This is a genomic window from Actinoplanes sp. NPDC026623, from assembly GCF_040638275.1.
Taxonomy (GTDB): domain Bacteria; phylum Actinomycetota; class Actinomycetes; order Mycobacteriales; family Micromonosporaceae; genus Actinoplanes.
The window spans coordinates 1-42,800 of the sequence record NZ_JBEZXZ010000061.1; the positions used below are offsets into that span (position 1 = coordinate 1).

Here is a 42,800-nt window from a genome sequence, read left to right on the forward strand (position 1 = left end):
GCCGGGCTGCCGCGCCCGCGGGGAGCGGCGTCACCGGGGCGCGGTGAGCGTCCCCGGCGCGATCCGGCGCAGGTACGCCTCGACGGCCGCGTGATCCGTGCCGTCCGCCGCGCATCCGAGGTAACCGTCCGGGCGCACCAGCAGGACACGGCGACGACTTCAGCGACCGCGACGCGGTGCGCTACCACGTGGCGCTCTACTGGCACTTCCATCGCCGGCACCACACACTGCTCTCGGCCCTGCAGCAGGCCGCCACCGTCGACGCGTCCTTCGCCGAGCGGTCCCGGGAGCTGGTCGAGCCCGACATCCGCCACATCGCCGATCACCTGGTCCGCGCGCGGGAGTCCGGCCTGCGGCTGCCCGGCGACCCGCTGGTCGTGGCGACCGTCTTCACCACGCTCGTGCCGGCGTTCACGACGATGTGGCAGTCGGGGCAGGGTCCGGCGCTGGGCCGCGAACTCTCCGATGCCGAGGCGATCGAGACGCTGACGTCCTTCGTCTATTCCGGGATCGGCGGCGTCAGCCCGTAGTCGAGGGTTCGCGGCGGGTTACCCTCCGCCTTGAAAACGTTGTAGCCGAAATAGGTCGTGCCGATGACGGCGGGGTATCGGGCGCAATAGAAATGCGTCGTGGCGCGCAGGGCGGCGTGTTTAGCCGTGATGTCGGCCACTAATCCCGCGGTTTGGTCCGGGCGTTCCGGCTGAGCCGCGAGGGTGTGGAATCCGAACTCGACGACCAGCGGCGCGCCGGGCATTCCGGCCGTGGCCCGGTCCGCGATGTCCGCGAGCCGGCGGGCGTCGATCAGCTCGTCGGTGCTGCTGTTTGCGTCCGCTATCCGAGTCCCCGGATAGCTGTAGCTGGTCAGCACGTAACCATCCGCGCCGCTGTCGCGGTAGGACGGAATCCGGTACGAGCCGTCCCAGCCGTAGAACAGGCCGAGGAAGACCGGCGTCGTCCCGGCGCGCTGCCGGACCAGCCGGACCAACTCCGCCGCGTACGCCGGCTGGCGCTCGGCCGACAGTGCCGAGTTGATCCCGCCGAGCCGCTCCTGCACGCGCGGGTCGTCGACCGGCATGTTCAGCGCGAGGTAGGCCACCGGGGCGCCGCGCGCGCGTTCGAGCAGCCTGCCGTGCCTGGCCAGCACGTCGGCGGCGTCCTCGCGGCGGAACGCGAAGCTGCTGGGGTCGTACGCCTCGAGCCGCACGACGGCGCGCATGCCCAGCTCGGTCAGGGTGGCGAAGAAGGCGTCCAGCCGGGCGCTGCTCCACCGCTCCAGCCCGTACACGTTGACGGTGTTGATGAAGTAGTCGTCCCGCATGCGGCGCAGGTCGCCGGGCAGGTCGGAGGTCGGCTCCCAGGTGGCGCCCTGGATCCGGTCCGATGGGCCCGAGTACGGCGACGTCGCCGGTGTCGCGGCCGGGCACGACCGCGCCGCCGGCGCCGGCTCGGGCCGGCAGGCCGCCAGCGGTAGCAGCGACAGTGTGAGGGTCAGCACATGGGCCAATTTGAATGTCATGCCGCCATTTCTCCGGTATGGACCCTGTGTTTCCGCGATGCATATGACGCTCTCACAATACCCGCTGACCTGCCCGGCTTAACGGTCGGTAGAAATGCCGATGGGGTTCATATCGGCGAAACATGATCGACTCATGGGCGCGTGAAACGCCGCCGAACGAACCGCTTTACCCGTCATTCATATGAGCCGTCCAAGGTGGATACCGAAACCACTTCAGGGGAGGATATCCATGTACGACAACTCGGCTTCATTGGCGCTGGCCGGCAGCGGAATCACCATTCTCGGCACGGCCGCCAGCCTGACGGCGGTCACGATCGGCGGCGCGCTCTTCGTCGGCGTCGGCGCCGTCCTGGCGGTAAGCGGCCGGCTCAAGCGACGGCGGGGCGGCTCCCGATGACCAAGTCTCCCCGGCTCTACCTCGTCATCCTGGCCCTCTGGTCGGTCCTGCTCGCGATGCTGCTGGACGCCGCGGTCACGCAGATCGGCGCCGCCGCGCACGCGGGCCGGCCGATCGTCGGCCTGGTCGTGGCGAGCACCGTCTTCATCGCCTACTTCTGGCTCAACGGCATGAAGGACGTCGTCTACACGCTCTACTACCACCTGATCTCGTCCCGGCGGGCGACGGTGGTGCCGCGCCGGGCGGCGACGGCGCAGCCGCGGGTCGTGCTGGTCTACTGCACCTGCAACGACTTCTCCGCGGACAGCCTGCTGCGCAGCATGCGCCAGGACTACGGCGACTTCGAGGTGGTCATCCTCGACGACTCGTCCGACCCCGGCTACCTGGCGCGGGTCGACGCCTTCGGCGCCGAGCACGGCGTGCGGGTGGTGCGGCGCGCGGACCGCGCCGGCTTCAAGGCCGGCAATCTCAACAACTACCTGGGTACGGCGGAGTTCGACTTCTTCGTCATCCTGGACAGCGACGAGATCATCCCGCCCGGCTACATCGACCGCTGCCTGGACTACTTCGCCCGGTACCCGAACGCCGGCATCGTGCAGGCGAACCACATCGCCACCCGCAACCGCAACGCGTTCATGCGGATGTTCTCCATCGGCGTCGACTCACACTGGATCGCGTACCAGACGGTGAAGGACCGGCACGGCTTCCTGTCCCTGCTCGGGCACGGCGCCATGGTGAGCCGCGCGTGTTACGACGGGGCCGGAGGCTTCCCGCACGTGGTCGCCGAGGACCTGTGCTTCTCGATCGCCGCCCGCGACGCCGGCTACTACACGGTCTTCGCGCCCGACGTGGTCTGCGAGGAGGAGTACCCGGTCGACTACCTGGCCTTCAAGAAGCGCCACTCCAAGTGGACGCAGGGCAACATGGAGTTCATCAAGCGCTACACCCGGGTGATCATGCGGTCGCGGATGACCTGGTTCGAGAAGCTCGACATCGTGCTGTTCACCTACAACCTGCCGCTGACCGCGGTGTTCTCGGTCTATGTGGCGATACACGTGGTCGTGCTGCCGATGCTGGGCTACCGGATCGTGTATCCGCTGTGGATGCTGGCACCGACCGTCGTGTTCCTGCTCGCGCCCATGCTCAACGACGTGATCTTCCACTTCCGGAGCATGCCGAAGCGGCGCCTGGCCTGGTACCTGCTGCACACGATCCTGCTGTACGGCTCGATGCTGCTGATCAGCTTCCGGGCGTCGGTGAGCTCGGCGTTCGGGAAGTCGGTCTTCGTCGTGACGCCGAAGGAGGACCGCCCGCTCACCCTGCGCGAGGCGCTGGCGGCGAACCGGGCGGAGATCATCTTCGGGGTGCTGCTGACGGCGGTGTCGATCTATCTGACCGGCAGCGCGCTGCCGGTGATGCTGATCGCGCTGCCCGCGATGCTCTGCTTCTACCTGGCGCTGAAGCACAACCGGACGGAGCCCGGCGTGGTCGTCAGCGAGGACGATCACGCCGGGCCCGGGGATGCCGCCTACTTGCCGACGCTCTTGCGGTAGTCGCTGTTGAGGCGGCCGATCAGCGTCAGCGGGATGCCCTTCGGGCAGACCGTGGTGCACTCGCCGGCGTTGGTGCAGCCGCCGAAGCCCGCCTCGTCGTGGGCCTCCAGCATGTCCACCACGCGGCTGGCCCGTTCCGGCTGACCCTGGGGCAGCAGGCCGAGGTGCGCGACCTTGGCCGCGGTGAACAGCATCGCGGAACCGTTGGGGCAGGCCGCCACGCAGGCGCCGCAGCCGATGCAGGTGGCCGCCTCGAACGCCGCGTCCGCGTCCAGCTTGGGCACGGGCGCGGCGTGCGCGTCCGGTGCCGTGCCGGTCGGTGCCGAGATGTAGCCGCCGGCCTGGATGATCCGGTCGAAGGCGCTGCGGTCGACGACCAGGTCCTTGATGACCGGGAACGCCGCCGCCCGCCACGGCTCGACGTCGATCGTGTCGCCGTCGGCGAAGTGGCGCATGTGCAGCTGGCAGGTGGTGGTGGCCTTCTGCGGCCCGTGCGCCACGCCGTCGATCACCATGCTGCACGCGCCGCAGATGCCCTCGCGGCAGTCGTGGTCGAAGGCCACCGGGTCGTCGCCGCCGAGGATCAGCTCCTCGTTGAGGACGTCGAGCATCTCCAGGAAGCTCGCGTCCGGGGAGATGTCCTTGACGTCGTAGGTGACCATGCGGCCCTTGTCGCCGGGGCCCTGCTGGCGCCACACCCTTACCTGGATGTCCATTACTTGTAGCTCCGCGTGCTCGGGTGGACGTGTTCGAAGTTGAGCTGTTCCTTGTGCAGGGTGGGCGTCTCGCCGCCGAACTCCCAGGCCGCGACGTAGCTGAACTCGTCGTCCTGGCGCATTGCCTCGCCCTCCGGGGTCTGGCTCTCGGCCCGGAAGTGGCCGCCGGCCGACTCGGCGCGGTGCAGGGCGTCGATGCACATCAGCTCGCCCAGCTCGAAGAAGTCGGCGACCCGGCCGGCCTTCTCCAGGTTCTGGTTGAGCTGCTCGCCGGTGCCGGGCACCTTCACCCGGGTCCAGAACTCCTCGCGCAGGCCGCGGATGAGGCTGATGGCCTTGGTCAGGCCCTCCTCGGTGCGCTCCATGCCGCAGTACTCCCACATGATGTGGCCCAGTTCGCGGTGGAAGGAATCGACGGTGCGGTCGCCGTCGACCGCGAGCAGCTTGGCCAGCCGGTCCTCGACCTGCGAGCGCGCCGCCACGACCTCCGGGTGATCCTCGGCGACCTTGTCGAACGGGCCCGCCGCCAGGTAGTTGTTGATCGTGTTCGGCAGCACGAAGTAACCGTCCGCCAGGCCCTGCATCAGCGCGGACGCGCCGAGCCGGTTGGCGCCGTGGTCGGAGAAGTTGGCCTCGCCGATCACGAACAGGCCGGGGATCGTCGACTGCAGGTCGTAGTCGACCCAGAGGCCGCCCATCGTGTAGTGCACGGCCGGGTAGATGCGCATCGGCACCTCGTACGGGTCCTCGCCGGTGATGCGCTGGTACATCTCGAAGAGGTTGCCGTACTTCTCCTCGACCGCGGGCTTGCCGAGGCGCTCGATCGCGTCCGCGAAGTCCAGGTAGACGCCGAGGCCGCCGGGGCCGACGCCGCGGCCCTCGTCGCAGACGTTCTTCGCCGCGCGCGAGGCGATGTCGCGCGGCACCAGGTTGCCGAACGACGGGTAGATCCGCTCCAGGTAGTAGTCGCGGTCCTCCTCGGCGATGTCGGCGGCCGGCTTGCCGCAGTCCTCGCGGCGCTTCGGCACCCAGACCCGGCCGTCGTTGCGCAGCGACTCGCTCATCAGGGTGAGCTTGCTCTGATGGCTGCCGGATTCGGGGATGCAGGTCGGGTGGATCTGCGTGTAGCAGGGGTTCGCGAACAACGCGCCCTTGCGGTGCGCCCGCCAGCTCGCCGTGACGTTGCAGCCCTTGGCGTTGGTGGACAGGAAGAAGACGTTGCCGTACCCGCCGGAGGCGAGCACGACGGCGTCCGCGAGGTCGGTGGTGATCTCGCCGGTGACCAGGTCGCGCACGACCACGCCGCGGGCCTTGCCGTCGACGATGACCAGTTCCAGCATCTCGTGCCGGGCGAACATCTCGATGTTGCCGAGGCCGATCTGCCGCTCCATCGCCTGGTACGCGCCCAGCAGCAACTGCTGACCCGTCTGCCCCCGGGCGTAGAAGGTGCGGGACACCTGGGTGCCGCCGAACGAGCGGTTGTCGAGCAGGCCGCCGTACTCGCGGGCGAACGGCACGCCCTGCGCCACGCACTGGTCGATGATGTTCACGCTGACCTGGGCGAGCCGGTAGACGTTGGACTCACGGGCGCGGAAGTCGCCCCCCTTGACCGTGTCGTAGAAGAGCCGGTAGATCGAGTCGCCGTCGTTGCGGTAGTTCTTCGCCGCGTTGATGCCGCCCTGCGCCGCGATCGAGTGCGCCCGGCGGGGGCTGTCCTGATAGCAGTAGGAGCGCACCCGGTAGCCGGCCTCGGCGAGTGTCGCCGCGGCCGAGCCGCCGGCCAGGCCGGTGCCGATCACGATGACCGTGAGCTTGCGCCGGTTGGCCGGGTTGACCAGCTTGGCGGCGAACTTGTGGCGCTCCCAGCGGGTCTCGATGGGCCCGTCCGGTGCGGCCTTGTCGGCGATGTCCTCGCCGTCGTTCCAGAACGACATGATCAGTCCACCAATCCGGTGAGCACGGCGAACGGCACCGACAGGTAGCCGACCACCAGGACGACGGAGAGCAGCAGGGCGACGCCGCGGGCGATGCGCTCGCCGCGGGCCGTGCGCTGGCCCAGGGTGCGGACCGCGCTGAACAGCCCGTGCCGCAGATGGAAGCCGACGGCCACGATCGCGAGCGTGTAGAAGAGCGTCACGTACCAGCGGCCGGGCGCGAAGTCGGCGACCACGTTGGCGTGCGGGTGCTGCCGGTCACCGACCGGGTTCAGCGTCCCGGTCGTCAGGTCGAGGATGTGGAAGATGACGAACAGCAGGATGATCACGCCACCCCAGCGCATCGTCCGGGCGGCGTAGCTGCCCTGGATCTTGGGGCGGTGCACGTAGCGGACCGGGCGCGCCTTGCGGGCCCGGCGGGCCAGGATCGTCGCGGCGACGATGTGCCCGGCCACGGCGAGGGTGAGCCCGCCGCGCTGCAGCCAGAGGTACCAGTCCCTGGGCAGCAGCGGGGTGCCGATGGTGCGCAGCCAGTGCGCGTAGTGATCGAAGGTCTCGGCGCCGAAGAAGATCTTCAGGTTGCCGATCATGTGGGCGTACAGGAAGCCCACGAGCAGCAGGCCGGTAACGGCCATGAGGATCTTCAGCGCGACCGAGGACCGTGCGCCGCGACGGCGGGGCTTGGGCGCCGACGTCTTCTTCGCCGGTTGCGCCGTCGCCTTACGAGTTGGAGTGCTGATATCTACCGCCACTCCTGGGACGGTAGGTAGCTTTGGACGATTCGTCTAATGCATGATTGGCCGTTTCATCATAGATATAGGCTATGAAAGTGCAGCTACAGCAGCTTCGATACTTCCTAGCAGTGGTAGAAACTCGGCATTTCACCCAAGCTGCTGATTCGGCGGGCGTCTCACAGCCGACTTTAAGTAAGCAGATTCACACCCTCGAGGAGACCCTCGGCGCGCCGCTGTTCGAGCGCGCCCGCGGCGCCGTCGGGCTCACCGCGGCCGGCGACACCCTGCTGCCCCTCGCCCGCCGGATGGTCGCCGACGCGGACGCCGCCCGCGACGCGATCCAGGAGATCGTCGGCCTGCGCCGCGGCCGGGTCCGGGTCGGCGCCACGCCCAGCCTCTGCTCGTCGCTGGTCCCGACGGTGCTGCGCCGGTTCCGCGGCGAGCACCCGGACATCGAGTTGCACGTCAACGAGGGCAGCTCGCCGGACCTGATCGCCGACTTGCTCGCCCGCGACCTGGACCTGGCCCTGATCGTCCAGCCGGAGCAGGGCGTCGACGCCTCCCTGCACACCGCGCCGCTGCTGCGCGAGAGCCTGGTCGTCGCGTCGGTCCGGTCCGGTCCGCCGCCGACGCCGCGCGTGCAACTCGACCTGAACGAACTGCGCGACCAGCCGCTGGTGATGTTCCGCCCCGGCTACGACCTGCGGGACGTGACCATGGAGGCCTGCCGGCGGGCCGGCTTCACGCCCCGGTTCGCGGTCGAGGGCGGCGAGATGGACGCGGTGCTCGCGTTCGTCGAGGCCGGGCTGGGCGTGGCGCTGGTGCCGAGCATGGTGCTGGTCAACCGGCCGCTGCTGCGGGCGACGCCGCTCGCGCCGCCCGGGATGCGCCGCACGATCGCGCTGGCGCATCGGCGGCGGGCGGTGCTGCCGCACGCGGCCGAGGCGCTGCGCGCGACGCTGCTGGACCACATCGCGACGGGCGAGCTGCCGATCGGCGCCCAGCCCGCCTAGGCCCTGTCACCGGGGGTCGAAGACCTCCTGCGACGTTGCGCGTGCGGGCACCGGCTACGGGCGCGCTCGGCCGATCGCGTCGGCGACGATCTTCGCGGACAGGGTGACCATCGGCAGGCCACCGCCCGGATGCGTCGAGCCGCCCACCAGGTACAGGCCGTCCACCGGGCCCCGGTTGCCCGGGCGCAGCAGGCCGCCGGCGGTCCCGTAGATCGTCCCGCCCGGCGCGCCCGCCGACTGCGCCAGGTCGGCCGGCGTGCGCGTCTCGGCGAACAGCAGCCGGTCGCGGACGTCCGGGCCGCGCTCGGCCAGCCGGTCCAGGATGTGCGCCGCGTACGCCTCGGCCAGCCCCGGCCGCCGCCAGTCGACCGCGCCGTACGAGGTGCCGTGCCGGGGCGCGTTCACCAGCACGAACCACGCCTCCGTGCCCGGCGGGCGCACCGCCGGGTCCTCGGCGCGGGTCACGAAGATCGTCGGATCCGAGGCGGGCCGGGCCCGGGCGCCGGTGGCCGGCGAGCCGAAGACCGCGTCGAACTCGGCGTCGTAGTTTCGCGGGAAGAACACCGTGTGGTGCGCCAGTTCCGGCGTCTCCCCGCGGACCCCGAGCAACAGCACGAAACCCGCCAGGCTGCGGTCGGCGAGGCCGCCGAGACGGGCCGGCGTCGGCAGCAGATCCCGGTACAACGTCAGGGCGTCCACGTCGGACACGACGATGTCGGCCGGCACGACCTCGCCGGAGCGGAGCTCGACCCCGGTCGCCCGCCCGGCGGACGTGCGGATCCCCGCGACCGGCGACGAGGTCGTGATCGAGACGCCGAGGTCACGACAGCGGGCGAGCAGCGCGGCCGACAGCCCGCCCAGGCCGCCCGGCAGATACCAGCCGCCGAAGGCCAGCTCCGCGTACGGGATCGCGGCCAGTGCCGCCGGGGCGCGGCGCGGATCGGCGCCCGTGTAGGTCGCGTACCGATCGAGCATCACCCGCAGCCGGGGGTCGCGCAGGTATCGGCGGCCCAGGCCGCGCAGCGAGCGCCACGGCGCGATCGCCGCCAGGTCGCCGACCCGCCAGGACAGCGCGGCGAGCGTCGCGGGGGTGACCTCGCGCTGCAGCACCGAGCGCCAGGACGCCTCCCAGATCCGCTCGGCCCGCGCCCAGAAGCGCGCCCAGTCCGCCCCCGCGCCCGCGCCGAACGCCGCCTCGATCCGGGACCGGAAGACCCCCGGATCGGCGCTCGAGTCCAGCACCGAGCCGTCCGCGAAGACGTGCCGGACCACCGGATCCAGCGCCGTCGGCGACAGGCCGAGCCCCAGGTCCGCGAAGACCCGCGGCATCGTGAGCAGGCTCGGGCCGGTGTCGAAGAGGAAGCCGTCGCGCTCGTAGCGGCCGAGCTTGCCGCCGACGGTCGCCGCGCGCTCGTGCACCGCCACCCGGTGCCCGGCGGCGGCCAGCCGGGCGGCGGCGGCCAGCCCGCCGACCCCCGCGCCGATCACCACGATCTCGCTCATACCGGCCTGCCGCGCCAGGTCAGCAGCCCGCGGCGGCGCAGCGCGAACGAGCGCACCACCAACCACCCGAAGATCAGGACCGAGACCGGATGGGCCAGGGCGTCGGGCCAGCCCCGCGCCCCGGTCGCCCGCGCGGAGACCAGCCTCCCCAGCACCCCGATCCCGTACGCGAAAAAGCCGCACAACGCGGGCACCACCGCGCCGGCTCCCAACAGGGCGAGGGCCGCGACCGGCGGCGCCACGTACAGGATGACCAGCAGAAGCACGACGGTGGCCGCGCCGGCGGGCGAGCCGAACGACGCCCACAGCGACTTGCTGTAGCCGTCCCGCAGGTCCCGCCACGTCGGGTACATCAGACAGTCGGCGAACGCCGAGGCGTCCGCGAGCGCGATGCGGCCGCCGGACCGCTTGACCGCGCGGGCCAGCCCGATGTCCTCGAGCACGTCGCCGCGGACGGCCGCGTGCCCGCCGGCCCGCTCGTAGCCGGCCCGGTCCGCGACCAGCCACTGCCCGCCGGCCGCCGCCAGCGACGGGCGCGGCGAGCGCTCCATGGCCCGCAACGGCAGGAAGGTCAGCCACGACCACTGCAGCAGCGGCTGCACCAGCCGGCCCGCCCCGATGATCCGCGGATACGGCGACAGCAGGCCGGCCCCGGAGATGCGCAGCAGCGCGACGCCCCCCGCGATCGCGTCCGGGGCCAGCACGACGTCCGCGTCGACGAAGACCAGCACGTCCGCGTCGCCGGCGGCCGCGGCGAGCTGCGCGCAGGCGTGCGGCTTGCCGAGCCAGCCGTCCGGCGGCGGCGCGCCCGTCAGCAGCCGGACCCGGTCGCCGGCCACGGCGCGGACCACGTCCGCGGTGCCGTCGGTCGAGCCGTCGTCCAGCACGACGATGTCCAGGTGCGGCACGCCGGCCTGGCCCAGCAGGGCGGCGAGGCACGGCGTCACCCGCCCGGCCTCGTCGCGAAGCGGCAGCAGCACGGCGACGCGTTCCGTGGTGGTCTCCCCGGCCGCGAGGCGCCGCAGCAGGGCGGCGTTCACGATCGTGTGCCCGGTCAGCGCCGCCAGCGGCAGCAGCGTCAACCAGATCATGGGCGGGACAGCCGCACGGCCAGCGGCAGCACGACCGCGCCCATCAGGACGCCGCCCCACAACGCCGAGGCCGGCAGGCCGAGGAAGACCGCGTGAGCGAGCACGCAGGAAGCGTACGTCCAGAACCAGAGCGCGAGCATCGGCGCGTCCCCGTCGGCGGCGACGGCCGCCCGGGGGCCCGCCGCGGCGGCCAGCACCGCCATGAGCAGCAGCGCGAAGCCGAGCCAGCCCAGATAGTTGCCGATCGGGATGCCCGGCACGCCGGGCAGCGCGGGCGTCGGCGAACGCCAGGTCCAGTAGCCCTCGGCGACCATCTGCGGGTCCAGGAACAGGTCCCAGGCCGCCAGCCCGACGGCGGCGATCGCGATCCGCGCGGGCTTGGACCGGGCCAGCCGCAGCGCCGCCAGCCAGGCCGGCCAGGCCATCCAGGTCCAGGCCAGCGGGATGATCAGCGGCACGCCGAGCAGCTTCGGCCCGAGCCGCCCGGAGTAGTCGTAGGTGCCGAACGGGAAACCCGTCGCGACGCCGACCGCCTCGACCGCGAAGCCGAACAGGGTCGTCGTGGCGATCAGCGCGGCCGCCGCCCGTACGCCCCGGGTGAGCAGCGCGTGCGAGACCGAGAGCAGGTAGCCGAGCACCACCGTCAGCACCGTCAGCGCGGCGCGCGGGCCGGCGCCGGCCAGCGGGTAGCTGATCTGGGTCAGGATCAGGGCGCCGAGCAGCGCCCACGGCAACGCCCGGGCCACCGTCAGATGCCGACGGTTCCGGTGGCGTCCCGGCTCACCGGATGGCCCGCGAGGGGCAGCTCCCGGCCGAGGATCGCGAAGGCGCGCTCGTCGCCGGGGAAGATGAAGTCGCGCAGCACGTCGGAGAAGCCGAACCGCCGGTACAGCCGCCAGGCCCGGGACTTCTGCTCGTCCGCCTCCGGGGTGGACAGCAGCACGGTCGCGCCGTCGGCCATCGACAGCAGCGCGCGCAGCTGCCGGGCGCCGATGCCGTGGCCCTGCGCGCTCGGCCGCACGTGCAGCTCGACGACCTCGAAGCAGCTGTCGAGCCAGTAACGCCGGGCCGGCTCGTCGAGGGCGGAGCGGACCTGGTCGTGCCACCACTGGCCGGGCCCGGAGACGTAGCCGTAGCCGAAGCCCGCGAGACGCCCGTCGGTGGTGAGGGTGGCCACGGCCCGGAAGCCGGCGCGCCGCACGTGCGCACCGATGTAGCCGCGGCGGGTCTGCAGCAACTCGGCGCGGTAGCCCATCGCCTCGCCATAGACGCTCACCACGTCGTCCAGCCGCCGGAGCATGTCGTCCGGCTGCCAGGGAACGAGCCTCATCGCTCTCCTTCCTGCCAGCCCAGCACGGCCCTGTCGCCGCTGATGCCGCGCACCGCGAACCGGGCGAACAGGTCCTCGGCATACCACCGGACGGACTGCGTGCGTGCGATCACCGCGCGGTGCTCCGGCTGACGGTACGCGAAGCGGGTCAGATCTGCCGCGCTGCGCCAAACGCTGACAGTGCCCTGCCAGACGATCGGCGCCTCACCGATGCCGAAACGGGCGAGCAGCCCCGGCGCGGCGGCCACCTCCCGGGCGACCGGCGGGACCGCCCGCCAGAAGGTCAGCGCCCTGGCCGGCCGCAACCGGGCCCGGGTCAGCGCGAGCACCGGACCCGCGCCCTCCTTGCCGCGAGCACCCGCCCCCGGCTCGCCGAACGGCGCCCGGCCCGACCAGGTGCCGCGGCTGACCAGCGGGGTCAGGTCGACCCGGGCGGCCTGCACCGCGGCCGCGTCCCACCCGGCGCCGACCGGTCCCAGGTCGCCGCCGGCCGGATCGTCCCAGGCCAGCACGGCCGCGTACCGGGTCAGGTCGGCGTCGCCCGGCCCGAAGCCGACCCCGGTGCCCGTGCCGAGCAGCTTGCCGAAGCTCACGCCGGGCAGCGCCCGCAGCCGCCTCGGGTCGCGTGCCATCCGCAGCAGGGCGCCGCCGAGCGCGCGCCGCGGCACCCGCCAGACGTGCAGCGTGACCAGCGGTGCGGCGCCCATCCCGCTACGCAACCTCCACAGCCACCCCGCCCGTGACGCGGAGCAGCTCGGCGTACGTGATCGGGAAGACCACCTGGGGCACCCCGCCCGCGGCCCAGATCTCCGGGTACTGGGCGAGGGCGGTGTCGACCAGGGTGCGTACCGGCTTCGGATGCCCGACCGGGGCGACGCCGCCGATCGGCTGGCCGGTGTGCAGCCGGACGAACTCCGGCTTGGCCCGGCCCAGCTTCGCCAGGCCCAGCGCGGCCGCGAGCTTCCCGGTGTCGACCCGGTGCGCGCCGGAGGTGAGCACCAGCAGCGGCTCGCCGTCCGCGTCGAAGATCAACGAGTTGGCGATTTGTCCTACCTCGACGCCGAGTGCAGCGGCCGCCGCGGCGGCGGTGTGCACGCCCTCGTCGAAAACGGTCATCCGTGGCGAGCCACCGTCGGCCGTGCGGGCGTCGGCGTTCTCGAGCGCGGACTGCACGGCCTGCACGTTGGGATGGTTTTCCATCCGCTCATTGTGCCCGGCGCCTCGCCTACACGCCGACGGCGGCGGCGCTGGCATCCCAGAGCCGGGCGGCAAGCTGCGGGTCGGCGGCCCGGGCGTGCGGCGCGGTGACCCGGTGCCCGACGTAGTAGGCGCCGTCGGTGACCTCCGCCGTCGTCAGCCAGGAGAGCAGGGCGCCGGCCTTCTCGCAGGAGGTGAGGAACGGGGCGAACCGGTAGAAGAGCTTGGTCGCCGAGCCGGTGCCGAAGTTGCTGCGTACGACGCCCGGGTGGAACGACACCGAGGTGATGTCCGGCCAGCGGCGGGCCGCCTCGGCGGCGAAGAGGACGTTCGCGGCCTTGCCGCGCCCGTACGCCCGCCAGGAGCTGTAGCCCTCCGCCGAGCCGGCGAAATCGTCCGGATTCACCTGGGCCCCGCGATGCGCCTGCGAGGCGGTGTTGACCACCCGGCCGCCGCGCAGCGCGTCCCGCAGCAGGTGGGTCAGGAGGAAGGGCGCCAGATGGTTGCCCTGGATGGTGGCCTCGAAGCCGTCCGCGGTGCGGACGTAGGACCCCACCATGCCGCCGGCATTGTTCGCCAGGACGTCGATCGACGGGTACGCCGCCAGCACCTTCGCGGCCAGGTCCCGCACCTCGTCGAGCGAATCGAAGTCGGCGCGGAACTCGTCCGGCTCGGGGCCGGTCGCGGCGGCTCGGACCTGCGCCATCGCGGCGCCCAGGCGGCGCGGGTTGCGGCCCACCACGATCACCTGATCGCCCTGTGCGGCCAGCTGCTCGGCTGCGGCCAGGCCCACGCCCGAGCTGGCTCCGGTGATCATTACGGTGCGCGGCATTCCGTACTCCCTTGATCGTCGGTGCGGCGGCCGCACCCATCGTGCATTCTGGCACCGGTCCCGCAAAGAAGATCGACGAGCACCAGGACGGCGGTTGCCGGGTGGGTGTCCGCGGTGGTCGCCGGGCTGCATGCCGTGGGGGCCCGGTGCGGTTGCCGGAGCCCCGGTTTGGGTGCGGGAGTCCGCCGGTGGGTGTCGAGCCTGATGGCGCGCCGCTCGGGCCTGCCCCGCGTCACTCGGCTGGCTGTGGGTTGCTCGGCTGGCTGTGGGTTGCTCGGCTGGCTGTGGGTTGCTCGGTCGGCTTCGCGTTGCTCGGTCGGCTTCGCGTCGGCGTCCCGGGTCGGCGTCTCCGGTTGGCAGATGCCGATCGGTGGAGCTGTCGCGCGTGATCCGCGGTGGCCCGCGTTCCCTGCCGGGCCGTTGCCTTCATTCGCCCGTGACCTGCGGATCTTCCGTCGTGGGCGCCACACGCCGTAGGTGATCTCCGAGTGCTCCGGCCGCCGCCGCGTGTGTTGCTTTTTTGTCGGACCCACGGTGTACTCTCATTCGTAGTTAGAACGAGTGTTCGATTGGTTCGAACTCCTGTGCCAGACGATCACTCGGGGCTGACTGACCGGGAGCCACGTTTCGCGGCGGGTTTCCGGGCGCGGCGCCCGCGAAGCGTCGCGCGCGAGGTCTGGGCATTCGCGGGTCCGGGCCAGCACGAGGCAGGACCGTCGTTCGCCGCCCTCGACCCCCGGGCGGCGGGCGGCGGACCCGCCGGCAAGCCCGGCCGGGTGTGGTGTGGGGAAGCTTCACACCCGGCCGGCTGCCACAACCGCTGTGCCTTCCTCCGCAGCGGGATCGGTTCGACCAGCACGTCGGATGCGACACACGCGAGGAGAGACCATGGTGAGCAACCCGGCTTACCCGGTGCCCAGACAACCGAGCCCCGGCCCACTGGCGCACGCGCCGACGGCCGCGGCGCAGGCGGCGCCCACGGTGCCGGCCAACCTGCTGCCGAGCCGCACGCCCGCCCAACTGCTCGCCATCGCCCGCCAGGGCCTGGCGGAGGCGGCACGCACCCGCCCGGACGGCCTGCGTTACGCGGCTGCACACCTGGCGGCACTGCGCGCGGCGGCTGCGGTGCTCGCGGCCCGGGCGAGGCCGGCGGCGCCGACCAAACGCGGCCGAGTGACCAGCGCGTGGTCGCTCCTGGTCCTGGTGGCACCCGAGTTCAGCGACTGGGCGAGCTATTTCGCCCTGGGCGCCGCCAAGCGCTCGGCCGCCGAAGCGGGCATCCCCCGGGTGGTCAGCGCGCGGGAGGCGGACGACCTGCTACGCGCGGCGGAGCATTTCGTCTCGCTGGTGGAATCGGTGTTGGGCCTTGCCTACCAGCCGACTCTCGAGGCCGCCTGAGCACCCGGGCCCGCGACCGCCGCCGCCCCACTCACCGAATCGAGCCGACCCATCCCGTCCGTGCTGCCAGGTCCGTCTGGGCCACCGGGACCGTTTTTTGGGCCACCGGTCCGTCTGGGCCACCGATCCGTCTGGGTCGCCGGGTCCGTCGGGCTGCTGGTCGTCCGGGTCACGGGGTCCGTCTGGGCCGTTGGTCGTCCGGGTCGCGGGGGCTGCCCGGGCTGTTGGGTCTGTCAGGGCTGTCGGGTCATGTCGGCGTCGAACTGTCTGGGTGAACCCGGTTGGCGAGCTTTGCGAAGTGCTGCGATGCCGGCATCTCGGACCCGCCACCGCGAGGCCCGTGCCGGACCACCGGCCGCGCCGTCCCGGTGTCGGCCGGGGTGGAGCGTGGCGGGCGCGCCCGTTGCACACGGGGGCCGCGCACACGGCTCCGTCCGCGAGCCGGCGGGCATGCCTCGCGGGCAGCGCTCCTGGCTTGTGCCTCGGCGGCTCCCGAGATCTGCGCCTGCGACCGCTTCGACCCGGCCTGACGACCGGTCCGTTCGAAGCCGGCTCGGATCTTGTCCGATGTGGGCCGGGGCCGTCTACATCCGGGCGCACTCAGAGTGGCCTTCGAGAACCGCCGAAATACGGCTCAGGTATCCGGCTCGCCGGAGGGCCGTGACTTTAAAGATCAACTTCGATAGGTGTAAGCGGGGCGGGGAAAATGGCCGGGCGCATGATCAACGGTGCTGCGGCCCTTGCTGACCTGATCCGTCCGGCCGGCGAGGCGGATAGTTTCGGAACCCACCGGGTGCTGCCGGTGCTGCCGGAACTGAGCGGCCTGCTCCCGAGCCGAAGCCTCCGGCGAGGCACCACCATCGCCATCGCCACCGGCCGTTCCTCCGGCCTTGATGGATTCGCGCATGGAACGCACCACAACCCATCAAGATCCTCGGTGGGGAGTACCTCGTTGTTGCTGGCGCTGATTTCGGCGGCTTCTCATGCCGGGTCGTGGTGCGCGGTCGTCGGCGTTCCCGCGCTGGGTGCGCTTGCCGCAGCGGAGAGCGGGATTGCTCTGGACCGGCTTGCGCTGGTGCCCGACCCCGGCCCGGAGTGGCCCACCGTGGTCGCCGCCCTGATCGACGGGGTGGACGTCGTCGTCATCGCCGCACCAGGGCAGATCTCCCCGTCGATCACCAGCCGGCTCGTGGCCCGGGCGCGGCAGCGTGGCTGTGTGCTGGTGCCCTACGGGCGGTGGGACGGCGCCGATGTGACGTTGCAGGTCACACAGGGCCAGTGGGAAGGACTCGGCGCGGGCCACGGCAGGCTGCGCCGCCGAAGGGTCACCGTCGTCGCCCGCGGCCGGGGCGCGGCGGCCCGCCCCAAGGAAATCACCATGTGGATGCCGGGAGTAACCGCCCCGCCCCCGACCGACCCCACCCCCGGCGCCTCACCTCACAACCGCCCCAACGCCGTCCCGCCGACGCCGCCTCCGGCGACCAAGAAAGGCCCACCTCCCGCACGAGCGGCCGGGGAGGGCCGGGTTTCTGCGGGGAGTGCCGGGGTGGGTGCGGTTTCTGCGGGGAGTGCCGGGGTGGGTGCGGTTTCTGCGGGGAGTGCCATGGAGGGCGGGGTTTCTTCTGGGCATGCCGGGAAGGGGCGGGTCTCGGCACGCTCCACTCCGTTTGCATCTGTCGCGTCCGGTTCGCTTGCTTCTGTCGCGCCTGGTCCGTTTGCTTCTGTCGCGCCCGGTTCGCTTTCCTCTATCACTCCCAGTCCGCTCGCTTCGGTCACGCCTATTACCTCGGCAACGTCTTTGGCCGGTGTTGCCGAGCCGGATTCGTCGGGGGTTGCGGATGGGCGAGGCGGGCAGGCGGGGCTGTGCTCGGTGGGGTTCGGGTGAGCGGGGGCGCCGCCGGGGTGCGGACCCTGCTCCTCTGGTGTCCTGACTGGCCGGTCATGGCCGCCGAGATCGTGGAGGGGATCGCCGCCTCCGGGGCTGTCGTCGTGCTGCGGGGGAACCGGGTTCTTGCCTGTTCCGAGGCCGCGCGCGCCGAGGGAGTGCGGCGCGGGCTTCGGCGGCGGGAGGCGCAGAGCCGGTGTCCTCAGCTCGTCGTGGTCGAGCACGATCCCGGGCGTGACGCGCGGGCCTTCGAGCCCGTAGTCGCGGCCGTCGAAGAGGTCGCCGTCGGGGTCGAGGTTATTCGGCCCGGGGCCTGTGCGCTCGCCGCGCGCGGGCCGGCCCGGTACTTCGGGGGCGAGGTGCTTGCCGCCGAACGGATCGTCGAGCAGGTGGCGCAGGCCTGCTCGGTGGAGAGCCAGGTCGGGATCGCGGACGGGGTCTTCGCCGCCGGGCTCGCGGCGCGGGCCGGGCAGGTCGTCGATGTCGGGCGTACCCGGGAATTTTTGGCGGGGGTGCCCGTCGAGGCGCTGGAGCGGCCCGACCTGGCCGACCTGCTGCGGCGGTTGGGGATCAAGAGTCTGGGGGACTTCGCGGCGCTGCCGGCTTCCGATGTGCTGACGCGCTTCGGGTTCGACGGGGCGCTCGCGCATCGGCTGGCCGCGGGGCTCGACTACCGGCCGCTGGCCGTGCGGCGGCCGCCACCGGATCTGGATGTCTGCGACACCTACGACGAGCCGCTGGAACGGGTCGACGTCGCGGCCTTCGCCGGTCGCGTGCTGGCGGATCGGCTGCACGACCAGCTTGCCGCGCACGGGCTCGCCTGCACGCGGCTCGGCATCGAGGCGGTCACCGCCGACGGGCAGGAACTGCACCGGGTCTGGCGGCACGACGGCACGCTCACGGCCGCGGCCATCGCCGAACGCGTACGGTGGCAGCTCGACGGCTGGCTCACCGGCGCCCGGCGCGGCGTGGTCAACCGGCCCACCGCGGGACTGGTCCGGCTGAGGCTCGTACCCGAAGGGGTTCTTGTCCACCTCGGGCTGCAGCCTGGCCTCTGGGGTGACGCGGGTTCCGAACGGGAACGAGCCCATCGCGCCCTGAGCCGGATTCAGGGCCTGCTCGGCCCGGAGGCTGTGGTCACGGCCGTGCTCGGCGGCGGGCGGTCCGCGGACGACCAGGTTCGTTTGGTGCCCTGGGGCGACGAGCGCGCGCCCGCCCGGCCCGGCGGTGACCCGGCTACGCCGTTGCCGGAACCCGATGCGGTCGCCGTTTCGCCGGCCGCGCCTCCCGCTCTCGTCGCGCTGACATCCGCCCCGCCGCCGGGCGAAGGCTCCGCCCCGCCGCCGGTTGAGGGCTCTGTCTCGCGGTCGATTGGGGGTTCTGTTTCGCTGCCGGTTGGAGGGTCCGTCTCGCCGCCGGTTGAGGGCTCCGTCTTACCGATGGGTGAGGACTCTGCTCGGTTGTCGGTGAGGGCTTCTGCCGTGCCGGCGGTTGGAGATTTCGCTCCATCGGCGGTTGGAGACGGCGAGCGAGGGACGGCAGAGAAGGCGCGGCGAGCGCTGAAGGTGGTGCCCGATGCCGTCCCGCTGAAGATCCCGCGTGATGTCGAAGAGGTGGGCGCGGACCCGGCAGATGCGGAACAGGACTCACAGGAACGGGACTCGCAGGAACAGGGCACGCGGGAACAGGGCATGCGGGAACAGGGCATGCGGGAACAGGGCACGCGGGAACAGGGCACGCGGGAACAGGGCTCGGTTTCGCTGAAGGACAGCGGGCCGCCCGACGCACCGCTGGCCCTGACGCGCAAGGCGGCGGAAAAGAGCGTGGCCCAAGCGGAGGCAAAAGCGGTCAAGGCAGGGGCGGTCCAGGTGGGGGCGGCTCGGACGGGGATGGCCCAGGCGAGGGCGGTCCGGGTAGGGGCGGTCCAGGCGGAGGCGGCTCGGGTGGAGGCGGCTCGGGTGGAGGCGGCTCGGGTGGGGGTGGATTGGGGAGATGCTGGTCGGGTGGGGGTGGGACGAGACAGAGGGGCGGGGAGGGGCCGGGGCGTCAAGCGGCCCGTGCCGCTGCCGCCATGGCCCGGCCGGCTGCCTCGTCCCGCGCCCGCTCTGGTCCTTCCGCAGGCGCTGCCCGCCGTGGTGCTGGATGCCGATGGGCAGCCGGTCGGGGTCAGCGCCCGGCTCGAGCTCTCCGGTGACCCCGCCTTCCTTCTGATCGAAAACGGGGGGCCGATCAAGAACGGTGGTCTGGTCGGAAACGGCGGGCGGGTGGAGATCACCGGGTGGGCCGGTCCGTGGCCGGTCGACGAGCGTTGGTGGGCGCCCGCCGAGGCCCGGCGCCGGGCCCGTTTCCAGATCGCCGTTGCCGATGGCCGGGCGTTTCTGCTCTCCCTGGTCTCCGGGCACTGGGCCGTGGAGGCCATCTATGACTAGCGCGGTGACCGGCAACCTTCACCGGGCCGGCGCCGGCGACACGTCGCGGCCTCTCCGCCCATATCTCGGGCACGGCTCCCGCACAGCGAACATCCATCCCTCACCGTGGTCAGGTTCTCAGCCTCTGAACACGGCCACCACCATCCGGACTTGTGGCGATGAGTTTTCATAATCCGCCGAGGCCGTGGTCCGCGCTCGAGGGCACGCTCTCCGGCAAGCGGCATCTGCACGTCGTCGACCCGCTCGCCGTCGATGCGGATGGTGGGGATTCGCCCGCCTGGAGCCGGAAGCGGCAGCCCTATCGGGCGCCCGCCCTGGTCCGGAACCCGAGCCCGGACAAATACGCGGAGCTGCACTGCCACACCAACTTCAGTTTCCTGGACGGGGCCAGCCATCCGGAGGAGCTTGCCGAGGAGGCCGCCCGGCTCGGGCTCACCGGGCTCGCGGTCACCGATCATGACGGCTTCTACGGGGTGGTGCGGTTTTCGCAGGCCGCGCGGGAGCTCGGTCTGCCCACCATTTTCGGATCCGAGCTCTCACTTGATCTTTCTAAGCCGCAGAACGGCGAGGCGGATCCCGAGGGCCGGCACCTGCTGGCCCTCGCGCACGGTCCCGAGGGGTACGCCCGCCTCGCGCGCACCATCTCCCGCGGTCAGCTCGACGGCGCGGAGAAGGGCAAGCCGGCGTACGGGGATCTGGAGGACGTCGCCGCGGTCCTGCGTGATCATGTGCTGGTGCTCACCGGGTGCCGCAAGGGCAGCGTTCCCCGGGCGCTTGCGCGGGGCGGTGCCCGGGAGGCGGCGTACGAGTTGGATCGGCTTGTCGATCTTTTCGGCCGCAGCAATGTCGCGGTGGAGCTGACCGATCATGGGGATCCCTACGACGACGACCGGAACGATGTCCTCCATGAGCTGGCGCTCGGCCGGCGGCTGGAGATCGTCGCCACCAACAATGTGCATTATGCGACCCCGGCCCGGCGCCGGCTGGCCACCGCGCTCGCGGCGGTCCGGGCGCGGCGCAGCCTGGACGAGATGGACGGGTGGCTGCCCGCGGCCGGCACCGCCCATCTGCGCAGCGGCGCCGAGATGAAGCGGCGGTTCGCGGCCTATCCCGGTGCGGTCGAGAATGCCGCGATGTTCGGCGAGGATCTCGCCTTCGACCTCAACCTGGTCGCGCCGAAGCTGCCCGATTTTCCGATCCCCGAGGCCGGGCACAGCGAGATGAGCTGGCTGCGGGAGCTGACCATGCGCGGCGCGCGGGAGCGGTACGGGCCGCCGCAGGCCCATCCGAAGGCGTACGCGCAGATCGAGCACGAGTTGCGGATGATCGAGGAGCTCGATTTTCCCGGCTACTTCCTGGTCGTCTTCGACATCGTGCGGTTCTGCCGCGAGCAGAACATCTACTGCCAGGGCCGGGGCTCGGCCGCCAACTCGGCGGTCTGCTACGCGCTGCGGATCACCAATGTGGACGCGGTCGAGTACGACCTGCTCTTCGAGCGGTTCCTCGCGCCCGAACGGGACGGGCCGCCCGACATCGACGTGGACATCGAGTCGGACCGCCGCGAGGAGGTCATCCAGTACGTCTACCGCCAGTACGGGCGGGAGCACACCGCGCAGGTGGCCAACGTCATCTCCTACCGGCCGCGTTCCGCCGTACGGGACATGGCCAAGGCCTTCGGGTTCTCGCCCGGCCAGCAGGATGCGTGGAGCAAGCAGATCGACCGGTGGGGCAGCGTCGCGTCGGTCGACGTGGACGAGGTTCCGGAGCAGGTTCTCGCGTTCGCCAACGAGGTGCAGAGCTTTCCGCGGCATCTCGGCATCCACTCCGGCGGCATGGTCATCTGCGATCGGCCGATCATCGAGGTGTGCCCGGTCGAGTGGGGGCGGATGCCGGGGCGCACGGTGTTGCAGTGGGACAAGGACGACTGCGCGGCGATCGAGCTGGTCAAGTTCGACCTGCTGGGGCTGGGGATGCTGTCGGCGTTGCACTACGCGTACGACATGATCGAGTCCGACCTGGACATCGGCGCCATGCGGTTGGACGACGACGAGGTCTACCGGATGTTGTGCCGGGCCGACTCCGTCGGGGTCTTCCAGGTGGAGAGCCGCGCGCAGATGGCCACGCTGCCCCGGCTCAAACCGGACAAATTCTATGACCTGGTGGTGGAGGTCGCCCTGATCCGCCCCGGGCCGATCCAGGGCGGGTCGGTGCACCCGTACATCAGGCGGAAGAACGGGCTCGAGGAGCCGACCGTGCCGCACCCGCTCATGGCCAACGCGCTGGCCAAGACCCTCGGGGTGCCGCTGTTCCAGGAACAGCTCATGCAGTTGGCGATCGACGTCGCCGGCTTCGACCCGTCCGAGGCCGACCAGTTGCGCCGGGCGATGGGCTCCAAGCGGTCCGTGGAGAAGATGGAGCGGATCAAGGCCCGGCTCTACGAGGGCATGGCCGGGCGCGGGATCACCGGGGAGCTCGCCGATGACCTGTTCGTGAAGCTGTCCGCGTTCGCCAGTTACGGCTTCCCGGAGAGCCACGCGATGAGCTTCGCGTACCTGGTCTACGCCAGTGCCTGGCTCAAGCGGTACCACCCGGCGGCCTTCTGCGCCGCGCTGCTCAACGCGCAGCCGATGGGCTTCTACTCGCCGCAGTCGCTGGTGGACGACGCGCGCCGGCACGGGGTCGAGGTGCGCCGGCCGGACATCAACCTGAGCGACGCCGCGGCGGTCCTGGAGTCGACGCCGCGGACCCGGTGGTGCAGCGAACGCGGCGAGCCGCCGCACGCCTGGGGGCTCGGCGGTCCGGCCGTACGGATGGGGCTGGCCGGTGTCCGCACCGTCGGGGACGACCTTGCCAAGGTCATCGAGGACGAGCGGCGCGCGCACGGCCCGTACCGGGACATGGCGGATCTCGCGCGCCGGGCCGGATGCTCGACCGCCCACCTGGAGGCCCTCGCGACCGCCGATGCCTTTGCGGGTTTCGGGCTCTCCCGGCGCGAGGCGCTGTGGGCGGCCGGGGCCGCCGCGCAGGACCGGCCGGACCGCCTTCCGGGCACGGTCACCGGCACCGAGGCGCCCACCCTGCCCGGCATGGCCGACGTGGACAAGCTTGTCGCGGACGTCTGGGCGACCGGGCTGTCCCCGGACGCGCACCCGGCGCAGTTCATCCGGGCCGAGCTCGAGCGCTGTGGCGCGCTGCCGATCGCACGGCTGGGCCGGGTCGAGGCCGGCACCCGGATCCGGGTCGGCGGGATCGTCACCCACCGGCAGCGGCCGGCGACCGCGGGCGGGGTCACCTTCATCAACCTCGAGGACGAGACGGGGATGCTCAACGTCACCTGCTCGCCCGGCCTGTGGCAGCGGTACCGGCGGGTGGCCCGGAACAGCGCGGCGCTGATCGTGCGGGGGCGGCTGGAGAAGTCCGAGGGGGTGCTCAATCTGGTGGCGGACCGGCTGGAGGGTGTCACCCCGCCGATCAGCCCGGCGTCCCGGGATTTCCGCTGAGGGGGACTATATTTCCTATTCTGCGTGTCTAGCGCCTTTTGTGGCTTAAACCGGGGGAGCTCATCATGATCCGCGCCGTCGTCGGCCTGGCAGCCGCCGCAGTCCTGCTCGTGGCCGATCCCGCCGCGGCTTCCGCGATCGGCGGCGGGGCCGCCGCCGGGGCCGGGAGCCCGAGCCCGGCAGCGATCAGCGCGGCGGCCGGCACGGCGGCGGCCGGGGAGAAGGCTGTGGCGGGGAGGACCGAGTTGACCGTGAGTTACCTGGCCGACCAGGGACCCTCGAGGGCTGTCGTGCTGCGCTGCCACCCGACCGGCGGCACCCACCCGAAGAGGGTCAAGGCCTGCCGGCTCCTCACGAAGATCAACGGCGATCCGGACCTGCTCGAGCCCGCCCCGCTGATGTGCACGCTCGAGTACGCGCCCGTCACCGCCCTGATCGCGGGCAGCTGGAAGGGCCGCAACGTCGACTGGTCGCGGCGGTTCGGCAACCGCTGCGAGATGCGGCGGACGACCGGCGTGCTCATGGAGTTCTGAGCGAAGGGGTGGCCGGCCGTGGCTCGCCGCCCCGCAGCCGCACGTGGCCGATACGCTGCCCAGGTGGACACCGCATCGACGCGTACCCCCCGATCGCCCGTCACCGTGCGCACCGCCGCCGTCTGGGCGGTGCTGCGCCGCGAACTCGAGCGCAGCGCCGGCCGCACGCTGACCGTGCTCGACGTCGGCGGCGGGACGGGCGGGTTCGCCGTACCGCTTGCCGAGGCGGGGCACCAGGTCACCGTCGTGGACGCCAGCCCCGACGCGCTGGCCGCGCTGACCCGCCGCGCCGCCGACGCGGGCGTGGCCGACCGGGTCCGCGCGGTGCAGGGCGACGGCGACGCGCTCGCCGGCCTGGTCGCGCCGGCCAGCGCCGACCTGATCCTGTGCCACGCGGTGCTCGAGGTCGTCGACGACCCGCCCAAGGTGGTCGCCGCCATCGCCGCCGCCCTGCGCCCGGGCGGCGCGCTCAGCCTGCTCGTCGCCGGGCGGGCCGCCGCGGTGCTGGGCCGCGCGGTCAACGGCCACCTCGGCGTGGCGTCGGCGCTGTTCAACGACGCGGACGGCCGCGCGGGCACCCGGGACACCCTGCGCCGGCGCTACGACGCGGAGACCGCGTCGGCGCTGCTCGCCGGGGCCGGCCTCACCGTCGAGGAGGTGCACGGGGTGCGCGTGCTGGCCGACCTCGTGCCGGCGGCGGTCGTGGAGGCCGACCCGCAGGCGATGCTCAACCTCGAACTGGCGCTCTCGGCACAGCCACCGTTCCGCGACATCGCCTCCCAGCTGCACCTCTTCGCGCGGCGCCCGTGACCGATCTGCTGCCGCCGGAGGCGTTCGAGCCGGTGCGCCCGGCGTACGGGGTCGGCAGCCTCGCCGAGCTGATGCCCAGCGTGAGCGCGCTGCTCGGGGTGCCGGGCACGACGGACGTGCTGGGACTGGGCGCCGAGCTCGAGGGCGTCGACCGGATCGCGGTGCTGATGGTCGACGGGCTGGGCCGCTTTCAGCTGCCGGTCGCGGCGGCGTACGCCCCGATCCTGGCGGAGCTGCCGGGCCGGAACCTGACCGCGGGCTTTCCCTCCACGACCCCGGCCAGCCTGGTCACGATCGGCACCGGAGCGCCGCCGGGGGCACACGGGATCCTGGGCTTCACCCTGCGGATGCCGGACGGCGGCATCCTCAACCACATCAAATGGGGCACGGACCCGGACCCGGCGCAGTGGCAGCCGGTGCCGACCCGCTTCGAGCGGGCGGCCGCGGCCGGCGTGAGCGTCACGCAGGTGACCCGCCCGGAATTCGAGGGTACGGGCCTGACGGTGGCGGCGAATCGGGGCGCCGCGTTCGTCGGCGGGGCGAATCCGGGGGCGCTGGCGGCGGGCATGCTGGCGGCGCTGTCCCGGCCCGGGCTCGTCTACGGCTACCACCCGGACCTGGATCATCAGGGACACGCGGCGGGGGTGGATTCGCCGCCGTGGCGCACGGCGGCGGAGGAGGTCGGCCGGCTGGTCTCCCGCCTGGTCGACGGGCTGCCGGCCCGGGCCGCGCTGCTGGTCACGGCCGACCACGGGCAGCTCAACGTGCCCCTCGAGGGCCGCCTCGACCTGGACCGGGACCCGGCGCTCGCGGCCGGGATCGTCGCGGTCTCGGGCGAGCCCCGGGTCCGCTACCTGTACGTGGCGGACGGCGCGCGCGACGACGTCATCGCGGCGTGGCGGGGGGTGCTGGGATCGTCGGCCTGGGTGCTGCCGCGCGAGGAGGCGGTCGCCGAGGGCTGGTTCGGGCCGGTGTCCCCGGCACACCTGGACCGGATCGGCGACGTCGTGGTGATCTGCCAGGGGCGGACCGTGGTGCTGGCGAGCGGGCGGGAGCCGCCCGCGGTGGGCAGGCTGATCGCCTACCACGGGTCGGCGACCGCGGCCGAGATGACGGTTCCGCTGCTGATCGCCCGCTGAGCTCCGGATCTTGTCGTACCCGCCGGATAGCGTGCGGGTCGTGGGACGAAGTCAGGCCATCGGCCGGGGGCACGATCCGCGGTTCGGCCCGGAGGCCGACGACGCGGGATGCACCATCCTGCACGTCGACATGGACGCGTTCTTCGCCGCCGTCTCGGTCCGCAGCCGCCCCGAGCTGCGCGGCAAGCCGGTGGTGGTCGGCGGCGTCGGCCCGCGCGGCGTGGTCAGCTCGGCCAGCTACGAGGCGCGGCGCTACGGGGTCCGCAGCGCGATGCCGACCGCGCGCGCCCGCGCGCTCTGCCCGCACGCGGTGTTCCTGCCGCCCGACTTCGCCGAATATTCGGCCGCCTCCGCCGCGGTCATGCGGATCTTCCGGGACGTGACCCCGCTGGTCGAGCCGCTCTCCCTCGACGAGGCGTTCCTCGACGTGGCCGGCGCGCAGCGGCTGCTCGGCCGCCCCGCGGTGATCGCCCGCGACATCCGCGCGCGGGTCGCCGCCGAGCAGGAGCTGACCTGCTCGGTCGGGGTCGCGCAGAGCAAATTCGTGGCCAAGCTCGGCTCCACCCGCGCCAAGCCCGACGGCGTGATCATCGTCCCGGCCGGCCAGGTGCTCGACTTTCTGCACCCGCTGCCCGTCGACGCGCTGTGGGGCGTGGGGGAGCGGGCCGCCGAGACGCTGCACCGGCTCGGCCTGATGACGGTCGGCGACCTGGCCGCCGCGCCGCGCCCGATGCTGCGCGCCGCGCTCGGCGAGTCGTCCGCCGCCCACCTGCACGAGCTCGCCTGGGGCCGAGACCCCCGGCGGGTCGTGACCGAGCAGGCGGAGAAGTCGATCGGCGCCGAGATGACCTACGACACCGACGTCACCGAGCCGGCCACGATCCGCCGCAGCCTGCTCGCCCTCGCCGACAAGGTCGGAGCCCGGCTCCGGGCCGGCGGCCACGTCGGTCGCACGGTCACGATCAAGATCAGGATGGCGGACTTCCGGACGGTCAACCGGTCGCGCACGATGCAGACGAGCACCGATGTGGCACGGGAGATTTTCGGGACCGCCTGGGCGTTGTTCGAGGCGCTCCGCCCGGCCGAATCCATCCGTCTCGTCGGCGTCCGGGTCGACGGGCTGTCCCCGGCGGCGGGCGCATCCCGCCAGCTCAGCCTGGGTGAGCCCGATCGCGGCTGGCGCGAGGCCGAGGCCGCGACGGACGCCGCGGCGGCCCGCTTCGGACGCTCCATCGTCGGACCGGCCAGTCTTTTGGGACAAACCGATCGACGCCGAACCGAAAATCACCCGCACTCAACGGTCGTCCCGCTTTCCGACCCGCCACTGCCCTCGTAGACTGCGGTAAGACAGCCGGACGGCTGTCTCGCACCATCGGCCCGTCTGCACCACCGCCGGAGGGCCGGACATGCGCCCGGGGAGGAATGCCGTGCCGCTCTCGGAGCACGAGCAGCGGCTGTTCGATCAGATCGAGCAGTCGCTTGCCGAGGACCCCAAATTCGCTTCCGCTGTGCGGGCCAGCGACCCGCGTTTCCACGCCCGGCGCCGACTCGTCATCGCCGCGTTCGTGATCGTCGCGGGCCTCGCGCTGGTTGTCTACGGCACGGTGAGCAGCAATACGCCGCTCGGCGTGGCCGGATTCGTGGTCATGCTGGCCTCGGCAGCGTTCGCGATGCAGAGCCGCCGGAAGGGGCAGGCCCCTGACCTGCACTCCGTCGGTGGCACCGCGAGCCGCCGCACCCGGCAGACCCGGAAAGCAGGCTTCATCGATCGGCTGGAGGATCGCTGGCGTCAGCGTCCCGAGGGCCACCGCTAGCCCGGCAACCAGCGGCGACGAAATGGCGGCCACCCGGCCGCCATCGCCGTGTCCGCAAGGCTCACCACGACGATGAGCCGCCGACGATCCTGAGCGGCGTCCCGACCAGGGATGCCGCTTATTGCTATGCGCGCCGCAGGATGAAATTTGCCCCGCCCTGCATCGGGCGCCGCTGGATGTGCGACGCCGCCCGGCCGAGTGGTCGGCCGGGCGGCGTTCGGTAGGTGGTGGCGGTCAGCGGGTGCGGCCGGCCAGCAGCCGGCGGGGACTGAAGCGGACCAGCAGGTCCCGCCCCCGGCTGAACAGGCTCACCCCGCGGGCCGACAGGTCGCCGAGCCCCAGCCGCCAGCGCAGCATCACCGACGGCGGAAGCAGCAACGCGGTCAGCCGCGTTCGCCTGGTCGCCGTCTTGGCCAGGCCCTTGCGGACCTGATTCAGCGCCACCGTCAGTTCCCCGCCCTGCAGCGGCTGCCGCGCATAGCGGGCGCGTTCCTCCGCCCGCCCGAGCAGCGTCGCCGATTCGGCCGGGGAGTCGCTCAGTTCGGCCTCGCGGATCAGGCGCTGGGCGGTGTGCCGGGGGGTCTCCGTCGGATCCACCGGCACCCGGTAGTCGATCATCGTGTCGACCAGTTCGTCCCAGGCGGCGTGGGCGTCCTCGCGGGCCCGCACCGCTTCGGTGGTGACCACGATTTCGGGGGTGCCCGGTGGGGCCAGGCCCGTCGTGACCGTCGCCGACTTCGGGATCGTCGCGGAGTGCCGGCGCTTGCGGACCATGATCCGGCGCAGGGCCGGGACCGCGAGCAGGACCAGGATCAGCGCGATGAGCGTCATCGTCAGCAGGTTCGCCGAGGAAATGCCCGGCCGGGAGCCGGCGCCGGGTGAATCCTGGGCGCCGTTCTCGAAGTCCCGGTCCGGGCGGTTCGCCGCGCCCGGCGCCGCGGACGGATCCGTGCCCGGCGCCGCCGACGCCGTCGAGGATGCCGACGGGGTGACCGCGCCGTCCGTGTCGTCGGCCCAGGGCGAGCGGGCCGAGCCGACCACGGCCGAGGCCGGGGTGGCGTCGAACGGGACCCAGCCGAAGCCGTCCAGATAGACCTCGGTCCAGGCGTGGGCGTTGCGGTTCGTCAGCACCCACGCGTCGCCGTCGCGGGTGTTGCCCTTCGTGAAGCCGAAGGCCACCCGGGCGGGGACGCCCGCCTGGCGGACCATCCAGGCCATCGCCGCCGCGTACTGCTGGCAGTAGCCCGCCTTGCCGTCCAGGAACGACGCGATCGCGGACTTGCCGGGCTCCGGTTCGGTGGTCTGCAGGCTGTACGTGAAGCCGTTGTCCCGGGAGAAGTAGCGGTAGATCGCCGCGACCTTGTCGTACTCGGTGCGCTGGTTCTTGATCAGGCCGGCCACCCGCGCCGCGACCTCGGGGTCGTCCGGCACTGCGGTGAACTGGGTGCGCAGCGGGTTGTCGCGGGGCAGCGCCTCGGCCGTCTGAAGCTGGGCCGGGGTGTACTTCGCCCGGACATAGTCGAACGAGTACTTCTTGCCCCTGGTGGTGGTGCGGTTGGAGAAGACCACCTGGGTGCTCGGGTCGTACAGCCAGGCGCCGTCGAGGCCGTCGCTGCCGATGACGGTCGAGTAGACCGGCGCCAGGCTCTGGCCGAAGTCCTTCGTGATCTCCACCTCGGCGTGGTACTGGGTGTATTCGACGCCCGGGGTGGCGTTGCTCTGCCGCGGGTCTTCGAGCCCGCGCGACAGCGGCCGGCCGGTCGGCGTCCGGTTGGTGACCGCCTCGGACGTGATCACGTCGGCCACGCCGAAGCGCAGGTAGAACGGGTCGGGCTCGTTCGTGGTGACCCGGACGTAGTTGGTGACCTGTGCCTGGTTGAGCTGGCCGCTCAGCGACGCGAAGAGGTTGATCCGCCCGTTGCCGCCGGTGCCGCTGCCGCCCACGCCGCCGCTGCCCACCTGGGTGAGGCTGTTCAGCAGGCCGGTGTTGATGCCGGGCACGACCAGCGGCAGCAGCACGGCCACCGCCATCCCGATCACGGCGAGCCGGCGGCCCGCCGCCGCCAGCGGCGACGGCTCCCACACGTCGACGTCGCGGCCGTCACCGGTGAACCGCCGGCCGAAGCGGCGGACCCGGTCGACGTTGTCGGCGACGAGCAGCCAGAGGAAGCCGGTCGCGGCGACGATGAAGGTGAGCATCGGGACGCTGTCCAGGTAGACGGCGACCGGGACCGAGTAGATCGCCAGCATCGGCAGGCCGGCCAGGGCCGGCTTGCGGGCCACCGCGGCGAGCATGTCGACCGCGATGGCGACGGTGCCGATGCCGAGCACGGCGATGAAGAGCAGGCCGCTGCGGTCCGGCACCGGCACGCCGTAGGAGCGGGTGTCGTTTCCGGCCTCGCCGAAGAGCTCACCGAAGTGGATGAACGTGGCCGGCGACGGGATCAGCGACAGCAACTCGTCGCCGCTGGGGAACATCCAGGTCAGCGTCAGCAGCAGCACCCCGACCATGGACAGGGCCTGCGCCCAGGTCGGGAACCGCAGCGTACGGGTGAGCACCGCCGCGCCGGCGACGAGGCCGACCGCGAGGATGCACTGCAGCAGCCACGTCCAGGTGTCGAAGATGACCGACAGGGGTGCGGCCGCCAGCAGGGTCGCGGCCGCCGCCACCAGCCCAAGTCGTCGTCGCCCGGTCACCGCACAACCCCCGTCATCGTCCCACCGTCTCGGCCATCGCCGCCCGGTACGCGAAACCCTGCGAGCCCCGGCCGGCGGCCGGCCAGAGCGCGGCGAGGGAGTCGCCGTGCGCGACCGGCACCGAGCGCCAGCCGCTGCGGATCAGCGCCAGGGCCGAGGCGCCGTGCGCCCGGTCGGCCTCGGTGCGGTCGGTGGGCAGCATGTTCACCCAGGTGGCGCTGTCGATCGCGAACCCGATGCAGGTGGCGCCGTTGCCGCGCAGCCCGGTCAGCACCTCGGCCTCGGCGACGCTGAGCGTGCCGAACAGGCCGATGACGAGGCCGCCGTCCGAGCGCCGCCGGACCTGCTCGACCAGCACCGAGATGTCGCCGGCGGAGCTGAGCTTCACGTCGGCGAGGGTGTCCAGGATCGCGCCCTCGCCGCCGATCTCGGTGGCGTCGACGTCCACGCCGGTGCCGGTGACCAGCCGCAGCTTGTAGCCGGCCTGGCGCAGGTGCACCGCGATGCTCGCGGCCGCCGACACCGCCCACTCGAAGCTCGCGGTCGGGCCCTCGCCGCGGTGCGCGGCGAGCCGGGTGTCGAGCACGACGGTGGCGCGGCTCTCCCACGGCTGCTCCTCGCGCCGGACCATCAGCTCGCCGGTGCGCGCGGTGGAGCGCCAGTGCACCCGGCGCAGGTCGTCGCCGCGCCGGTATTCGCGGGTGGCCGCGTCGTCCTCGCCGTGCACGGCGACCGACCGGGCGCGGCTGTCGCCGGTGCCCGCGTACTCGCCGGCGAGGCGTACCGCCGGCAGCGCGACGACCTGGGGTATGACCGTGAGCCGGTCGACGCTGGGGAACGAGCGGGTCAGCTCGCACAAGCCGAACGGGTCGGTCAGCCGGATCACCAGCGGGCCGACCGGGTAGCGGCCGCGCACGTCGGCACGGACCGTGTACGCCACCGAACTGGCCTGGTGCGCGCCGAGCCGCTCGAGCACCACCCGGGGGCGGCTGCCCAGGGCGTACGGGAGCCGGTCCTCGAGCAGCAGCGTCCCGGTGGGCAGCCGGGACATGTTCTGCAGGCGCAGGATCACCCGCGCGCTGGAGCCGACCGGCGCGCGGCCCGGCTCCAGAGAGCGGGTGCATGCCAGCTTGTAGCGGCTGCGGCCGACGTACGCCGCGGCCAGCAGCGGCAGCGCCGCCAGCAGGACCGCGACGCGCAGCAGGTCCTTCTCGCCGAGGATGACGGCGGAGACCCCGGCGGCCGCGGCCGCGGCCAGGAACGAGCGGCCGCGGGTGGTCATGCCCCGCATAGCCTCCCGCATGTCACCGCCCCCGTGACTCGTACTGCCCGGTCACGCCGCCGCCCGTGCGGGTGTCGTAGGGCGAGCGGGCGCGGTCGTGCGGCAGCGGGAGCCGGTGCACGATCTCGGCCACGATGGCGTCGGTCGTGCGCCTGTTCAGCTGGGCGTCGGCGGTGGGGATGATGCGGTGCGCGAGCACCGGCACCGCGAGGGTCTGCAGGTCGTCGGGCAGGACGTAGTCGCGGCCCTCGAGGGCCGCGACGGCCTTGGCCGTGCGGATCAGCTGAAGCGTGGAGCGGGGCGAGGCGCCGAGGCGGATCTCCGGTGCCTCCCGGGTGGCCGTGACGAGCGCGATCGCGTACTGCTGGACCGCCTCGGCCGCGTGCACGTCGCGCGCGGTCGCGATGAGCCGGCGCACGAGCGCGGCGTCGGCGACGGAACGCAGGTCGTTGAGCGGGTCGTGCGCACCGTGGCCGTTGAGCATCGCCATCTCGGCCCGGGGGTCCGGGTAGCCCATCGCGATGCGGGCGGTGAAACGGTCCCGCTGCGCCTCGGGGAGGGGGTAGGTGCCCTCCATCTCGATCGGGTTCTGGGTCGCGATCACCATGAACGGCGCCTGCAGCTCGTAGGTGGTGCCGTCGACCGTGACCTGTCGCTCCTCCATGCACTCCAGGAGGGCGGACTGGGTCTTGGGCGACGCGCGGTTGATCTCGTCGCCGACGACCAGGTTGGCGAACACCGCGCCGGGCTTGAACTCGAAGTCGCGCGTCTCCTGGTTGTAGACGCTGACCCCGGTCACGTCGCTGGGCAGCAGGTCGGGGGTGAACTGGATGCGCCGCACCGAGCAGTCGATCGAGCGGGCGAGCGCCTTGGCGAGCTTGGTCTTGCCGACGCCCGGCACATCCTCGATCAGCAGGTGACCCTCGGCGAGCAGCACCGCCAGGGCCAGCCGGATCGTGGCGCTCTTGCCCTCGATGACCTGCTCGATGTTCGACGTGATGGCGCCGGTGGCGGCGAGGAACTCATCGGTCGGCAGGGGACCGCCGGGCTGGTCCCAGGTTGGCGTTGTCACGGGCCTCCTCCATGTCGTTCAAACCCCCTCCCACATGCCTTTTGTGGAAGGGAGCCGAAGGTTCGCGGGCGGCCGGCGGTCCGTGGGCCTCCGGCGCTCGCCGCCCGTTCACCACAGATTAGCCCGGTCGATGCAACCTGCCGAGTGGGGCACTAGCGCTCATCACGACACGTGGTCAACTAGACACGCATATCGGATGGATTACGAATCGTCATGGGTGATACCGGTCGTCGGCGTCGTATCGGGCCCGGTATTATGCACGGATGGCTCGGTCTTTCCTGCTTCTTAGCCGGCCGTGCTGATCTCCTAGCAGAGAACAGCGCGGCGCCCCCTCCTGCGAGAGGGGCTTTTTTGTGTCCTGAAGCAGGTGACCCTGTCGACTGACCTCGAAAGAACGAGATGGTGACGATGAGCGAGCCCGAGACCAACGCGGATGTCCCGCCGTTCCGCTACACGGCGGCGATGGCCGCGGAGATCGAGCCACGCTGGCAGAGCTACTGGGCCGACAACGGCACGTTCTTCGCGCCGAACCCGGCCGGTGAGCTGGCCGACGCCGCGCACCCGCGCGCCGGCGCGCCGAAGCTGCACGTGCAGGACATGTTCCCGTACCCGTCGGGTTCCGGACTGCACGTCGGGCACCCGCTGGGCTACATCGGCACGGACTCCTACACCCGCTACAAGCGGATGGCGGGCTACAACGTCCTGCACCCGATGGGCTTCGACGCGTTCGGCCTGCCCGCCGAGCAGTACGCGGTGCAGACCGGCACCCACCCGCGGACCACGACCGAGGCGAACGTCGAGCGCTACCGCGGCCAGCTGCGCCGGCTGGGCCTGGCCTACGACGACCGCCGCTCCTTCTCCACCACGGACCCGGAGTACTACCGGTGGACCCAGTGGATCTTCCTGCAGGTGTTCAACTCGTGGTTCGACCCGTCGCTGCGCAAGGCGCGCCCGATCGCCACGCTGGTCGACCAGTTCGTCGCGGGCGAGCGGAAGGCCGGCGACCGGCCGTGGGCCGAGCTGTCGGCCGCCGAACGGCGCGCGGTGATCAACGACTACCGGCTGGCCTACATCAGCGAGGCGCCGGTCAACTGGTGCCCGGGCCTGGGCACGGTGCTGGCGAACGAGGAGGTCACCCCCGACGGGCGCAGCGAGCGGGGCAACTTCCCGGTGTTCCAGCGCAGCCTGAAGCAGTGGAAGATGCGCATCACCGCGTACGGCGACCGCCTGGTCGAGGACCTGGACGTCCTGGAATGGCCCGAGCCGGTCAAGATGATGCAGCGCAACTGGATCGGGCGCTCGCGCGGCGCGCACGTCGACTTCAAGGTCGGCGGCGCCGTGATCTCGGTCTTCACCACCCGGCCCGACACCCTGTTCGGCGCGACCTACATGGTGCTGGCGCCCGAGCACGACCTGGTCGACTCGCTGATCCCGGCCGCCTGGCCCGAGGGCACGAAGGACGTCTGGACCGGCGGGCACGCCACGCCCGAGGCGGCCGTCGCCGCGTACCGGGCCGACGCCGCCGCCAAGACGGAGCAGGAGCGCACCGCCGACGCCAAGGTCAAGACGGGCGTCTTCACCGGCGCCTACGCGACCAACCCGGTCAACGGCGCGCGCGTGCCGGTGTTCATCGCCGACTACGTGCTGGCCGGCTACGGCACCGGCGCGATCATGGCGGTGCCCGGCCAGGACGAGCGGGACTGGACCTTCGCCGAGGTCTTCGACCTGCCGATCATCCGTACGGTCGAGGCGCCCGCCGATTTCGAGGGCGCCTTCACCGGCGAGGGACCGGCGATCAACAGCGACTGGCTGAACGGCATGGACGTCGTCGACGCCAAGGCCTCGATGATCTCCTGGCTGGAGCAGAAGGGCCACGGCCGCGGCGCGACGACCTACCGGCTGCGCGACTGGCTGTTCAGCCGGCAGCGCTACTGGGGCGAGCCGTTCCCGATCGTCTACGACGAGTCCGGCCTGCCGATCGCGCTGCCCGACTCGATGCTGCCGGTCGTGCTGCCCGACACGGACGACTTCTCGCCGCGCACCTTCGACCCGGACGACGCGGACACCGAGCCGGAGACCCCGCTGTCCCGCAAGAAGGACTGGGTGCAGGTCGAGCTGGACCTGGGCGACGGCCTGAAGACCTACACCCGCGAGACCAACACCATGCCGCAGTGGGCCGGCTCCTGCTGGTACGAGCTGCGCTACCTGGACCCGCACAACGACGACAAGCTGGTCGACCCGGAGAACGAGGCCTACTGGATGGGCCCGCAGGGCCCCGGCGACCCGGGCGGCGTCGACCTGTACGTCGGCGGCGTCGAGCACGCCGTCCTGCACCTGCTGTACGCGCGCTTCTGGCACAAGGTGCTGTTCGACCTGGGCCACATCTCGTCGTTCGAGCCGTTCCGCAAGCTGTTCAACCAGGGCTACATCCAGGCGTACGCGTTCCGCGACGCCCGCGGCATGATCGTGCCCGCCGACGAGGTCGTCGAGCGCGACGGCAAGTGGTTCGTGGGCGACCAGAAGGCCTTCCGCGAGTACGGCAAGATGGGCAAGGGCCTGAAGAACGTCGTCACCCCCGACGAGATGTGCGCGCAGTACGGCGCCGACACGTTCCGGGTCTACGAGATGGCGATGGGCCCGCTGGACGTCTCGCGCCCGTGGGAGACCCGCGCGGTGGTCGGCGCGCAGCGCTTCCTGCAGCGGGTCTGGCGCCTGGTCGTGGACGAGACGACCGGCGCGGTCCGGGTCACCGACGACCCGCTGGACGTCAAGACCCGGCGGATCCTGCACCGGATCATCGACGGCGTCCGCGGCGACAACGACGAGCTGCGCTTCAACACGGCGATCGCGAAGCTGATCGAGCTGACCAACGCGCTGACGCCGCTGCCGACGGCGTCGCGGGAGGCGATCGAGCCGCTGGTGCTGATGATGTCGCCGTTCGCGCCGCACCTGGCCGAGGAGCTGTGGCGCAAGCTGGGGCACGACGGCACCCTGGCCTACACGGAGTTCCCGGTGGCGGATCCCGCCATGCTGATCGCGGAGTCGATCACCTATCCGGTCCAGGTGAACGGCAAGGTCCGCGGTCGGGTCGAGGTCGCGCCCGACACGACCGAGGATTCCGTACGCGCGGCGGCGCTGGCCGAGGTCGCCGAGGTACTGGCCGGCCGGGAGCCGCGCAAGGTGATCGTGGTCAAGGGCCGGCTGGTCAGCATCGTCGTCTGACCGAGGCGTTCCGGGCGGCCCGTCGCGAACTGTTCGCGGCGGGCCGTTCCGCGTTGCCCCGGCGGCCGTGCCGCCGGGGACCGCTCGGGCGGGTCAGGCGGCGGACGCGGCCAGGGCCGCGGCGGCCGCGTCGCGACGGGCGGCCAGGCGCCAGCGCAGCACGATCGCGGTGGTCAGGCCCATGCCGATGGCGGCCGGGGCCAGCGTCAGCGGGTTCATCGAGCCCGGCGACGTGACGGCCGCGCCGATCACCGCGTACGAGACCGCGGACGGCACCGCCGCGACCGTGGTGCCGAGCAGGTAGCGGAACCGGCAGACCGACGTCGTGCCGTAGGCGTAGCCGATCAGGCCGAAGGGCGCGAGCGGCAGGAAGCGGACCAGCAGCACCGCGGCGAGGCCGCGGCGGTTCAGCCAGCCGTCGAGGCGTTCGAGCTTGCCGCCGGCCCGGGCGCCGAGCGCGCCCCGGCCGGCCCAGCGGCCCGCGTAGTAGGTGGCGATGCCGGCGATGACGGCCGCGGCCAGCGCGGTCACCGCGCCGGTCGCCGGGCCGAGCAGCGCGCCGCAGGCGAGGGTGATCGCCGTGCGGGGCACGAGCACCGAGAGCAGCAGGCCGCCGACCACGGCGATCGCCACGGCGGCCGCGGGGCCGAGGGCGACGACCGAGTCGGCGATGGCGTGCAGGGGCAGGACCGCGGCGGCGATGCCGAGCGAGGCCACGACCGTGCCGAGGATGCCGACCCGCACGAGTCGCCGGCCGAGGGGGGTTGCCGGGTGGTGCGTGCTGCCCTGAGGGTCCGTGGCGGGGGTTTCGATGCCCCGCGGGGCGATCAGGAGGTCAGTCATGCAGGCGTACCGCCCCAACTTCTCGTCGGTCCAGGACAGGTCGTGCTGGTCGGGCGTCAGTTACGGGGTCATACGGCGCCCGCTGCGGCGAGCCGCTCGCCACGAAGCCGGTCGGCCCAGGAGTCGTCGAGCGGTTGAAGACTATCCGCACCGATCGCCCAACGCAGTAGCAGATCGGCTATAGCTGGGTTGCGAGCGAGTGCCGGCCCGTGTGCGTAGGTGCCGAGGATCTTTCCGTGCCAGGCACCCTCTGTCTGGCCGTCGTTTCCGACGCCGGCGGTGACCCGGGCGAGCGGCGCGGCACCGGGGCCGAGCAGGGTCCGGCCGCCGTGGTTCTCGAAGCCGGTCAGCGGTGGCAGGCCCAGCCGAGGGTCGATGTCGCCGCGAACCTCACCGACCGCGCGGGTCTCGCCCCGGTCGGAAGTGAGGTCGAGCAGGTCCAGTCCGGCGCATTTGGCACCCTTCGCATAGAACGATCCACCGAAGAGTTGGTAACCCGCGCAGACGGCCAGCACGGCCGCGCCCTGGTGCACGGCCCGGTGCAGGCCGCCGTCGGCGATCAGCCGCTGTGCCGCGAGCGCCTGCGGCCCGTCCTCGCCGCCGCCGATCAGGTAGATGTCGGCGGTGGTGGGCAGCGCCTGGTCGGAGCGGACCTCGTAGCTCTCCACCGGGATGTTCCGCAGGGCGGCCCGGCGGCGCAGGATCAGCATGTTGCCCCGGTCGCCGTACGTCGACAGCAGGTCGGGGTAGATCCAAACGATCCGTAGCGTGCTCTCACTCATGATTCGTCCTCGGTCTTCCGCCGCGGGGCCAGCTCAGTTGACACGGTCCAACTCCGCTCGGATGTCCTGGAACGCCGTGTAGTTCGCGATCACCTCGAGGCGACCCGGCGGACTCGCCCGCACCGCCTCGTCGAAGGTATGCACGTGCCGGAAGGCCACATCGTTCACTTCCAGCCGAACCGCCAGGTCGTAGGCCCGGTCGCCGGTGATCAGGACCTGCCGCCCGCGGAGCGGGGAGAAGTCGACGTCGTAGAGCCACGAGGTGTCGAAGCCGTCGGGGTCGCGGGCGTTGATGGAGAGCAGCGTCGGCGCGACCTCGGCCATGTCGAAGGCCTCGAGCCAGCTGGCCGGGTTCTTGGCCAGCAGCAGCCGGATGTTGCGCCCGTCGCGCTCGACCTGTGCGTAGCGGCCGGCCACGGAGGCGACGCCGGCGAGCCTCGGCGTGGCTTCGATCGGCCGGACGCCGAACTCGGCCGCGACGGCCAGCGCCGTGGCCGCGTTGCCGAGGTTGACCTGGCCCGGCAGCTGCAGCTTGATCAGGTGCCAGTCGCCCCGGGGGTCGACGACGCCGTCGTCCTCGACGGTCCACTGGGCCCGCGGGCGGCGCAGCGGGCAGCCGCCGCACCACCAGTCGCCGTCGGCGCGCTCGATGGGCGAGCCGCACTGCGGGCAGACGAAGGAGTCGTCGTGCCAGCGCTGCCCGGCGCTGAACCACACGACCTGCCGGGTCTCGATCGCCGCCCAGACGACCATCGGGTCGTCGGCGTTGGCGACCACGTGCACGTCGGGGTGGGCGGCCAGCGCCGTGCGCCACATCTGCGCCATCATCGCCACCTCCTTCGCCCGGTCCAGCTGGTCGCGGGACAGATTGAGCAAGGCGACCACTCGCGGGGTGGTCTCGTCGATCACCCGGGCGAGGTAGTGCTCGTCGACCTCGAGCACCGCGAACGGGGTGGCCCCGGCCTTGGCCAGGGCGGAGGTGTGCCCGGTCGGCATGTTGGCGCCGAAGGAGTTGGTGGCGACCGGGCCGAGCACGCCGAGCGCGGCCGCGGCGAACCGGGTCGTGGTGGTCTTGCCGTTGGTGCCCGACACCAGCGCGATCGCGCGGCCCGCGGCCAGGTTCCTGAGCAGGTCAGGATCGATCTTGAGACCGATCCACCCGCCGATCACCGAGCCGTCACCGCGTCCCGCAGCCCGTGAGAGCGCCGCGGCGGTTCGCGACACGGATGTCGCGACCTTGGCCCGTAGGGGCAATTTCCCGTCCGTCACGGCGACGAGGGTACCGGAAACGGACACTACGTCGAGTGGCCCCGGGGTCCGTGGCCTGCGGTGGGTCCGGATCGGCCGAACGGATGATCTCCATTCCGCCGCTCGGTGCCGCGTTTGGGCCGGTGGGGGCGTTTAGGCCATCATTCTCCCGATCTTGACCGGGTCCATGATCCACCCGGGTACGGCTTTTTGTGTGTTGTGTTTCACCCGTAACTTTAGGCGGAGGGTAAGCGCACGATTACTGATCGTGCTGGCATTTGTCACGGCCTGGTTACAAACCGGACAGGCTCAGATGTGCCAAATACTCTGAGTAACCAACCGGGGGCCAACGGTTCCGACGGAAATCAGGTAGCAAGGTTGGGCCGGTGAGCATCCGCTCGCCGCTCGTATCGCATCGGACAACGCCGAGCCCTGCCCCGGTCCGGGCGAGACGACCACTGAGTTAGTCACCACCACAAAGGCAAACGGGGGCAGGGACGGGGGACCCAGATTCGGTCCGCCGGCGGTCACGTCGCTTCGGCGGCGCGCGCCGCCCGGACCTTGGGGTGAAGTCGCCGACGGCGACCGGGCAACCTTCCCGCCCGAACCCGACAGCTAACCTCGCAGGCGTGCCGGAGGGATATCTCTACCGTGCACGAACGCAGTTCGAGCCGGAACCGTCGCATCGGCGGAACCGGCACCATCGCACTGTCCCTGGGTCTCTGCCTCTGTGCCGGCCAGCTGGTCGCCACACCGGCGGCGTCCGCCGCTCCGGTCGTCGAGGCGGCAACGGCAACGGTGATCAAGCCCAAGATCACCAACTCCGGGACCCGCTCCATCGCGTGGGGCAAGTCGTTCCGGGTGACCGCCAAGGTGATCAACCCGAAGACCGGCAAGGTCGTCACCAAGGGCTCGATCCGGCTGCAGGCCAAGCGCAACGGCAAGTGGCGCACCTGGGTGGCCAGGAAGCTGACCACCAAGGGCACGGCGACCCTGTACGCCAAGCCCGGCCTCACCACCTCGTTCCGGACCCAGTACACCGGAGCGGCCGGTGTCCACTGGGTGAACAGCCCGGCCTTCAGGGTCACCGTGCGCAGCAGCGGCGCGAAGGTGATCGCCGAGGCCAGGAAGCACAAGGGTGCGCTCTACAAGTTCGCCGCCGCGGGTCCCAAGCGTTTCGACTGCTCGGGCTTCACCCAGTACGTCTACCGCAAGACGACGGGCAAGAAGCTTCCGCACAAGGCGAACTCGCAGCAGCGGTACGGCAAGAAGATCAGCATCGGCAAGAAGAAGGTCGGCGACCTGATCGTGTTCCGGTCGGGCTCCTACGGCACGCACGCCGGCATCTACGCGGGCAACGGCTACATGTGGGACTCGCCGCACACGGGCGCCCGGGTCGGCAAGCACAAGATCTACGGCAAGAACTACGTCGTGCGGCGCCTCGTCGCCGCCTGATGGTGAGCGTTCTCCAGCGTGGCCCGAGGCCAGGTTGAGAATCGCTCATAGGTCCACAGCGGTACGGCACTAGTAAGTACAGTGCGGCACCGGTAAGAGCGGTACGACAGATCAGTGGGGCGTGACCCGGTCCGGGTCGCGCCCCACTGTCGTGCGCGCTCCACTTTCTCCTCCACTTTGCTCCCCACCCGAGCGCCGAAGGGCAGGTCGCCCCTCCCGATCGCCCGATTTCGGGGGACTTTCATGCCCGCGTGGGCGGCATGTCGGAAAGTGGACCATGGCGCGGGCGCTGAACCCCTCCACATCGGCAACACCGTGTCTGACGTGCGGATTCATCCGCGAATCTGACTCGCAGGCCGCGCCATTCTGGTTGCGGGTGGAGGGAAGTGGAGTAGAGTGGAGCGCAGTGGCAGGGCCTGAGGAGCTGACTCCGAGGGGGTTGCCGGCCCAGACGACTGGCGGTCCGCGAAACCGCCCGGGGGCAGGGGGTTGGGCCGATGTTTCTCGGCACGCACACCCCGCGCCTCGACGACAAGGGACGGCTGATCCTCCCGGCGAAGTTCCGCGACGAGCTGGCGGGAGGTGTCGTGATCACCAAGGGGCAGGAGCGCTGTCTTTACGTCTTCCCGATGCCCGAGTTCCAGCGCATCGCGGGCCAGCTTCGCGAGGCGCCGGTCACCAACAAGGCGGCCCGGGCCTACAGCCGGGTGTTCTTCGCCAGTGCGCACGACGAGATCCCCGACAAGCAGGGCCGGGTCACCATCCCGGCCCACCTGCGGGGGTATGCGGCGCTCGACCGCGAGCTGGTCGTGATCGGCGCGAGCACGCGGGTGGAGATCTGGGACAAGCAGTCCTGGGAGCAGTACCTCTCGGCGAGCGAGGACGAGTTCGCCGACATCGAGGAGGGGGTGCTGCCCGGCGGACTGTGAGGCGTGGCACCTGTGGGCCGCCGACACGGTCCGGACGTCGCCGCTGCCGTACTGCGAGATCTCCAGCCGCTCCCGCTCCTGGCGCCTCTTCCCCGGCGCCAGGCGTGTGTCCGGTCGGGCGCGCCCGAAGGCAACGGGCACGAGCGGATGGGGATCTGGCGGTACGGACGGACGACCGGGCGCATCGGCGCCGAACGCCCCCGTCAAGGGGTGGCCGGCACTGGGTACGGCCGGGTGAGCGCGGAAAGAGCGGGCAATGGGGGTAGTCATGGGGGAGCTGCGCGGCACGCACGTGCCGGTGTTGCTCGAGCGCTGCCTTGAGCTGCTCGCCCCCGCCCTGGGCCTGCCGGGCGCGGTGCACGTCGACTTCACTCTGGGTCTCGGCGGGCACGCCGAGGCCGTGCTGGAGCGCCACCCCGACGTGGTCCTCGTCGGACTCGACCGGGACACCGAGGCGCTGACGCACTCCCGGCACCGGCTGGCGCGCTTCGGCGAGCGGGTGCACTTCGTGCACGCGGTCTACGACGAGCTGCCGGAGGTGCTGGCGGGGCTCGGCCTCGCGGCGTTCCACAGTGGGCTGTTCGATCTCGGCGTCTCCTCGCTGCAGCTCGACGAGCCGGACCGGGGCTTCGCCTATTCGCGGGACGCGCCGCTGGACATGCGGATGGACCAGTCGCGGGGCATCACCGCGGAAGAGGTCGTCAACGGTTACGAGCCCGGCGAGCTCGTCCGCATCCTGCGGGTCTACGGCGAGGAGAAGTTCGCGCCCCGCGTCGTCTCGGCGATCGTCCGCGAGCGGGCCAAGGCGCGGATCGTCTCCACGGCGTACCTGGCGGAGCTGGTCAAGGACGCCATCCCGGCGGCGGGGCGGCGTACGGGTGGAAATCCCGCGAAAAGAACGTTTCAGGCGCTGCGTATCGAGGTAAATGCGGAACTTGCCGCGGTCGAATCGGCCGTACCGGCCGCGTTGGACCTGTTGGCCCCGAAGGGGCGCCTTGTAGTGATGTCGTACCAATCTTTGGAGGACCGGATCGTCAAGCGCGCCTTCGCCGCGAGGGCGCGCAGCACCGGGCCGATCGAGTTGCCGGTCGAGCTGCCCGGCACCGGTCCCTCGATGCGGCTGCTGACCCGCGGGTCGGAGCTGCCGAGCGAGGCGGAAGTGGCGGAGAACCCGCGGGCGGCCTCGGTGAGGCTGCGCGCGGTTGAACGGATCGACCAGCACGACCAGGCATCGGGTGCCGCCCGCGAACGGCCCCGGATGTCTGCGAACGGGGGACATGGGCGGACACGCCCGGGGGCACGCCAGGAGGGGGAGGGGCATTGAGCGAGCGCATGGCTGCGCCGCGGTCGGGGGGCCGGACCGCGGGGCAGGTTGGCAAGGACCGGCGCAAGCCGGCCACCGCGACGAACAACACCACGGCGGGCGGTGGCGCCCGGGGGGCGCGTCAGCGACTGACCGGGGCCGCCACCGTGGGCAGTGCCGCCCTGAAGCTGGCGGCCGAGCAGCAGAGTGACAACGCCGCCGCGCCCCGGCTGCGGGTCGCGCCGCCGGCGCCGATCAACGCGCCCCGGGCGCCGTTCATCGCGCTCGTGGTCGCGGTCGTCGTGGCCGGGGTGATCGGCATCCTGCTGATCAACACCAAGACCGCGGAGAACGCGTTCCGCCTCGACACGCTCCAGCAGCAGCAGAAGAAGCTGGACACCCAGCAGCAGGAGCTGGAGAACGAGATCGCCGACAACAACAGCCCGGGCAGCCTCGACGCGGCCGCCCGCCGGCTGGGCCTGGTCAAGGCGCAGAACCCGGCGTACATCCGGCTGCCGGACGGCCAGATCGTCGGCGTGCCGCGACCGGCGACCGGCGACGTCGCCGTGACCGCACAGGACTCCGCGGCAACCTCGGCGACCGGGCGGTAGCGCGTGCCGCCGCGCGCCGACGACACGCCGCG

34 protein-coding genes, 2 pseudogenes and 1 riboswitch are annotated in these 42,800 nt (G+C 71.9%); of the genes and pseudogenes, 19 read left to right on the plus strand and 17 right to left on the minus strand.

The features are described 5' to 3' along the window. The first annotated feature begins 176 nt into the window (after window positions 1-176). The gene (locus tag AB0F10_RS19630) at window positions 177-530 is read left to right on the plus strand and encodes a hypothetical protein (protein ID WP_360626565.1); all 354 of its coding nucleotides are present in this window, start codon (window positions 177-179) and stop codon (window positions 528-530) included. On the opposite strand, the gene AB0F10_RS19635 is transcribed toward AB0F10_RS19630, so the two are convergent. Beyond that, window positions 500-1,516, minus strand: a complete 1,017-nt coding sequence (locus tag AB0F10_RS19635; RefSeq protein WP_360626568.1) for a hypothetical protein — start codon at window positions 1,514-1,516, stop codon at window positions 500-502. The two genes, AB0F10_RS19630 and AB0F10_RS19635, sit on opposite strands and share 31 nt — an antisense overlap. Before the next feature lie 229 nt (window positions 1,517-1,745). On the opposite strand from AB0F10_RS19635, the gene AB0F10_RS19640 reads away from it, so the two are divergent. Together AB0F10_RS19640 and AB0F10_RS19645 are read left to right on the plus strand one after the other, a co-directional pair. Then, window positions 1,746-1,913, plus strand: coding sequence for a hypothetical protein (locus AB0F10_RS19640; RefSeq protein WP_360626571.1), 168 nt, complete (start codon window positions 1,746-1,748; stop codon window positions 1,911-1,913). Beyond that, window positions 1,910-3,466, plus strand: coding sequence for a glycosyltransferase family 2 protein (locus AB0F10_RS19645; protein WP_360626574.1), 1,557 nt, complete (start codon window positions 1,910-1,912; stop codon window positions 3,464-3,466). The genes AB0F10_RS19640 and AB0F10_RS19645 overlap by 4 nt, the downstream gene beginning before the upstream one ends. Here the strand turns inward: AB0F10_RS19645 and AB0F10_RS19650 are convergent. Genes AB0F10_RS19650 through AB0F10_RS19660 form a run of 3 tightly spaced genes read right to left on the minus strand, consistent with a single transcriptional unit; the run spans window position 3,442 to window position 6,763 of the window. Continuing rightward, complete coding sequence (locus AB0F10_RS19650) at window positions 3,442-4,182, minus strand: succinate dehydrogenase/fumarate reductase iron-sulfur subunit (protein ID WP_360626577.1); 741 nt, start codon at window positions 4,180-4,182, stop codon at window positions 3,442-3,444. The genes AB0F10_RS19645 and AB0F10_RS19650 overlap by 25 nt on opposite strands. Next, complete coding sequence (locus AB0F10_RS19655; RefSeq protein WP_360626580.1) at window positions 4,182-6,116, minus strand: fumarate reductase/succinate dehydrogenase flavoprotein subunit; 1,935 nt, start codon at window positions 6,114-6,116, stop codon at window positions 4,182-4,184. The genes AB0F10_RS19650 and AB0F10_RS19655 overlap by 1 nt, the downstream gene beginning before the upstream one ends. A gap of 2 nt (window positions 6,117-6,118) precedes the next feature. Beyond that, on the minus strand, window positions 6,119-6,763 hold the full coding sequence (locus tag AB0F10_RS19660) for a succinate dehydrogenase cytochrome b subunit (protein WP_360626652.1): 645 nt from the start codon (window positions 6,761-6,763) through the stop codon (window positions 6,119-6,121). Between the two features lie 176 nt (window positions 6,764-6,939). On the opposite strand from AB0F10_RS19660, the gene AB0F10_RS19665 reads away from it, so the two are divergent. Continuing rightward, the gene (locus AB0F10_RS19665) at window positions 6,940-7,863 is read left to right on the plus strand and encodes a LysR substrate-binding domain-containing protein (protein ID WP_360626583.1); all 924 of its coding nucleotides are present in this window, start codon (window positions 6,940-6,942) and stop codon (window positions 7,861-7,863) included. Window positions 7,864-7,917: 54 nt separating this feature from the next. On the opposite strand, the gene crtI is transcribed toward AB0F10_RS19665, so the two are convergent. The 7 genes from crtI to AB0F10_RS19700 are packed head-to-tail and all read right to left on the minus strand — an operon-like array spanning window position 7,918 to window position 13,816. Further along, window positions 7,918-9,366: a phytoene desaturase family protein gene (crtI, locus tag AB0F10_RS19670; protein WP_360626586.1), complete on the minus strand. Its 1,449-nt coding sequence runs from the start codon at window positions 9,364-9,366 to the stop codon at window positions 7,918-7,920. Beyond that, entirely contained in the window at window positions 9,363-10,457 is a 1,095-nt protein-coding gene (locus AB0F10_RS19675; protein WP_360626589.1) for a glycosyltransferase family 2 protein, read from the minus strand. Before AB0F10_RS19675 ends, crtI begins: the two co-directional genes overlap by 4 nt. Further along, window positions 10,454-11,203: a carotenoid biosynthesis protein gene (locus AB0F10_RS19680; RefSeq protein ID WP_360626592.1), complete on the minus strand. Its 750-nt coding sequence runs from the start codon at window positions 11,201-11,203 to the stop codon at window positions 10,454-10,456. Before AB0F10_RS19680 ends, AB0F10_RS19675 begins: the two co-directional genes overlap by 4 nt. Window positions 11,204-11,205: 2 nt before the next feature. Further along, a complete protein-coding gene (locus AB0F10_RS19685) occupies window positions 11,206-11,787 on the minus strand; it encodes a GNAT family N-acetyltransferase (protein WP_360626595.1) in 582 nt (193 codons plus the stop codon). Then, a complete protein-coding gene (locus AB0F10_RS19690) occupies window positions 11,784-12,494 on the minus strand; it encodes a monooxygenase (RefSeq protein ID WP_360626598.1) in 711 nt (236 codons plus the stop codon). The genes AB0F10_RS19685 and AB0F10_RS19690 overlap by 4 nt, the downstream gene beginning before the upstream one ends. A 4-nt stretch (window positions 12,495-12,498) precedes the next feature. Further along, window positions 12,499-12,987: a YbaK/EbsC family protein gene (locus tag AB0F10_RS19695; protein WP_360626601.1), complete on the minus strand. Its 489-nt coding sequence runs from the start codon at window positions 12,985-12,987 to the stop codon at window positions 12,499-12,501. A gap of 25 nt (window positions 12,988-13,012) precedes the next feature. After that, on the minus strand, window positions 13,013-13,816 hold the full coding sequence (locus tag AB0F10_RS19700; protein ID WP_360626604.1) for an SDR family NAD(P)-dependent oxidoreductase: 804 nt from the start codon (window positions 13,814-13,816) through the stop codon (window positions 13,013-13,015). An 888-nt stretch (window positions 13,817-14,704) separates the two neighbouring features. Here AB0F10_RS19700 and AB0F10_RS19705 point away from each other — a divergent pair. The 10 genes and pseudogenes from AB0F10_RS19705 (at window position 14,705) to AB0F10_RS19750 (ending at window position 27,324) form a co-directional block, all read left to right on the plus strand. Then, window positions 14,705-15,214: an SAV_6107 family HEPN domain-containing protein gene (locus AB0F10_RS19705; RefSeq protein WP_360626607.1), complete on the plus strand. Its 510-nt coding sequence runs from the start codon at window positions 14,705-14,707 to the stop codon at window positions 15,212-15,214. A 706-nt stretch (window positions 15,215-15,920) separates the two neighbouring features. Further along, window positions 15,921-16,607 (plus strand): annotated as a pseudogene (locus AB0F10_RS19710) (hypothetical protein); the annotation flags it as partial. 548 nt (window positions 16,608-17,155) lie between these two features. After that, window positions 17,156-17,500: pseudogene (locus AB0F10_RS19715) on the plus strand (DNA polymerase Y family protein); the annotation flags it as partial. Between the two features lie 210 nt (window positions 17,501-17,710). Further along, the gene (locus AB0F10_RS19720) at window positions 17,711-19,528 is read left to right on the plus strand and encodes a hypothetical protein (protein WP_360626655.1); all 1,818 of its coding nucleotides are present in this window, start codon (window positions 17,711-17,713) and stop codon (window positions 19,526-19,528) included. A 158-nt stretch (window positions 19,529-19,686) separates the two neighbouring features. Next, window positions 19,687-23,028: an error-prone DNA polymerase gene (locus tag AB0F10_RS19725; RefSeq protein ID WP_360626610.1), complete on the plus strand. Its 3,342-nt coding sequence runs from the start codon at window positions 19,687-19,689 to the stop codon at window positions 23,026-23,028. Window positions 23,029-23,093: 65 nt separating this feature from the next. Further along, window positions 23,094-23,561: an SSI family serine proteinase inhibitor gene (locus AB0F10_RS19730; RefSeq protein ID WP_360626613.1), complete on the plus strand. Its 468-nt coding sequence runs from the start codon at window positions 23,094-23,096 to the stop codon at window positions 23,559-23,561. 63 nt (window positions 23,562-23,624) lie between these two features. Further along, window positions 23,625-24,371 carry a methyltransferase domain-containing protein gene (locus tag AB0F10_RS19735; protein ID WP_360626616.1) on the plus strand — a complete coding sequence of 249 codons (747 nt, stop codon included), beginning with the start codon at window positions 23,625-23,627 and terminating at the stop codon, window positions 24,369-24,371. 71 nt (window positions 24,372-24,442) lie between these two features. Continuing rightward, window positions 24,443-25,510, plus strand: a complete 1,068-nt coding sequence (locus tag AB0F10_RS19740) for a nucleotide pyrophosphatase/phosphodiesterase family protein (protein ID WP_360626658.1) — start codon at window positions 24,443-24,445, stop codon at window positions 25,508-25,510. 40 nt (window positions 25,511-25,550) lie between these two features. Further along, the gene (locus tag AB0F10_RS19745; protein WP_360626619.1) at window positions 25,551-26,846 is read left to right on the plus strand and encodes a DNA polymerase IV; all 1,296 of its coding nucleotides are present in this window, start codon (window positions 25,551-25,553) and stop codon (window positions 26,844-26,846) included. Between the two features lie 91 nt (window positions 26,847-26,937). After that, the gene (locus AB0F10_RS19750; protein WP_360626622.1) at window positions 26,938-27,324 is read left to right on the plus strand and encodes a DUF3040 domain-containing protein; all 387 of its coding nucleotides are present in this window, start codon (window positions 26,938-26,940) and stop codon (window positions 27,322-27,324) included. Between the two features lie 234 nt (window positions 27,325-27,558). Here the strand turns inward: AB0F10_RS19750 and AB0F10_RS19755 are convergent, their stop codons facing one another. From AB0F10_RS19755 to AB0F10_RS19765, 3 genes are read right to left on the minus strand one after another with little or no spacing between them, the layout of a single operon-like run. After that, window positions 27,559-30,021: a DUF3488 and transglutaminase-like domain-containing protein gene (locus AB0F10_RS19755; RefSeq protein WP_360626625.1), complete on the minus strand. Its 2,463-nt coding sequence runs from the start codon at window positions 30,019-30,021 to the stop codon at window positions 27,559-27,561. 13 nt (window positions 30,022-30,034) lie between these two features. After that, window positions 30,035-31,324, minus strand: a complete 1,290-nt coding sequence (locus tag AB0F10_RS19760) for a DUF58 domain-containing protein (protein ID WP_360626628.1) — start codon at window positions 31,322-31,324, stop codon at window positions 30,035-30,037. A 1-nt stretch (window position 31,325) separates the two neighbouring features. Then, window positions 31,326-32,375 (minus strand): MoxR family ATPase, encoded by a 1,050-nt coding sequence (locus AB0F10_RS19765; protein ID WP_360626631.1) that lies wholly within the window; start codon window positions 32,373-32,375, stop codon window positions 31,326-31,328. 408 nt (window positions 32,376-32,783) lie between these two features. Between AB0F10_RS19765 and leuS the strand changes: the two genes are divergently transcribed. Continuing rightward, window positions 32,784-35,597 (plus strand): leucine--tRNA ligase, encoded by a 2,814-nt coding sequence (gene leuS, locus AB0F10_RS19770; RefSeq protein WP_360626634.1) that lies wholly within the window; start codon window positions 32,784-32,786, stop codon window positions 35,595-35,597. Window positions 35,598-35,690: 93 nt separating this feature from the next. Here leuS and AB0F10_RS19775 read toward each other — a convergent pair whose 3' ends face one another. The 3 genes from AB0F10_RS19775 to AB0F10_RS19785 form a co-directional block, all read right to left on the minus strand. Further along, window positions 35,691-36,440: a VTT domain-containing protein gene (locus AB0F10_RS19775; RefSeq protein ID WP_360626637.1), complete on the minus strand. Its 750-nt coding sequence runs from the start codon at window positions 36,438-36,440 to the stop codon at window positions 35,691-35,693. Between the two features lie 68 nt (window positions 36,441-36,508). Then, the gene (locus AB0F10_RS19780; RefSeq protein WP_360626640.1) at window positions 36,509-37,222 is read right to left on the minus strand and encodes a glutamine amidotransferase; all 714 of its coding nucleotides are present in this window, start codon (window positions 37,220-37,222) and stop codon (window positions 36,509-36,511) included. Window positions 37,223-37,255: 33 nt separating this feature from the next. Continuing rightward, window positions 37,256-38,476, minus strand: coding sequence for a MurT ligase domain-containing protein (locus tag AB0F10_RS19785; protein WP_360626661.1), 1,221 nt, complete (start codon window positions 38,474-38,476; stop codon window positions 37,256-37,258). A gap of 452 nt (window positions 38,477-38,928) precedes the next feature. Next, window positions 38,929-39,115: riboswitch (cyclic di-AMP (ydaO/yuaA leader) on the plus strand. A 6-nt stretch (window positions 39,116-39,121) separates the two neighbouring features. Between AB0F10_RS19785 and AB0F10_RS19790 the strand changes: the two genes are divergently transcribed. The 4 genes from AB0F10_RS19790 to AB0F10_RS19805 all read left to right on the plus strand — a co-directional run bounded on the left by AB0F10_RS19790 (window position 39,122) and on the right by AB0F10_RS19805 (window position 42,768). Then, the gene (locus AB0F10_RS19790) at window positions 39,122-39,925 is read left to right on the plus strand and encodes a C40 family peptidase (RefSeq protein WP_360626643.1); all 804 of its coding nucleotides are present in this window, start codon (window positions 39,122-39,124) and stop codon (window positions 39,923-39,925) included. Window positions 39,926-40,422: 497 nt separating this feature from the next. Continuing rightward, window positions 40,423-40,854 (plus strand): division/cell wall cluster transcriptional repressor MraZ, encoded by a 432-nt coding sequence (mraZ, locus tag AB0F10_RS19795; RefSeq protein ID WP_360218145.1) that lies wholly within the window; start codon window positions 40,423-40,425, stop codon window positions 40,852-40,854. Between the two features lie 256 nt (window positions 40,855-41,110). After that, window positions 41,111-42,178: a 16S rRNA (cytosine(1402)-N(4))-methyltransferase RsmH gene (gene rsmH / locus AB0F10_RS19800; RefSeq protein ID WP_360626646.1), complete on the plus strand. Its 1,068-nt coding sequence runs from the start codon at window positions 41,111-41,113 to the stop codon at window positions 42,176-42,178. A gap of 8 nt (window positions 42,179-42,186) precedes the next feature. Beyond that, a complete protein-coding gene (locus tag AB0F10_RS19805; protein WP_360626649.1) occupies window positions 42,187-42,768 on the plus strand; it encodes a hypothetical protein in 582 nt (193 codons plus the stop codon). The last annotated feature ends 32 nt before the right edge of the window (window positions 42,769-42,800 follow it).

What these genes read in the sequence shown, in the direction of transcription:
- AB0F10_RS19635 (WP_360626568.1), bottom strand. Translation starts at nt 1,516, where the DNA reads ATGACATTCAAATTGGCCCATGTGCTGACCCTCACACTGTCGCTGCTA.
- AB0F10_RS19640 (WP_360626571.1), top strand. Translation starts at nt 1,746, where the DNA reads ATGTACGACAACTCGGCTTCATTGGCGCTGGCCGGCAGCGGAATCACC.
- AB0F10_RS19645 (WP_360626574.1), top strand. Translation starts at nt 1,910, where the DNA reads ATGACCAAGTCTCCCCGGCTCTACCTCGTCATCCTGGCCCTCTGGTCG.
- AB0F10_RS19650 (WP_360626577.1), bottom strand. Translation starts at nt 4,182, where the DNA reads ATGGACATCCAGGTAAGGGTGTGGCGCCAGCAGGGCCCCGGCGACAAG.
- AB0F10_RS19655 (WP_360626580.1), bottom strand. Translation starts at nt 6,116, where the DNA reads ATGTCGTTCTGGAACGACGGCGAGGACATCGCCGACAAGGCCGCACCG.
- AB0F10_RS19665 (WP_360626583.1), top strand. Translation starts at nt 6,940, where the DNA reads ATGAAAGTGCAGCTACAGCAGCTTCGATACTTCCTAGCAGTGGTAGAA.
- crtI (WP_360626586.1), bottom strand. Translation starts at nt 9,366, where the DNA reads ATGAGCGAGATCGTGGTGATCGGCGCGGGGGTCGGCGGGCTGGCCGCC.
- AB0F10_RS19675 (WP_360626589.1), bottom strand. Translation starts at nt 10,457, where the DNA reads ATGATCTGGTTGACGCTGCTGCCGCTGGCGGCGCTGACCGGGCACACG.
- AB0F10_RS19685 (WP_360626595.1), bottom strand. Translation starts at nt 11,787, where the DNA reads ATGAGGCTCGTTCCCTGGCAGCCGGACGACATGCTCCGGCGGCTGGAC.
- AB0F10_RS19690 (WP_360626598.1), bottom strand. Translation starts at nt 12,494, where the DNA reads ATGGGCGCCGCACCGCTGGTCACGCTGCACGTCTGGCGGGTGCCGCGG.
- AB0F10_RS19695 (WP_360626601.1), bottom strand. Translation starts at nt 12,987, where the DNA reads ATGGAAAACCATCCCAACGTGCAGGCCGTGCAGTCCGCGCTCGAGAAC.
- AB0F10_RS19700 (WP_360626604.1), bottom strand. Translation starts at nt 13,816, where the DNA reads ATGCCGCGCACCGTAATGATCACCGGAGCCAGCTCGGGCGTGGGCCTG.
- AB0F10_RS19705 (WP_360626607.1), top strand. Translation starts at nt 14,705, where the DNA reads ATGGTGAGCAACCCGGCTTACCCGGTGCCCAGACAACCGAGCCCCGGC.
- AB0F10_RS19725 (WP_360626610.1), top strand. Translation starts at nt 19,687, where the DNA reads ATGAGTTTTCATAATCCGCCGAGGCCGTGGTCCGCGCTCGAGGGCACG.
- AB0F10_RS19730 (WP_360626613.1), top strand. Translation starts at nt 23,094, where the DNA reads ATGATCCGCGCCGTCGTCGGCCTGGCAGCCGCCGCAGTCCTGCTCGTG.
- AB0F10_RS19740 (WP_360626658.1), top strand. Translation starts at nt 24,443, where the DNA reads ATGCCCAGCGTGAGCGCGCTGCTCGGGGTGCCGGGCACGACGGACGTG.
- AB0F10_RS19760 (WP_360626628.1), bottom strand. Translation starts at nt 31,324, where the DNA reads ATGCGGGAGGCTATGCGGGGCATGACCACCCGCGGCCGCTCGTTCCTG.
- leuS (WP_360626634.1), top strand. Translation starts at nt 32,784, where the DNA reads ATGAGCGAGCCCGAGACCAACGCGGATGTCCCGCCGTTCCGCTACACG.
- AB0F10_RS19775 (WP_360626637.1), bottom strand. Translation starts at nt 36,440, where the DNA reads ATGACTGACCTCCTGATCGCCCCGCGGGGCATCGAAACCCCCGCCACG.
- AB0F10_RS19780 (WP_360626640.1), bottom strand. Translation starts at nt 37,222, where the DNA reads ATGAGTGAGAGCACGCTACGGATCGTTTGGATCTACCCCGACCTGCTG.
- mraZ (WP_360218145.1), top strand. Translation starts at nt 40,423, where the DNA reads ATGTTTCTCGGCACGCACACCCCGCGCCTCGACGACAAGGGACGGCTG.
- rsmH (WP_360626646.1), top strand. Translation starts at nt 41,111, where the DNA reads ATGGGGGTAGTCATGGGGGAGCTGCGCGGCACGCACGTGCCGGTGTTG.
- AB0F10_RS19805 (WP_360626649.1), top strand. Translation starts at nt 42,187, where the DNA reads ATGGCTGCGCCGCGGTCGGGGGGCCGGACCGCGGGGCAGGTTGGCAAG.